Raw genomic sequence first — 55,098 nt, 5'->3', positions numbered from 1 at the left:
GGGGCCCTGAACCTCGGTGTCGCCGGGCCAGTTCTCGACCTCGGTTGTGGTGGTCAACTGGCCACCGGGCTCCATGCCCTGTACCAGGATCGGCTCAAGCATCGCACGGCTGGCATAGACTCCTGCGGTGTAACCGGCAGGGCCGGAACCGATGATCAGGACCTTGGTGTGGCGTGTGTTGGACATGGGGCAGCCTCGCATAAAAGCAGTCAGGGACTCGGGTGTTCTCTGGATATATGCGCCTGTGGCGCAGTTCGCAAATCAATGCAGGCCGGTATGCAAGGCAGACAAGGCAGTCTGCAATCGTTTAAGATTGTTGCGCGTTGTTGAAACAATATTGCGTGTGGCTTGGGGGTGATATAATATTGCCGCAACAGCAAGGGTGCTTTGAATGCCGTCACATCGTCTGGATCCCATCGATCGCAAAATCCTCGCAGAGCTTCAGGCTGACGGGCGGATGACCAATGTGGAACTGGCCCGCCGGGTGGGTATTTCGGCGCCGCCCTGCCTGCGCCGTGTCCGTACGCTCGAAGAGCAAGGCTTCATTCGTGGATACCACGCGGATGTTGACCCGCGCGAGCTCGGCTTTGAAGTTCAGGTCTTCGCCATGGTTGGTCTGCAAAGCCAGGCCGAAGCGGATCTGCGTGCCTTCGAAGACCGTTGCCGCAGCTGGCCGCTAGTCCGGGAATGCCACATGCTGAACGGCGAGGTCGATTTCATCCTGAAATGCGTGGCGCCCGATCTCAGTACGTTCCAAAGCTTTCTGACGGGAAGCCTTCTGACATCGCCCAATGTGGGCAGCGTCAAGACCTCGCTGGTCATTCGGGGTGCAAAGGATGAACCGGGCGTACCGTTCGACGTGCTCGAGGCGCGCCTTGGTGACGCGCCCTGATCATGGTTTGATCACGCGACGCGCAAGGTTTCGATAACCTCGCGGGTGGTGCGCGGAAAGGCAAGATCACCGAACGATTCCAGCGCATCCAGATGCGGGAACATCGACTGCAGCATCGCACGGACAGACGTCCCGATCTCTGCGGCGGACACGCGCCCCGGATGATAGCTTTCGAGCTCATGACCGTTGGCACGGATGATCCCGTGGCGGCGCAGCGCGATATGATAGAGCTGCACCGGCCCGGGCGGGGTGATCCGCAGCACGCGATCGCCATCGACATAGTCGCTGGCCGGTGCCAGCACCGCGTCACAATTGAGAAGATCGGCAAAGCGATCCTGCCGGATCACCAACCGGGCGGCAGGACCAAGGGGGAGATCACCCTGGCCCATGCCGTAGCCCGGCAAACGGAGCAAATGTGTGAGAGAGGTCGTGTCACCGCCGAAGTCCGGCAGATACGGCGTGCTGCCGATCCACATTACGGGCTGCGGTCCCCGGTGGGTTTCGACCAGATCACCGGGGATCAGGTCTTCTACGGCGACCGGCCCCATGACCGTCGAAATCAATGTGCCCCGCGCAAAGGCGGATGCACAGGCTTCGAACGTGGCCGAGGCCGGAACGGTAAAACTGGACTCGGACACGGTCTGGTCCGCGAGAAGGGCGGCAGCCTCGATGGTGCGGGTGAGAGGGGTGTCGCGTCGAGGCTGCCCGTCGAACGTGGCAACTTTATCGGTAGAAACTGCATAGGCATTGAAGTCAGTCGTCGCGGCGCGATCGGTCGAGGTCTGAGCCATGTGTACCCTTTAACATGAGGTCACATCCGCGTTGGCCCCCACCAACAACACCAGAAGGACGGTGCAATTTCGGTAGGCAAAAGATGGCTGATCCGTGTTTGATTCGTCAAAAAACAACGAAAATTGGCCGCGAAATCGCGGCCAATCTGGAAAATCATCGGGGATTGTCAGGAGGGCGGGAACAGCCTTGCCACAATTGGTCTGGATTGTGGCGGCAATGCCTTGTCGCGGACCAGACTCAGGCGCGTTTGCGCGCAGCCTCTTCCGCGGCCCGCGCCTTGATCCGGGCAAACATGGCCTTGCGTGCCGCGCCGCGCTGGAAAGGCAGTGCGGGCATGTCCTCTTTCGAGGTTGCAACGACAGAGGCGATGAATTTCGAAGTGCGCGACATTGGACTGCTCCAAGGGTGTTTTGTGTGTGATGATGCCAATTAACCCACGCAATGGGGCGCGTTTGTGACCAAACGTGGACAATCCCGGTGTATTCCTGTGATTGATTTGGGCAGCGCGCCAAAGGCGCGGCAGTGCGTCAGAGCCGAATGACCGAGATGAGCCGGCCGTAATCCGCCTCACGGGCGTGGGTCGCGCGACGGTACGAATAAAAACGGTCTGCGTCGGAATAGGTGCAATGCCGTGTCCATTCCGCGGCGACCCCGGCGCTGCGCAACTTGTGCAGCCCGAACCCCGGCAAATCGAAATGGAACTTGTCTTCCACGCCATTGACGAAGAAGCGCGCGTATTGCGGATCTTCGGCCAGAAAGGCATCGAGGAATTCCGGACCCACCTCGTAGGCGCGCTGGCTGATGCTGGGGCCGATCACGGCCGTGATCGTATCGCGCTGCGCCCCGAGCGCGATCATGGCGTCCACGGTCGCTTCAAGAACACCATCCAGTGCCCCGCGCCAACCGGCATGGGCGGCACCGACGACACCGGCGTCATGATCCGCAAATAGAACCGGCTGGCAATCCGCAGTCAGGACCCCAAGTGCCACACCCGGCGTGTTCGTCACCATCGCATCCGCCTGTGGCTTCGGCGTCCCAAGAGGACCGTCCACCACTTCGACCTTGGCGGAATGTACCTGATGCACGCTGACAAGCTGGTCGCCGGTAACCTGCATGGCCTCGGCCACCCGGGCGCGGTTGATCGCGACGATCTCGGATTGATCCGATGATCCGGCCCCACAATTCAGACCTGAAAAAACGCCGGATGATGCTCCGCCTCGCCGCGTGAAGAACCCGTGGCGGATGGGGCCTAGGCTGTCTGCCGTTATGATTTCCAGCGTCATGGATCCAGTCCGGGCGGAGGCGATTCGGTGCCGGGATAAAGACCCAGCACCTTGAACAAGGAACCCATTTCATCGGGATGGGTCAACCGCCGATGTGCGGCCACATGCGCGTCCAGCGCATCGCCCGCAAGCCCCTTGGCAAGGCTTTGTGCGCGGGGCGTGATCCCAAGCCTCTCAAGGAAGACGCCCTGATTGGTGAGTTGCGTGGCGGCGCATCCGGCGATCAGCGCAGCGCGGGCCAGCGCTTCGAAATCCACATGCGCAGTGAGATCGGCGCGACCCGGTTCCGCGAAGGGATCGACAGGGCGATGTCCACGCACCGCCTGGAATGTGTCTCCGTCGGAGTGCCAACCGCCATAGTCGATGATCAGCGCCATGCCACCCTGTCCGGCAATGCGCCGGGCCAGCGCGTCGATGATGGCAGTGCCATGCGCACAGGTCTCGATCAGCGCGCCCGGCTCTGTGTCATCAAGACGCCGGTTCAGGGCATCTATCGGGGCTGGATCGCTCAGACCGCGTTCAAGGCGTCCGTCCTGTGCAAGACCCACCATAACCTCGCGCCAGCCCTTTGGATCGCGCTGGAACTGGCGGATCGGGAGGGCGTCGAAGAACTCGTTCGCGATGGCATAGACCGGAATGTCGTCGGGCAGGGTCTCGGCCGTATCGTGCCAGGTCGGCCGGGCCGCGGGCAGGGCGGCCGCCTGCTTGCCTCGCATGCGTTCGGAGGCCTCGACCAGGTGCAGTTCGGCTGCCGCGTGAAATCCGGGGACCTGAAGCGTGGCGCGCATCACGTCCGCGATCAGCGTGCCCCGCCCCGGGCCGAGCTCGACCAGTGCAAAGCGTTCCGGTGCGCCTTGGTCAATCCACGCCTGCGCAAGGCACAGTCCGATCAGCTCTCCGAACATCTGGCTGATTTCGGGTGAGGTGGTGAAATCGCCATCCGCCCCAAGCGCATCCTGCGTCGTGTAATATCCATGTTCGGGATGCAGCAGGCAGGCGGCCATGTATTGCGCCAGCGTCATTGGCCCCGTCGACCGGATCTGTTTGCGCAGAAGATCGGCCAGAGCGGTCATGCGGGACGGTCTTCCAGCTTCTGCCGCGCGGTTGTCCAGAGATAGAGGCCGATCACGATCATCGGCAGGGACAGAAGCTGTCCCATGGTCAGCCCATACCCGCTCACATGCCACGCCAACCCGAGCGGATTGCCCTCGGATACGAATTGCGCATCAGGCTGTCGCACGAACTCTACGAGGAACCGCGCCAGACCGTATCCGCCGATGAAAAGCCCAACAATCCGACCGGGTGCTCTCAGCGCGCCGCGCCGGAACGCCAGCCAAAGCAGCGCGGCACCCAAAAGCAGACCTTCCAGTAACGCCTCGTAAAGCTGCGACGGATGCCGCGCGCAAATCTCGCCAAGTGCCTGTCCACAGGCCTGCGCGGCCTGTCCGGGGAATTGCACCCCCCAGGGCAGATCGGTCGGCCGACCCCAAAGCTCGGCATTGATGAAATTCGAGATGCGCCCCAGAAACAGCCCCGGCGGTGTGGCCATGGCCATCATGTCCGCAGTGGGCCGCAGCGGGAGGCCCTCCTTGATGCAGTACACCAGCGCGGCGAGGATCACCCCGATCAGTCCTCCGTGAAAGGACATGCCGCCTTGCCACACGGCCAGAATTTCGGCTGGGTTCTGCAGGTAATAGGCCGGCTGGTAAAACAGCACAAACCCCAACCGTCCGCCCAGAATGACACCGAGGATCACCCAGGTGAGCAGTTCCTCGACCTGCTCGGGGCGCATTGGGGGGACGGTCCCCGCCCACAGAGCAGGACGCTTTACAGCCGCGACAGCAATGCGCCAGCCGATCAGGATACCCGCGATATAGGCCAGCGCATACCAGCGCAAAGCGAACTCCATCCCCAGGATCGAGATGGAAAACAGCTCTGGCGAGACATTCGGAAAAGGCAGACCGGTCGACATGCGCGCAGATGCTCATTGCTCTGCGGCGAAGTCAACCTTGTGCCCAAAGGGTCTCCAGCCCATATAGAGGTCAAGCAAACGCCGGAGGCATCTCATGCAAACCCGTAACAAGGTATTCGAAGACCTGTCGCAGCTCATGACCAACGCGATGGGTGTGGCGCAGGGCGCCAAGGAAGAAGCGGAAACCGCGATGAAGTCGATGATCGACCGGTGGTTGGCCGACCGCGATTTCGTGACTCGCGAGGAATTCGATGCCGTCCGCGCGATGGCGATGAAAGCGCGCGAGGAAAACGAAACGCTCAAGGCCCGTCTCGACGCGCTCGAAGCGGCACAGAAATAAAGACACGGGCCCCGGGCTTGATCCGGGGCCTTTTGACTGTCCGTCAAAGAACCGAGGTGCGGCGCACTTACCGGAGTATCGCTTCGGCCTCGATCTCGACCTTGTAGTCACCGATCAACTGACCGATCTGGAACAGCGTGTTGGCCGGTTTGATGTCCGCAAAGATGCGCCCATGCGCCTTTGACACGGCAAGCACATCATCGGCATCGCTCAGGTAGACCCGCGTCCGCACGACATCCTCCATCGACGCCCCAAGCGCGGTCAGTGCGGCGCTGATCTTGTCGAGGATGAAGGTCGTTTGTGCGCCTGCGTCTTTTGGAGCAACGGCGTGGCTCAGACCTGCGGTTGCCGTCGTGCCCGAGACAAACACGCGGTCCCCGATCCGATGCGCGCGGCAGTAACCCGCAATGTCCTCCCACTCGCTGCCCGAAAGCACCCGCTTTTCGCCGGGCCTGCCGGGCACGTCCTCGACCGTGACGGCCAAAGGCATCGTGTCGAGGTGGTGACTCAGATCGCCGCTTGCCGTCAGGAAGGGCGGCTTGCGGTATTCATCACCGCAATCGCCGGGCAGGGGCGTGGTCACGGCAAAGGCCGCGTTCAGGCGCGCGTGATCCTCTTCGTCCAGCGCAAACCGGAACAGCTTTAGGTTATCGTCCGTATGCCGCGCCTCGCCCAGACGCGCGCCGATGATGACCCCGGCAACTGCGTCGTTCTCGAGCACCCAGCGCGTTGCGACATTGGCAATGGACACGCCATGCTTGGCCGCCACATCCACCGCCGCCTGTAAAACCGTCTGATACGCGTCCCATCCCCCGGCATGGTCGATGAAGCGCTTGTACTTCATCTTGCTCCAGTCGGTGATTTCGGCCGGTTCCGGCTTGCCCAGCCAACGCTCCGACAGGAACCCGCCCTGCAACGTGCCGTAGCACAAAAGCTTCACGCCCCACGCGGCACAAACTTCCGACAAAGGCCCGGTCGCGCGGCGATCCAGAAGCGAGCAGGGCACCTGGTTGCTGACAATCGGGATCCCGTCCGCCAGCGCCAGATGCAGGTGCGCGGCATCGAAATTGGTCAGCCCGATCTCGCCGATCAGACCCTCCTCGCGCAGTTTGGCCATCTCGTGCAGCGCGTCGAGCCATGCCGGGTGCTCGAAGCTCCACCAGTGGAATTGCAGCAGATCGACCCGATCCACGCCCAGCCGGTCCAGCCGTTCCTGCACCCCGGCGCGCACCACCTCCGCCGTCATCGGGCCGGGTACAGGACACCACTTGGTACCGACAGTGGCCTTGACCCCACGGTTCAAGAGCGCGCCTGTGATGATCTCAGCTGTCCCGTAATGATCCGCCATGTCGAAACTGTCGAACCCGGCATCCGCATAGGCCGCAAGATGATCCGCGCCCACCTCGGGGTCGATGATGTCGCCGTCTTTCTCGATATCGGCCACCTGCCACAGCCCCACAAGTGCACGGCGGATCGTCAGGCGGTCACTCAGGGCGATACTGTCAGGCTGGGTCACAAGCGGTCCTTTCGGCTGTCTGCCCATGAGTTGCCGCCCCGAACCCGTTTGACAACCCCGAAAGATCCCAGCAACCATATGGTTAACAACAGGGAACAACTGCGCGAAACCGCGCACTGGGGAACGATGAGCGCGGCGCAGGACGCGGACGACTTCTGGCTTTATGACCTGCGCGTCGAAACGGTGGTGGGCGACCGCACATCCGTGTGCCGACACATCGAAGGCGAAAGCTTCCGCGTCGAAGGCGAATTGCTGATCTTCGACGGGCAGCAGAAAGTGTCGATGTACGCGCTGGCCGCTTTGTTGCCTCTGCTACCCGCCAAGCAACGCCCGACCTCCCCAAACGACTGGATGTCCACCGACGCCGAGATCGCCTGCCCCGACCCGAATTGCGGCGGTCGGTTCCGGGTGACACGCACGGGCAAACGCACCTTCCGCCACTCTGAAACCACGGGCCTGCCGGACCAGCGCAGCACACCCTATTGGAAAGTCCAGACATGAGCGTTGAAACCATCGACCTTCGCCCCGGCCATACCATCGCCCGTGTCATTCGCGGCGGCTGGCAACTGGCGGGCGACCACGGCCCGGTGGACCGCGCGCAGGCGATCCGCGACATGGAGGCGTTCGTCGACGCTGGTCTCTTCACCTTCGACTGCGCCGACATCTACACTGGCGTCGAAGAGATGATCGGAGACTTCATCGCCGACCTGCGCGCCCGGCGTGGGGCATCTGTGGCGGACCGAGTCTGCGTGCATACCAAGCTGGTGCCTGACCTCACGAGGCTGGCTGACCTCCGGCCAGACGAGGTGACGGCCATCGTCGACCGCTCGCTTCAACGTCTGAAGATCGACCAACTCGATCTGGTGCAGTTCTTCTGGTGGGATCTCGGCATCGGCAATGCGGTCGAGGCTGTCGATGTGCTGAAGGACCTGCGCAAAGAGGGCAAGATCAAGAACCTCGGCACCACCAACTGGGACCGGCAGGCGATGCAGCCTTTTGTCGATGCCGGGTTCGATATCGCCTCGGCGCAGGTGCAGTATTCCGTGCTTGATCGCCGCCCCGCCAACGGACTGACCGACTGGGCTGCCGCCAACGATCTGCAACTGATCTGCTACGGCACGCTCGCCGGCGGCTTCATCACCGAAAAATGGCTGGGCGAACCCGACCCCGGGTTCCAGTTCGAAAACCGCAGCCTGATCAAGTATCGCCTCATCATCGACGAATTCGGCCCTTGGGACCGCTTCCAGGCTCTGCTCAAGGCGCTGAAAACCGTCGGCGACAAACATGGCGTGTCCCTTTCGGCGGTCGCCACCCGCTGGGTGCTGGACCAGCCGCAGGTCGCCGCCGGGATCGTCGGCGCGCGTTATGCCCGGCACCTGCCGCAGACCCTCCAGACTTTCGCCTTCGCACTCGATGCCGAAGATCACGCCACGCTGAACGCCGTGCTCGATCTGGCGGATGGCCCCAAGGGTGATGTCTATTCCCTCGAACGCGACCGGACGGGGCGGCATGGCCGGATCATGAAATACAACTTGAACACCAACCCGAACGACGCGGTGCATGGGTAGCATGGCTGAACCGATCCTCAGCATCCGGAATGTCAGCAAGACCTTCGGCGAGTTCCGTGCGGTCAACGACGTGTCTCTCGACATGAGGGCAGGGACGATCACGGGCCTGATCGGCCCCAATGGGGCTGGCAAGACCACGCTCTTCAACGTGCTGACCGGGATGCTGAAGCCGACCAGCGGCACCGTCCATCTCGACGGTCAGGACGTGACCGAGTTCGCACCCGACGCCCTGTTCAGCCTTGGCCTTGGTCGCACCTTCCAGATCCCGCGCCCATTTTCGCGAATGAGCGTTCTGGAAAACGTCATGCTCGCGCCCAAGGCGCAGATGGGCGAGCGCCTTTGGGGGCCGTTCTTTGGCGCTGCCAAGGTCCGTGATCAGGAGGCGGCCATTCGCAAACGCGCGATGGAGGTGCTGGATTTCGTTACGCTCGCCCCATTGGCCGATCAGGCGGCGGGGCAAATCTCGGGTGGGCAGATGAAGCTTCTGGAACTGGCCCGCATCCTGATGGGTGATCCCAAGCTGATCCTGCTGGACGAACCCGCCGCCGGGGTGAACCCGTCCCTGACACGGACTCTGATCGAGAAAATCGAGGAACTGAATCGCGGCGGCAAAACCTTTGTCATCATCGAACATGACATGGATTTCGTCATGCAGCATTGCGACCCGGTGATCGCCCTGGCCGAAGGGCGCAAGGTTTTCGAAGGCACCGCCGAAGAGGCGCAGAACAATCCCGTTCTTCTTGATGCCTATCTGGGGGCGCAGGTCGAATGACGGCGCTGGTGGCACGGAATGTCGTCGCGGGCTACGTGCCGGACCTGCCCATCCTCAAAGGCGTGTCGCTGACCGCCCAAGCGGCCAAAGTGACGGTCATCATCGGCCCCAACGGTGCGGGGAAATCCACGCTGATCAAGGCGATTGCCGGGCTGGTGCCGGTGTCGGGCGGCACGGTCCACCTGAACGGGGCCGAGATCACCAACCCGCGCCCCGACCGTATGGGCGCGCTGGGCGTGGCCTACGTCCCGCAATCCGACAACATCTTCCGCTCGCTGACGATCCGACAGAACCTCGATCTGGTGCTGCGCAATGCCGGGAAAGAGGCCGCAGCGCGGCGCGAAGCGCTGTTCACCCGCTTCCCGGCTCTGGCTGACAAACAGACCGAAAAGGCGGGCGCCCTCTCCGGTGGGCAACGCCAGTTCCTTGCCGTGGCGATGGCGCTCGCCATCGACCCAAAGGTGATCCTGATGGACGAACCGTCTGCCGGGCTGTCACCCAAGGCGGCGCAGGAGGTGCTGGAATACATTCGTGCCCTGACCGAACAGGGCGTGACGATCCTGCTCGTTGAACAGAACGTCAAACAGGCGCTGCGGTTGGCGGATCACTGCTACATCCTTGCCGATGGCCGCAACCAGGTCGACGGCGCGGCGCAGGATCTGCTGAGCGATCCGGTGGTTGGCCAAATCTACCTTGGCGGCAAACGGGTGGCATCGGCATGATCCAGAACCTTGTTGACGGAGTGCTGGTTGGTTCGATCCTGTCGCTGGGGGCGATTGGCCTGACGATGGCGATGCACATGCTGCGCTTCGCCAATTTCTCGCATGCCGAACTGCTCTCCATCGGCGCCTATGCTGCATTGGTGTTTGACGGCCTCTTCGGTGCGATCCACCCCGCACTGGCCGAGGCGATCCCGCCTCTCAGCCTCACATGGTCGCTGACGCTAGCGCTTTTGCTCTCGATGGCGCTGACGGGTCTGTCGGCTGTGGTGATCGACAAGCTGGTGTTCAAACGCGTCCGCGCCAAGGGCGGCGAGTTGTCGATGGTCTTTGCCTCCTTCGGCGTGGCCATGATCATCCGCAACATCCTTGGCCTGATCTTTGGCCTGAACCCAAAGCTCTATTCGCAGGACATCGTCTTCGCCATCGTCGTCAGCCGCGATCCGTTCCTGCTGATCAAGCCGGATCAGGTGTTCACGCTGGTGGCGGCGCTGCTGATCATGTTCATCCTGCATCTCGTCCTGTCGCGCACGACCTTCGGCTATTCCCTGCGCGCGGTGGCTGAGAACCCGACGCTGGCTCAGGTGTCGGGCATCAATCTCAGCCGCATGATCGTTCTGATCTGGCTGATCGGCGGCGGGCTCGCGGCCGCCGCAGGTGTGTTCTACGGCTTGACCAACCAGATCAGCCCGGTGCTGGGCCGCGATCTGGTGTTGCCGATCTTTGCCGCCACCATCGTTGGTGGCATCGGCAGCATATATGGCGCGGTGCTGGGTGGGTTCATCGTGGGCCTCGCCTCAAACCTCGCTCTGGTGCTCCTGCCATCGGGTTACAGCCCGGCGGTGCCTTTCCTCATCATCCTTGCCGTGCTGATCCTTCGGCCACATGGGCTCTTCGGGGAAGAGCGCACATGATCGGCGTCATCTCCTACCTCGTCTTCTTCGCCACCGTGGCGTCGATCCTGTCCATCGCCGTGATGGGCCTGAACCTGCAATGGGGCAACACCGGCCTTTTCAACGGCGGCGTCGTCGCGTTCTTCGGGGCGGGGGCTTATGGCACGCTGATCCTTGGCGGTACGCCCCAGGCCGGGCAGTTGGGCGGGTTCGGCCTTCCCTACCTGCTGGCCCTTTTCGGAGGCATGGTCTGCGCCGGGATCGTCGCCTGGATCGTCGGGCTGCTGACGATCCGCCTCAGGCACGACTACCTCGCCATCGCAACCTTCGGCGTCGCCGTCGCCTTCGAGACCGTGATGCGCAACACCGACGCTTTGGGCGGGGCGCAGGGCATCCGGGGCTTCGAACGCCCGCTCCGGGAAACGCTCGGCAACGGGTTCACCTACAACCTCGCGTTCTTTGTCTTTGTCCTGATCCTGCTGATCGCAACCTACATCTTCCTCGAACGGCTGATCCAATCCCCGTTCGGGCGGCTGCTGCGCGCCATCCGCGAAGACGAGACCGCCGCGCAATCGCTGGGCAAATCGCCCTCGCGCATCCGTCTCACGTCCTTTGTGGCCGGGTCGGTGATCATGGGCCTTGCCGGTGGACTCTACGCCACCTTTTATGCCTTCATCAGCCCACAGGATGTGCTGCCGATCCTCACCTTCCAGATCTGGGCGATGCTGATCGTCGGCGGTGCAGGCAACAACAAGGGCGCGGTGATGGGGACCTTCCTGATCTGGGCCGCATGGACGGCCAGCGGTTGGGCCTTGTCGCGCTTCGCACCGCTGGAGGTGCAGCTCTATACCGGGTCGATCCAGTTCGTGCTGATCGGCTTCGTGATCGTGGGGATGCTTCTGTGGCGACCACAGGGGCTCTTCCCGGAAAAACTGGTCGTGTCACAATCGGCACGGCCCAACAAATGAAGAACTGGGAGTTATGGAATGAACGGACTTAAGACCTCGGCCCTCGCATTGGGCCTTGCTGCCGGGTTTGCCAGCCTCGGCACGGACGCAGCCGCACAGGATTGCACGACCAAGATCGGTGCCGTGCTGCCGACCTCGGTGGATTGGGGCAAACCGATTGCGGCCACCGCGCAATATGCCGTGGACATCGCGAACGAGACCGGCGGTGTTGCGGGCTGCCAGATCGAAATGGTGCTGCGCGATACGCAGGTCGATCCCAAGGTCGGCGTGGACGCCGCCAAGGCGCTGGTCGATCTGGATGGCGTTCAACTGTTGCTGGGAGCTGTGTCCTCGGGCGTGTCCATGCCCATCCTGACCTCGGTCACGGTGCCCGCAGGCGTGATGCAGATGTCCTGCTGCTCGTCCTCGACCGCGTTCACCCGTCTGGCCGAAGAGGGCAAGACCAACGGTCTCTTCTACCGCACCTTCGCCACATCCGGCGTGCAGGCCGCTGTCGGCGCCATGGTGGCGCGCGATGCGGGCTACAAATCCGTGGCCGTGTTCTACAAGAACGACGACTGGGGACAGGACATCGGCGGTCTGGTTGCCGACGACCTCAAGGCGCTCGGCATAGACGTCACCGCCTCCATCGCCATCAATGACGGGCAGGCCTCGTTCCGCGCCGAAGTCACAGAGGCGCTGAAGGGCAATCCCGAAGCGATCTACATGGCGCTCTATCCGAAGGAAGGCACTCAGGTCGTCCGCGAGTGGATCTCGCTTGGTGGGACGCAGAACATGATCGCCGCCAATGCGCTCAAGTCCGACGAGTTCCGCGACAATGTCGGCATGCAGTTCCTCGGCAACTTCACCGGCACCGACACGGCGTCTCCGCGCACCGACTCCGCTGATGCGTTTGTCGCGGCCTACACCGCAAAGTTCGACGGTCCCCCCAACGGTCCGGGTCTGGCCAACAGCTATGACGCCACCATGATTGCCCTCATGGCGATGCACGCGGCGGGCAAGGATGCAACAGGGGCCGATATCGCGGCCAAGATCGGTGCGATCACCGATCCGAACGGCACGCCCGTCACCGCCGATGCAGCAGGTTTTGCCAAGGCGAAAGAGGTTCTCGATGGCGGCGGCACGGTGTCCTACCAGGGCGCAACCGGGAATGTGCAGTTCGACAGGAACGGGGACGTGTCCGCGCCGGCCGTGACATGGGTCTTCTCGGAAAGCGGCATCGAAGAGCAGAAATATCTCTCGCTGACAGAAGTGAATGACTTCATGGCGTCGCTGAACTGACGCAGGTTTCGAATTGGCGCTGCCAATCCGAGAGAGGGACGATGCGACATCGCATCGTCCTTTTTCGTATCCGAAAAAGGGGGGCGCTGCCCCCGTCGCCCTTTGGGCGACTCCCCCGAAGTATTTCCGAACCAGAGAAGCGGGTCAGTGTCGGACTTCTGACCGCATGTGCCCAAATTTTGGACGGCAGCGCTGCCACGCGGAACCTGACTGCAGAGGCATGCATTGACGCGTTTTCGCAGCAGTTGCAGCCGTCGCGGCGCGTTGCACGATTTTTCCGGTGATTTTATCCACAAATTGTGGCACTATTCGCGTCCACCACATTGGCTGGACTTCTCCACAACTTATTGCGTCTGTCATCGAAAATTCGCTTTACGCGACGCGGCAGGCCATGCAGCATATGTTGTAGGGGGATGTCACGGCAACGCAGCCCCTAGAGCAGGCACCGAAAGGTAGGGCAAAGCCCACCTTTCCGCACAGGCAACAGGAGGCGGCATCATGGCCCTGTCCGAGCAGTATCTTGAAGACGACATCCACCCGATCGATATCGTTGAGAGCATCGCCAACCACCATGAATGGGACTTCGACCGCATTGCGGATGATCAGATCGCCATGGCGGTCGAAGGCCAGTGGCGGACCTATTCGATCACGCTGGCCTGGTCGGCTTTCGACGAAACACTGCGCCTGATCTGTACATTCGACATGGACCCGCCGGAAGATCGGATGCCGGCGCTGCATGCCGGTTTGAACCTCGTCAACGATCAGTGCTGGGCCGGGGCCTTCACCTATTGGGAAGAGGCCAAGCTGATGGTCTATCGCTACGGTCTGGTTCTGGCGGGCGGGAATGTCGCCAGTGCCGAACAGATCGACACGATGATCACCTGCGCGGTGATGAGTGCGGAGCGCTATTACCCCGCCTTCCAGTTGATGGTGTGGGGCAACCGCGATCCGAAAGCTGCGCTTGAGGTCGCCATTGCAGAGGCCTACGGGCGCGCGTAACACTGGCCCCCGACGCAGAAAAACGTGGGGGGCATCATGCAGAATTCCAACATCGCAAAGCGCGGCCTTGTTCTTTTGGGCTGTGGCAAGATGGGGTCGGCCATGCTCGAGGGCTGGCTGGCAGGCGGGCTGCCTTCGACTTCGGTCTGGGTGAACGATCCCAACCCGTCCGACTGGGTGCAGGCGCAAGGCGTACACCTGAATACGGATTTGCCCGAAAGCCCGGCCATCGTGCTGGTGGCCGTCAAACCGCAGATCATGCGTGAGGCGCTGCCCACGCTGGCCCCTCTGGGCAACGGCGACACGCTCTTCCTGTCCGTTGCGGCGGGCATTACCATCGCCACCTTCGAAGAGATGCTGGGGGAAAAGACCCCGGTGATCCGGTCCATCCCAAACACACCCGCTGCCGTGAAGCAGGGCATCACCGCGATCATCGGCAATGCGCAGGTGTCCGAGACGCAGATGCAGCAGGCCGAGACGTTGCTGTCGGCCATCGGGCAGACGGTGCGTCTTGAGACCGAAGATCAGATGGACGCGGTCACTGGCCTCAGCGGTTCAGGCCCGGCTTATGTGTTTCACATGATCGAATGCCTTGCCCGCGCAGGTGAAGCACAGGGCCTTGCCCCGGACCTCGCCATGACGTTGGCCAAGGCCACCGTCGCCGGGTCCGGCGCGCTGGCGATGCAGGCGGGCGAAACCCCCAGCCAGTTGCGCGTCAATGTGACCAGCCCCAATGGCACGACGCAGGCTGGGCTGAACGTGCTGATGGACGAAGAAGCCGGTCTGCCGCCGCTCATTGCGCAGACCATTGACGCGGCCACGAAACGATCCAAGGAGCTCGCCAATGGCTGACCAGATTACGTTCGACGAGTTCATGAAGGTGGATATTCGGGTCGGCACCGTCATTCAGGCGGAGCCGTTTCCAGAGGCACGCAAGCCCGCGATCAAGCTGTGGGTCGACTACGGTGACGAGATCGGCGTCAAGAAATCCTCGGCCCAGATCACCGTGCATTACGACCCGGAGAGTTTGATCGGTAAGAAGGTCATGGGTGTCGTCAACTTCCCACCACGCCAGATCGGGCCGTTCATTTCCGAGGCTCTGGTTCTCGGGTTCTATGACGCGGATGAGGCCATCGTCTTGGCCGTCCCCGACAAGGATACCCCGAACGGAGCGCGCCTGTGTTAAACCTATTGATCACCCGCAAACTTCCCGATCCTGTCCTAGACAAGGCTAGGGAGGTGTTCGACGTCACCGTGCGCGACAACACCGCGCCCCTCAGCCGCGATGAGCTGATCCAGAGCCTTTCGGCCTATGACGTTGTGCTGCCCACCTTGGGCGACGCCTATCGCGCCGACATCTTCGACGCCGTACCGGAAAAGCGGACCAAGCTGCTGGCGAATTTCGGGGTCGGGTACAACCATATCGACGCTGCGGCTGCTCGGGCTGCGGGGATCGAGGTGACCAACACGCCCGGTGCCGTGACCGATGCCACCGCCGACATCGCGTTGACGCTGATGCTGATGACCTGCCGTCGGGCCGGTGAGGGCGAGCGATTGGTGCGGTCCGGACAGTGGGAGGGCTGGCATCCGACGCAGCTTTTGGGTCTGCACATGTCAGGCAAGACCCTGGGTGTGGTCGGCATGGGCCGTATCGGACAGGCCATCGCGCAGCGTGCCCATTTCGGCTTTGGCATGGCGGTGAAGTTCTACAACCGCTCTCCAAAAGAGACGCCGTTCCCTGCCGAACAGGTGGCCGAACTGACCGATCTTGCGGCTCGGGTGGATGTGTTGGTGATTGCCGTGCCCGGCGGGGCAGAGACCCATCACCTGATCGACGCGGCGGTCCTGTCTGCCATGCAGTCCCACGCACATCTGGTAAACATCGCGCGGGGGGATGTGGTGAACGAAGCTGATCTGATCGACGCCTTGACCCAAAGCCGGATCGCGGGGGCGGGGCTGGATGTCTACGAGTTTGAACCCAAGGTGCCGCAGGCGCTGATCGACATGGAGAACGTGACGCTCCTGCCGCATCTGGGCACTGCGGCGCTCGAGGTGCGGACGGCGATGGGGCTGATGGCGGTCGACAACGCGATTGCCTTTGCCAAGGGGCAGCCCCTGCCGAACCGGGTTTAGACCTCGCGCTCTCCGGGGCGTGGGATCGGGCCGTGTTCGAACGGATCGCGGTGCGGCGACCATTGCGGATCGTTGTTCTTGATCAGGCGCGAGACATAGTACGCGCTGGGCCATGCCATCAGAAAGCCGATGACCGCAGCCGCGCCGATCACCCACCATGAATAATAGCCCATGGCAAAAGCTGTCGTTGCCAACGTGCCGGTGATCAAGGCACCGCTGAGTAGCGAAAGTATGATCGAAAGTCGGTCCATTGTTTGCCTCCTTTGGCTGACAAACGCGTGCGCCAAAGCGCAGGTTCCGAAGTCCCGCAGCGTCGCACTTGACCCAGGTGCATCGGTGCAGTCTGGTCCCCGCACACAAGAAGGACCCCTGCCATGATCCAGCCTGCAATCACCGGAAGTGGTGTGTTCACCCCGGAGCATGTCATCACCAATGACGAACTGGTGGTGGCCTTCAATGCCTATGCCGATCGCATGAACGTGGAAAACGCCGAGGCGATAGCGGCCGGCGAGATGGCCCCGGTACCGCAATCCAGTGCCGATTTCATTCTGTCGGCCTCGGGCATCGAACAGCGCTATGTAATGGACAAATCCGGAGTTCTCGATCCTGATCGCATGTTCCCGCACCTTCGTGCGCGGACGGATGAAGAGCCATCGCTCATGGCCGAGATGGCGGTCGATGCGATCACCAGGGCGCTGGCGCAGGCCGGGCGCGCGGCGTCCGAGGTGGATCTGGTGATCTGTGCCGCGTCGAACCACGAACGCGCTTATCCCGCGATCGCGGTGGAAATTCAGAGCCTGATCGGTGCAGGCGGCTTTGCCTTTGACATGAACGTCGCCTGTTCTTCGGCCACCTTCGGCATACAGACCGCAGCCGACATGGTACGGTCGGGCTCGGTCAGATGTGCCATCGTGGTGAACCCCGAGATCTGTTCGGCCCATCTCGAATGGCGGGATCGGGATTGCCATTTCATTTTCGGGGACGTTGCGACAGCCGTCGTGATCGAGCCGGAAACCAACGCCAAAGGCGCGCATTTCACAATCCATGGCACCCGCTGCGCGACCGAGTTCTCCAACAACATCCGCAACAACGACGGCTTCCTGCGCCGCACCCGTGACCAGATGGAAGACCGCCGCGACATGCAGTTCATGCAGAACGGGCGGAAGGTCTTCAAGGAAGTGCTGCCGATGGTGTCGGCCCACATCCTTGGGCATCTGGCAGACGAAGGATGGGGCGCAGACAGTCTCAAGCGCCTCTGGCTGCATCAGGCCAACAAGACGATGAACGACTTCATCGGGAAGAAAGTCTTGGGCCGTACGCCCGAACCCGGCGAACAGCCGAACATCCTGCAGGATTACGCGAACACATCATCAGCCGGGTCCATCATCGCGTTCTCGAAATATTCGGACGATCTGCAGCCGGGCGACCGCGGCGTGATCTGCTCTTTCGGTGCAGGTTATTCCGTCGGGTCGGTGCTGATCGAACGGGCCTAAAAAAGAGGGCCGATTGGCCCTCTCTCTTTTCGCGATCAATGCGACCGGCCTCAGTTCCAGAAGCCTTCGTCGACCGATTCCATCTGTTCCAACTGCTCTTCGTTGTGCTTGGTCACGAAGGCATAGCTGCGATCGTCGACAGCCACGAGATTCACGTCCGAGACCGGGATCATCACGTGCTTGTCCGCGATATCAAGAAATCCGCCAACCTCGGCCACGATGCCGATCATCTGACCGCTCGTGTTGAGGATAATGTCCTCGATCTCGCCGATATCGTTCCAATCGGCACCGACTTCGGTGTGGATCGTATCCATCGACCAGCCTTCGTCATTGGCGGCATTGGTCGTGTAGACGGTGCCACCGGTGATGTCGCGGGTGCGGATCAGGTTGGCCGGATCGTCCATCGACATGTCGTCATTCGACGCCATGTTGGTGCTGTCCGTCATTTCGGTCGTCGCAGACCCGGTGGCCATGTCGCCGGATGTGTGGCTTTCGGCCCATGCGCCGGTGGCGCCGAGTGTCAGGGCAAGTGCGCTTGCGAAAAGTTTGTTGGTGGTCATTGCATCCTCCTGGGTTGCGTTGCTTCTGCAGGCACAACCAAGCTGCCGGACACGATGTTCCACGGTATATTTTTGCGTCGTGATGGAACTTTATCTGCTCAGGCCGCGCCGGTTTCCTGTCGCCAGTGTTTCCGGCAGAGGCTGACATAGGTTTCGTTGCCGCCGATCTGGACCTGCGCACCTTCGGTCAGGGCGCGGCCTTCGGAATCCTTGCGCACAACCATCGTCGCCTTGCGCCCGCAATGGCAGATCGTGCGCACTTCGCGCAGCGAATCCGCCAAGGCAAGCAGCGTGGCGGAGCCGGGAAAGAGCTGTCCACGGAAATCCACCCGCAGCCCGTAGGCCATCACCGGCACATTCAGATCATCCGCCACCCGGGCCAGTTGCCAGACCTGATCGGGCGTCAGGAACTGCGCCTCGTCGATGAAGATGCAGGCCAGCTCTGTCTCCGCCAGAACGCCTTCGATCCGCGCGAAAAGGTCATCCGCCGGAGAAAACGTGTCCGCTTCGCGCGCAAAGCCGATGCGTGAGCCGATCCGCCCCTGACCGGCCCGATCATCGAAGGCGGCGGTCATGCGATAGACCGACATCCCGCGTTCTTCGTAATTGTGCGCAGCCTGCAGCAGCAGGGTCGATTTCCCCGCGTTCATGGTGGAATAGTTGAAATAGAGCTTCGCCATGTCCTGCCATCTGCCCCAACCGGACCGGGCGCGCAAGAGAGCCCGGTGCAGGATGCGTCGCCGTCCGTCCCGTGAGTGGCGGTTTCCCGGCCTGAAGCTTGCCTGTATCGACGGTCCGGCAGCGCATCCGACCCCCGACACAGTGAAGGAACTGTGCCAAGTGTGCCGTTGTGCCCGATGAATTCGGGTCTGGAACACCTGTGTCATTGCATTACGATGAAAGTCAGGGGAAAGAAGCGGAACTGTTCCCATAGGGTCTTGGGGTATAACGAGGGGGCATGAGATGCCGGCATTTGGTCCGTATCTGAAAAAACACACAGAATTGCTGGTGAAGGATGTGGGCATCGAGAAAGCCTGTGAATTGACCGGCAAGTCCAAAGCCACTCTTGGCCGCTACTACGCCGATCACGACGAACACGCCGACCGCTTCATCCCGGTGGATGCTGTTGCCGCTCTCGAACAGGTGTCGAGCTATCCTCATGTGACATCTGCGCTGGCTGAACTGAATGGCATCACGCTCTCGTTCGACGAACGCCGGGACAACACCAAGAAGAAGGGCGGCGTGAATTCCGACGTTGTTGTCCTGAGCCAGCGCTTTGCGATGTTGATGGCGGAATATCATCAATCCATCGAGGATGGCGTGATCAGTGCCAATGAAGCGCGTCGTCTTCTGCGGGAAACGCTGGCGCTGCAGCAGGTGCTGATCGACATGAAGCTGCATCTCGAAGATGAGACAATTTGAAGGCGTCATCTCGGATCGCGGCTCCAAATACGCGGTCAGCGGCGGACCGGCGTCCAGTCGGGCGGATGTCGACGGGTTTCTCAAGTCCCTGAAACGCGCCAAAAAGTACGCCAAGGCCACGCATAACACATGGGCCGTCGTGTTCTCGGACGGCACCCCGCTCAAGAACGATGACGGCGAAGGCGGGGCAGGGCAGATCATCCTGCAGATGCTCGAACGCGAAGGCCTGACCGATCACGTGATCGTCGTCACGCGCTGGTATGGCGGCAAGCATCTTGGCGGCGACCGGTTCCGCCATGTGCAGGATTGCGTGCGGCACTACCTCGACAACACCCGATAGGCACCGGGATGGAATTCCTCAGACGCCTGAAACTGCGCTGCATCTGGTCCTGGGCCGGGGTTGTCGCAACCTGGACGTCCGAGCACAGTTTTCGCAGCTGGGTCTGGGCGAACCTTGTCTCGGGGGCAGTAGCTTTGATCCTGCCGCTCTCACCGGGCGAACGGGCGCTGATCCTTGCGCTCGGGATCCTGATCCTCGCGGCGGAACTGCTCAACACCGCCATCGAAGATGCGGTCGATTACATCTCGACCGAGGATCACCCATTGGCCAAACGCGCCAAGGACGCAGGCAGCGCGGGCGTCGCCGTTGCGGCGATTGCGGCGGGGGTGGCGTGGGTCGTTATCCTGATTGGGTAGCGCGACGCGCCTTGCGGCGCAGGTGCCAGCGGTAGATCAGGGGGGCAAGGATGTGGTCATAGACGACGGATGCGCCCTGCCGGATCCCCGGCAGCCCCACGACACGGGCCAGCCAGCGATAGCGCGGCATGTCTTGCCACAACACAAGAAAGGCCGGAATGCCGCTGGTCAGTTCGCCATCCCGCAGCACGTAGAGCCGCCGCGCGGCGGTATCCTCGTCAATCCCCCAGGCTGCCCGGTCCGGTCCGTTCAGGTCGTCGAACCGGATCGGCAAACCCTGTCTGCGAGCGTAGTTGGCATAATGGTTGATCTCGAAGGAACAGACCGGGCATTGATCGTTATAGAGCACGCGTGTTTCTGATGTCTCAGGCATGCACCGGAGGTAAGGTGGGTCGCCCCGCCGGCAAGTGCGACACACCGTTTCCGTCACCGGAAACGGCTGATGCGCCACGGCATCAGACGCGCCGACCCCAAAGGTCGTATTCCCCGGCCTCGTCCACCTCGACCGTCACGATCTCGCCCACAGACAACCCGTCCGTTCCTTCGTCGATGAACAGGTTTCCGTCGATCTCGGGCGCGTCGGCCTTGGTCCTACAGGTGGCGATGCCGTCTTCGTCGATGTCGTCGATGATCACGTCGATCCGCTGACCGACCTTGGCCGCAAGCTTCGCTTCGGAAATCGCCTGCGCCTTTTCCATGAACCGGTCCCAGCGCTCCTGCTTGACCTCATCGGGCACATGATCCGGCAGGGCGTTCGACCGCGCACCAGCGACGTTTTCGTACTGAAAACACCCCACGCGATCCAGTTGCGCTTCGTCCATCCAGTCAAGCAGGGTCTGGAACTCGGCCTCGGTCTCGCCGGGATAGCCGACGATGAAGGTCGACCGCAGGGTGATGTCGGGGCAGATGTCGCGCCAGGCCGCGATTTCGTCCAGCGTCCGCGCCGCTGCCGCAGGTCGGGCCATGCGTTTCAGCGTGTCGGGATGCGCGTGCTGGAACGGGATGTCGAGGTAGGGCAGCACCAGACCATCCGCCATCAGCGGGATCAACTCGCGCACATGCGGGTAGGGGTAGACGTAATGCATCCGCACCCACGCGCCCAAACCGCCCATATCGCGGGCCAACGACAGGATCGGGAACTTCTCGTCCCGGTCCTTCCAGTCCGTGCCATAGGCCGAGGTGTCCTGGCTGATCACCAGCAGTTCCCGCACGCCCGACTCGACCAGCTTTTCCGCCTCGCGCAGCACCGCTTTGGCCGGGCGCGAGGTCAGCTTGCCGCGCATATCCGGGATGATGCAGAACTTGCAGGTGTGATTGCAGCCCTCGGAAATCTTGAGATAGCTGTAATGGCGCGGTGTCAGCTTCACGCCCGAGGCAGGCAGCAGGTCGATGAACGGATCGGGATCAGGCGGCACGGCGGCATGCACCGCATCCAGCACCTGTTCGTATTGATGCGGGCCCGTGACGGCCAGAACCTTGGGATGCGCGCCGGTGATATACTCGGGCTCGGCCCCCAGACACCCTGTGACGATCACCCGACCGTTCTCGGCCAGCGCCTCGCCAATGGCCTCGAGGCTTTCCGCCTTTGCCGAATCGAGAAACCCGCAGGTGTTCACGATCACCGCATCGGCCCCGGAATAATCCGGGCTGATGCCATAGCCTTCAGCCCGCAGACGCGTCAGGATCCGCTCGGAATCCACCAGCGCCTTGGGACAGCCCAGCGACACCATGCCGATGGTCGGCTGGCCTGCACGGGGCGCATCGGAAAACCGCGCGGCAGGCGCAAGGTCGGGGCGTAAAGAGGGCGGGTTCTGGGACATGCGCGGCATATAGAGATTTGCACATCGCGGGGGAAGGCCCGATTGCACTCAACCCGTCGGCATTCTGTGCAACATTGCTTGCCAAATCACAGGCTGCGTGGTCGGGTTGAGAAAACATCAACCGAGCCAACCCTATCACGCGCCAAGATCTCTCCCGCAACCTGACTCTCCTGCCGTGGGTGAAATTCGCCCAGAACCTTCTGTTCTGGCAGGCGACGTGGTTCCTGTTTCTTCAGGACACGCTGTCGGCGGCCGAAGCGGTGTTGCTCTACGCGGTCTACGACATCTGCACGACCGTGTTCGAAGTGCCGTCGGGATACATGTCCGACCGTATCGGGCGCCGGGTGACGCTTGTGGCGTCATCGGTGGCCGGGATCATCGCGATGGTCTGTTTCACGATGGGCGACAGCTTTGCCGTCTTCGTGCTGGCACAGTTGTTTCTCGGAGCATCGGCGGCCTTTGCATCGGGAACCGACAGTTCGTTGCTTTATGAAAGCCTCGCTGCAGAAGGCCGTGAAGATGAAGTCGAACGCTACGAATTGCGGCTCTGGCGGTTCACCTTTGCGGCTCTCATGGTCTCGGCGGTCACCGGTGGGATCATGGCGCGGGCTCTCCCTGTCCTGCCGTTCGTGATGTCCGGCGCTGCCTTTGTGGCGATGTTGGCCCTGGCTTCCCAGCTCCGGGATTCGTCCATCGATCCCGAAACGCCGCCGGTGCGCGCCGCCATTGGTCCGGCCATTGCCGCCGCCTTCCGTAACCCGGTGCTGCTCTGGCTGTTTGCGCTCAGCGTGGTGATGTACGGGTTTTCCCATGTGCCCTTTGTCTTTGGTCAACCCTTTATTCTGAAGACGCTGGAACAAGTGGGCCTCTCCGGCGAGGCGCCTTTGGTAAGCGGGGCCGTATCGGCCACGATGATGGCCGTGTCCGTGGCCGCGTCCTTTGCTGCGCCCGCGATCCGCCGCCATGCCGGGCTGGCTGCAACCCTGCTGATTGCCTTTGCGATGCAGGTCTTGCTCTGCGCGGTTCTTGCCTTCAACCAGAGCCTCTTTGCCATCGGCATTCTCTTGCTGCGGATGGTGCCCGATTCTCTGTCCCGGCCATTCATCCTCGCCCGCACCCAACCGTTGCTGACCGACGGCATGCGGGCCACGTATCTGTCGATCCAGAGCTTTGCCGGCCGCATCGCCTTTGCGGCAAGCCTCTGGTTCGCGTCGCGCAATGTCAGCGATGTCGGGGAAATGCCCGTGGCGGATCTGGTTCTGGTGCTCTGGGGCTTTGCCATTGTGGGCGCTGTGCTCTGGCTGGCGCTTGCAATTTGGGTCCGCCGCATTCCACTTGATCCGCGACAGCCGCGCGGACACTCATGACGAGATGACTCCATGATCCTGCATTGCGTCTTCTGTTCCTTCCGGGGCGACACCCACCAGACCGAACGGCAGGCGGTCTTGACCGATCTTTCCGGGTTCACCCTTGGTCTGGAGGGCGTTCTTGGCTTCGATCATGGCCCAAATGCGGATTTCGAAGGCAAGTCGCCCAAGTTCACCGACGGCTTCGTCATCCGCTTTGCGGATCGCCGGGCGCTGGCAGCCTATGCCGACCACCCGACACACAAGGCGTTGGGCGCGAAGCTCTGCGATCTGTGTGAGGGTGGTGCGGATGGGATCATGGTGGTCGATCTTGTATGTGATGACGTACAATCAGGAAGAGGGCCAGCACTTCAGGTTCTGCCAGACCCCACGTCTCGCGCGGATCAGATCGCTCAACTTTTCAAGGACAGCTTTACCGACTCCGAAGGCGCGGAGGAGGGGGCGGTGATCCACGATCTTGCCCGCGATCTGCTGACCACGACCCCGAAAGACGACCTTCGCGTCTTTGTGGCCGAGGCAGACGGGACGCTTCGCGGCTGTGCGATCTTTACCCGGTTGCGCTTTGCAAAAGATCCGCGAACCGCGTTTCTGCTGTCGCCGATGGCGGTGGCCACCACGTCTCAGGGGCAGGGCATCGGGCAAGCGCTGATCCGTCACGCTCTTGAGGTTTTGCAGGCCGAAGGTGTGGACGTGGCCGTGACCTATGGCGATCCAAGGTTCTATGGGCGCGTGGGGTTCGAGCCTGTCACCACCGACACCGTACCCGCACCGCTGCCACTCAACATGCCCGAGGGATGGATCGCGCAGTCCTTGACGGACGCGCCCCTGACACCGTTGGTCGGTCCGTCGCTCTGTGCGCCAGCGCTGGATCGCCCAGACATCTGGTAACCTGCAACAAGAAAGGGGCGGTCTGGCCGCCCCTTGGTCTGTCTGATGAATGCGCCTCAGCGACGACGGTCGCGACGGGAGCTCATGGGTTGGAACGCGACGCCGACATGCGCCTCGCAATAGGGCTTGCCCTGCTGGACGGGCAGACCACAGAACCAGAAATTCGGCGTTGCCGGATCGCCGACGGGCCATTTGCAGGTCTTTTCGGTCAGTTCCATCAGGGTCAGCTTTTTGGCCTTCTTCTCGACCGCGTTCACCTTGGCCAGCGCTTCGGGGCTGATCTCGTTGGCCGAGGGCTGCGGTGGCAGAGGCTGACCTGCCGGAATGATCTGGCGGCGCGGACTTGCGGGTGGTGTTGCGGACTTCGTTTCCATAACGACCTCGGGTTCAGCAGGCTTGGGGGCGGGTGCCGGTTTCGGTGCCGCCTTGGGGGCCGGTTTCGCCTCGGGCTTGGGCGCGGGCTTGGCTTCCGGCTTGGCTGCCGGACCGGCGGCACCGGCACGGTTCGACAACCCCAGGCGATGCACCTTCCCGATCACGGCATTGCGCGTCACGCCGCCAAGTTCCTTGGCGATCTGGCTGGCAGACTGGCCTTCGCCCCACATCTTCTTCAACAGCTCTACGCGTTCATCGGTCCAGGACATCGTGCCCTCCATCAAAAAGAGCGGCCGTTTGCGTTGGCCGCCCGAAATCTCTAAGTCGCACCCTATTCTAATCATGCGCGGGCGAGTTACAACCCGCACTGACAGGCAAGAGGACCCCCAATGCAGCAGACAGGACAGATGGTCACGAACGAACGCCGTTTCGGACGGGTGAACTGGCTTGGGCTCTACACCCTCGCACAGCGCGAAGTGCTGCGGTTTCTCAATGTCTGGACCCAGACCGTGCTGGCCCCGCTGGTGACGGCGGGTCTCTTCATGCTGATTTTCACCATCGCCATCGGCCCCCGCCGGGGTGGCGTGATGGGGGTCGATTTCACCACCTTCATCGCACCGGGTATCCTGATGATGACGGTGATCCAGAACGCCTTTGCCAACACCTCGTCCTCGATCGTCATCTCCAAGGTGCAGGGCAACATCGTGGACACGCTGATGCCGCCGCTCTCGGCGGGCGAGCTGGTGCTGGGCTATCTTGCCGGTGGCGTCGCGCGGGGGCTGTTGGTGGCCGTTGTCATCGTGCTGGCGCTCTGGGTGTTTCTGGGCATCGTGCCTCAACACCCGCTGGTCGCCTTGTTCTTCGTGATCGTGGGCGCTGCGCTCTTGTCGGGCATCGGCATGGTTGCGGGCATCTTTGCCGACAAATTCGACCAGATGGCCGCGATCACCAATTTCATCGTGACGCCGCTCGCCTTTCTGTCGGGCACGTTCTACTCGGTCGAGGCTCTGCCGCCCATCATGTATGACATCACGCACGCCAACCCGATCTTCTACCTGATCGACGGGGTGCGCTGGGGCATCATCGGCGTGTCCGACAGCAGCCCCGCTTTGGGCGCGGTCATCGCCGTTGGCAGCACCGTGGCCATCAATCTGCTGGCGTGGTCATTTTTCCAACGGGGATACCGGCTGAAGGCCTGATGCGGCCTTCGCGCCACATCAGAAGCCCGGCACCGCAGAGAATGATGGTCGTCCCGATCACGGATACCCCGTCCGGGCGGACCCCGAAGACGACGAAATCGTAGAGCGCTGCAAAGACCAGCGTGGCATAGAAGAATGGCCCGACAAACCCCGCATCAGCCCGCGCCAAGGCGTTGATGAAACAGGTTTGTGCCGAGGCCATCAGAAACCCGATCCCGGCCAGCGCGGCCCATTGCGCCGGCGTCGGTGCGATCCAGACCCAGAAAGCGGCGGCCGACGCGATGCAGACTCCGATCACGTTGTTGACCAGCAGGATCTGCATCGGACCTTCCCGCCCCGTGAGCCGTTTCATCACGATCAACTCAAGCCCCAACGCAACCGCCGCCCCAAGCGCAAGCAGAGCGGCGGGCTGGAACGCCTCGGGTGTTGGGCGCAGCAGGATCATCGCGCCCGCAAGTGCAATCGCAGCGGCCGTCAGGCGCACCGGACCAATCCGTTCTCCAAGGAAGGGAATGGCCAGAAGCATGCCAATCACCGGATTCAGAAAGCTGATCGCCGTCGCATCTGAGAGCGGAATGAACGCGGCAGCTGCGAACATCAGCGTCACACCGCCCCACCCGAAGGCCACGCGCACCGTGTGGGTCCTCCAGGCGATGTCGGTCAACCGCAGGCGCATGATCCATGCCGCCACGGCAAAGGCGAGGCAGGCAAAAACAAAGCGCCCGTGGCTGATCTGCAACGGGTTGAGCGCAGGCCCCAGCGCGTCGGTTCCCAGCATCTTGGCCAGCAGCGTCGTGCCCGCAACAAAAGCCGAGGCCAGCAGCGTCAACAGCGCGGCTAGAAGTGGGTTTTGGTCTTTGGGCACGAACATGGATCAGCCTTGCGCCGCTTTGCGGCCAAAGGCAATCACTGGCTGCGTGTCGGTACAATCTGCTGAACGATCCCGACGAGGATCAGATAAAGCGACGTGGCGATGAGGCCCCAATGCGCCCAGCTTTCCGGGTGAAAGTCGACCCACGCCGCCCATCCGGCGAAAAACGTCCACGCGAGCGCAATCGGCAGCGACAGGTTGCGCCAGCGCATCGTGCGCACAGGGTGGATGAATTTGAGCGGCAGGAACATCGCAATCGCCAGCACGGCGACGATGGCCAAAGAGACCCAGAAATTGGGTTCGATGGCGAACAGCACCAGCACAAGCATGTTCCAGCATCCGGGGAAGCCCTGGAAGGAATTGTCCTCGGTCTTCATGCGGCTGTCTGCGAAATACATCGCCGAGGCAAAGGTGATCACGATGATCGCAAACCAGCCCGTCCAACCCGGCAGAAGGCCGGACTGGAACAGCGCGAAAGCGGGAATGAACACGTAGGTCAGATAGTCGATGATGAGGTCGAGCAGAACGCCGTCGAAGCGCGGCGCATTTGCCTTTACATCATATTTGCGTGCCAATGGCCCGTCGATGCCATCGACGGCGAAGGCGACGACCAGCCACAGGAACATGATGGACCACTTTTCCTGCGCCGCTGCCAGCAAAGCCAGCATGGCAAAAACGGCTCCGGTCGCGGTCAGGAGATGGACGCACAGCGCGCGGGATTGATCACTCATTCCGAGGTTTTGGCCGAATTGTCGGAGCGGTGCAATCGGTCGCGCGATTTTTTCCCGCGGTTGTGAGGGACCCCGATACGTCGCTGCAAACGCGCTCGTCCTGATCACGCGACCAGCTGGTGCCCGTCCTGCCCGGTGATTGTCGCGCGCACGATCTGGCCCACGGGCTGCTCCGCCGCAAACCTGACCTCGGTGAACTGCTCGGTCCGCCCCATGTCCGGCGCTTCCATCAGCACGTTGTGAGTCAGCCCCTGCTGCGCCGTCAGATGGCGCGACACAGCCGCGTCACCCGCTGCCCTCAACCGCGCGGCACGCTCCTTGATCGCGCGTCCGTCCACCTGCGGCATCCGTGCGGCGGGCGTGCCTTCGCGCGGCGAATAGGGAAACACGTGCAGCCATGTCAGATCACACTCCTCGACCAGCTTCAGCGAATTCTCGAAATGCGCCTCGGTCTCGGTCGGGAAGCCCGCGATGATGTCTGCGCCGAACGTCATGTCATGCCGCAGCCTGCGCGCCTCTTCGGCAAAGCGGATCGCGTCGTCGCGCAGATGCCGCCGTTTCATCCGCTTGAGGATCAGGTCGTCGCCATGCTGAAGGCTCAGATGCAGGTGCGGCATCAGGCGTGGTTCGGTGGCAATCGCCTGCATCAGGTTCTCGTCCACCTCGATGCTGTCGATCGAACTGATCCGCAGGCGCGGCAGATCGGGCACCAGCCGCAGGATGCGCATCACCAGATCGCCCAGCTTTGGTTGCGCAGGCAGGTCGGCGCCCCAGGAGGTAAGGTCGACCCCGGTCAGTACCACCTCGTTGAAGCCCTTGTCCACCAGCCGCTTGATCTGATCCACGATCACCCCGGCAGGCACCGAGCGCGAATTGCCACGACCATAGGGGATGATGCAGAAGGTGCAGCGATGGTCGCAGCCGTTCTGGACCTGCACATAGGCGCGGGACCGCGTGCCGAAACCGTCGATCAGGTGCTGCGCGGTTTCCGTCACCGACATGATGTCGTTGACCTGAACCGCCTCGGTCTCGCCAATGAAATCCGCTGACAGCCCTTTCCAGGTGTCCGGCGTCATCTTTTCGGTATTGCCGATCACCGCATCGACCTCGGCCATTTGGGCAAAGGTCTCGGGTTCGGTCTGTGCCGCACAGCCGGTCACGATCAGCTTGGCGTTCGGGTTGTCCCGGCGCAGCTTGCGAATCTCCTGCCGTGCCTTGCGCACCGCCTCGGCGGTCACGGCGCAGGTGTTGACCACAACGGCATTCTCAAGCCCTGCCTGCGCGGCAAGGTCCTTCATCGCCTCGGTCTCGTAAGCGTTCAGGCGACAGCCCAGCGTGGTGAACTTGGGCGGGGTCATGACACCGCCTCCAGCCAGTCCGCCGTGAAAGTGCCAGAGAACACATGCGCTGTCGGCCCGGTCATCCAGACGCCATCCTCGCGCCAGTCGATCTCGATGCGCCCACCGTCAAGGTCGATGCTCACGCGCCGCCCGGTCAAGCCGCGCCGTGCCGCCGCAACCGCCGTGGCGCAGGAGGACGACCCCGAGGCGAGCGTGACACCCACCCCGCGCTCCCAGACCCGCATCCGAAGATGATCGGGTCCGATGACGCTGGCGAACTGCACATTGGTGCGCTGCGGATAAAGCGGATGATGCTCGATCTCGGCACCCCGCGTGGCAAGGTCCACCGATTCCGCATCCGCGACAAAGAACGTACAATGCGGATTGCCCATGCCCGTCGCCGTCGGCGCACCGTCGATGGGCAATTCAAGCGTGTCCATCTCGTGCGCGAGCGGCACCTCGTCCCAACGCAACTGCGGCAGCCCCATATTCACCGAGGTCAGCCCGCCCCCCGCATCCTGCGCGATCAGACGCCCCCGTTCGGTGACGAGCACCACTTCGGTCAGGCCCGCCTCGTCCATCAGGTGCCGCGCAATGCAGCGCGTGGCATTGCCACAGGCCCCGGCCGTCGATCCGTCGGAATTGTAGAACACCAGCCGCGCATCCGCCCCGTCCGTACCCGGTTCGATCAACGCAAGCTGGTCAAACCCCACGCCGCGATGCCGATCCCCGATCGCCTGCGCCAACGCAGCCGTCATTCCGACAGGCCGCACACGCGCATCCAGCACGACAAAATCATTGCCGAGGCCATGCATTTTCATGAAGGCGATATTGCGCGGGTCGTGGGTCATCATGGCCGCGCATATACGCCTGTCAGGTGCATCTTTCCAGACCGCGCCAGCGGCCCCGCTGCGGCATTCTGGAAGATAGCTTGGAATTGTGCCGTTTTGGGGGTTGACCGCACTCCGCCCTCTTTCTAGATAGCCCGCCAGTGGGCCGTTAGCTCAGTTGGTAGAGCAACTGACTTTTAATCAGTGGGTCGCAGGTTCGAATCCTGCACGGCTCACCACTGATCTCCGAACATCGTGATATCAAAGGCGTAGCGCAAAGCGGCAGGATTGCGCTTATTTCGGGCGGCAGCCCTTGCAGGCGTGCATTCCGTTGCTACCTAATTGCGAGTGATTTGCATTTTCAAATATCGACCGTCATACTGAACAGGGAGGTTCACAGCATGCGACGGAACGTTTCAGCCCTGATATCGGCCGCAGTTCTGGTGGCAGGGGCGCAGGGTGCAGCCGCGGACGAGCGGATGAAGGTGGTCACGACCTTCACGGTACTGGCTGACATGGCCGCGAATGTGGCCGGTGATGCGGCCGAGGTCGTCTCGATCACCAAACCGGGGGCCGAAATCCATGGATACGAACCCACGCCACAGGATATCGTGCGGGCCTATGACGCCGATCTGATCCTGTGGAACGGGCTCAATCTTGAACTGTGGTTCGAACAATTCCTCGCCAATTTGGACGACGTGCCTTCGGTCACGTTGAGCGAGGGCATAGACCCGATCTCGATCTCATCGGGCAGCTACGAAGGCAAACCCAACCCGCATGCCTGGATGGGTCTGGATAATGCGTTGATCTATATCGACAATATCACCAAGGCCTTTTCCGAGCAGGACCCCGACAATGCCGCGCTCTATGCCGCGAATGCGGAGCGCTACAAAGACGATCTGCGCGCCACGATCGAGCCGCTGCGCAGCGCTGTTGCGGCGATTCCCGAAGATCAGCGCTGGCTTGTGACCTGCGAGGGGGCGTTCAGCTATCTGGCCCGCGACATGGGGCTGAGAGAGCTCTATCTCTGGCCGATGAACGCCGATCAGAACGGCACGCCACAGCAGGTCCGCGCCGTGATCGACGGGGTGCGCGAGAACGACATCCCGGTCGTCTTCTGCGAAAGCACCGTGAACACCGCGCCGGCCGAACAGGTCGCCCGCGAAACCGGTGCCGTTTACGGCGGTGTGCTCTATGTCGATTCGCTGAGCGAGGAAGGAGGCCCGGTGCCGACCTATCTCGACCTGTTGACCGTCACGACCCGCACGGTTGCTGAAGGACTGACCACCGCCGTCACCAACTGAGGCGACGGGGACACCGAAATCATGGCCCGCAGCTGCACGGCTGCGGGCGCACACATGTCAGGCCGTCGGCCTGCAAGGCCGTCAGGCCCAAGGCCTGCAACAACAAGGACAAGCCATGCTCGACGAGCAGAGCCAGACCACAACCAGCACCGCCACGACCCGCGACGGTCTGTCGGCCCGCGACGTGACCGTCACCTATCGCAACGGCCACACCGCGCTCTGGAACGCCAGTTTCGAGATCCCGCGCGGCACCGTGACGGCGCTTGTGGGCATCAATGGCGCGGGCAAGTCCACCCTTTTCAAGGCGATCATGGGCTTCGTGCCCGCTGCAAAAGGTGACATCCGCATCCTCGGCATGAGCGTGAAAGAGGCGCTCGCGAAGAACCTTGTTGCCTATGTGCCGCAATCCGAAGAGGTCGACTGGGCTTTCCCGGTGCTGGTTGAAGACGTCGTGATGATGGGCCGTTACGGCAAGATGGGCTTCCTGCGCCGCCCCAAATCCGCCGACCATCAAGCGGTCGATGAGGCACTGGCCCGTGTGAACATGACCGAGTTCCGCCACCGCCAGATCGGAGAGCTGTCCGGCGGTCAGCGCAAACGCGTGTTCCTGGCCCGCGCCTTGGCTCAGGACGGGCAGGTGATCCTGCTGGACGAACCGTTCACCGGCGTGGATGTGAAAACCGAAGATCAGATCATCGCGCTTCTGCGCGAGCTGCGCGACGAAGGCCGCGTGATGCTGGTCTCGACACACAACCTTGGGTCCGTGCCGGAATTCTGTGACCGCACCGTGTTGGTCAAGGGCACCGTGCTGGGCTATGGGCCGACCGAAACAACCTTCACCCGCGAGAACCTCGAACGTGCCTTCGGAGGTGTGCTGCGGCACTTCACACTGGGCGGCGATGCCCTGCATGACGACGAGGACGCGCGTTCCGTGACGATCTTCACCGATGATGAACGGCCCTTCGTCCAATACGGCGACAAGACCCAGGTCACGGAGACCAAGCCGTGATGGATCTGCTGCTCGAACCGTTCGGATATGGCTACATGGTCAATGCGATGTGGGTGTCGGCCATGGTGGGCGCGGTCTGCGCGTTCCTGTCCGCCTATCTCATGCTCAAGGGGTGGTCGCTGATCGGCGATGCGCTCTCGCATTCGGTGGTGCCCGGGGTGGCCGGGGCCTACATCCTTGGCCTGCCCTTCGCGCTCGGGGCGTTCATCGCGGGCGGGTTGGCCGCCGGGTCGATGCTGTTCCTGTCGGAACGTTCGGGCCTCAAGCCTGACGTGATCATCGGGCTGATCTTCACCTCCTTCTTCGGGCTGGGGCTCTTCATGGTCTCGATCAACCCGATGTCCGTGTCGATCCAGACCATCACCATGGGCAACATCCTGGCCATCACACCCGAGGACACGGTGCAGCTGGCCATCATCGGGATCGTGTCGCTTGGCGTTCTGCTGCTCAAGTGGAAGGACCTGATGGTGACGTTCTTCGACGAGAACCATGCGCGGACCATTGGATTGCGCCCGCAGCTGCTCAAGGCGGTGTTCTTCGTTCTGCTGTCGGCCAGCGTCGTGGCCGCCATGCAAACTGTGGGTGCGTTCCTGGTGATCGCCATGGTCGTGACACCGGGGGCGACGGCCTACCTGCTCTGCGACCGTTTCCCGCGTCTGATCGGGACTGCTGTTGCGATCGGTGCCGGGACCAGCTTCGTCGGAGCCTACGCGAGCTATTTCCTCGACGGGGCCACCGGCGGGATCATCGTCTGCCTGCAGACCCTCATCTTCCTCATCGCTTTCATCGGTGCCCCCCGGCATGGCCTGCTCGCGGCCCGCCGCATGGCGGACGCGGCTCTGCGGGATGGGCCAAAGGACAGCCTCGTGCGGGTCGATCCGGCTGAGGGAGGCGCATGATGGATCTCGAGACCCTGCTCTTCCCGTTCCGTTTCGCCTTCATGCAGAATGCCTTCCTCATTTCGATGATGGTGGCGGTGCCGACCGCATTGCTGTCCTGTTTTCTGGTCCTCAAAGGCTGGGCTCTGATGGGTGACGCGGTGAGCCACGCGGTTCTGCCGGGGATCGTGCTGGCCTATATCCTCGGTATTCCATTGATCCTGGGCGCTTTCGCCGCCGGGATGACCTGCGCAATCGCAACGGGGTATCTGTCGACCAACAGCCGGGTCAAGGAAGACACGGTGATGGGTGTCGTCTTTTCCGGCATGTTCGGCCTCGGGATCGTGCTCTATGTCTCGGTCGAGACCAACGCCCATCTCGATCACATTCTGTTTGGCAACATGCTTGGGGTCGAGCCGCACGAGCTTTGGACCGCAGGCATCATCTCGGCACTGGTCGCCGGGGTGCTCGTGCTCAAGTGGAAAGACTGGCTGCTGCACAGCTTTGATCCGGCTCAGGCGCAGGCCTCGGGCCTCTGGGTCAACGCGCTGCATTACGGGATGCTGACCGCGCTGTCGCTGACCATCGTGGCCACACTGTCGGCGGCTGGTCTCATCCTCGCCATCGGGTTGTTGATCGCGCCGGGGGCGATTGCGTTCCTGCTGGTGCGACAGTTCAAGACAATGCTCTGGGTTGCGGTTGGCGTGAACATGGCGGCAATGCTGCTCGGCACTTACCTCAGCTTCTTTCTCGACAGCGCACCGGCACCGACGATCATCCTGATCCTCAGTGCTGTCTTCGTTGTGGCCTTCATCCGTCGCCAGATGCTGACCCGCCGCGCGTCCCGCCTGCGCGTCCAGCAGGGGTAGGGCGAAGGACTTTCGAAAGTCCTTCCCAACGCGGTTTCGAAACCGCGTGCCAAGCCCTTTCGAAAGGGCTTCCGCGCTCAGGTCATCACGTCCGGCGCTGTCCGACCCGTACGCTCGGTCAACCCGCTGATCAGCGCCGTTGCCTCTGCAATCTCGGTCAGCGCCGCCTGTGTCTCGATGTTCAGATCGCCCTCCGGCGCCTCGTACCGCTCCAGATAGACACGCAGCGTCGCGCCCTCGGTGCCGGTGCCAGACAGACGCAGCACCGCGCGACCACCGCCTTCGAAATTGATCCGAAGCCCCTGATTGTGGCTCACCGATCCATCGACCGGATCATGGTAGGAAAACGTATCCGCCATCGTCACCGTACAGGCCCCGAAGGTCTTTCCCGCCAGAGCGTCCAGCTTCACCGTCAGGTCCGCCACCAACCCGTTCGCCGCCGCCGCATCCACCGCTTCGTAATCGTGGCGCGAATAGTAGTTGCGGCCATAGGTCTGCCAATGGTCCTGCAGGATGTCCTTCACCGACATCTTGCGCACCGCCAGAATGTTGAGCCACAGCAGCACCGCCCACAGCCCGTCCTTTTCCCGCACATGGTCGCTGCCCGTGCCAGCACTTTCCTCGCCGCAGAGCGTCACGCGCCCGGCATCCAGCAGGTTGCCGAAGAACTTCCAGCCCGTCGGTGTCTCGAAATACTCGACCGCCAAAGCCTCGGCCACGCGGTCACAGGCGCCGCTTGTGGGCATCGACCGTGCCACCCCGGCGATGCCGCGCTCATAGCCGGGGGCCAGATGCGCGTTGGCGGCCAGCACAGCCAGCGAGTCGGATGGCGTCACATAGACCCCACGCCCAAGGATCATATTGCGGTCTCCATCCCCGTCCGACGCGGCCGCGAAATCAGGCCCGTCGTCGGACATCACCAGATCAACCAGCGGCTTGGCCCAAATCGGGTTCGGGTCGGGATGCCCGTTGCCGAAATCCACCGAGGGCACACCGTTCAGGACCGTGCCCTCAGGCGCACCCAGCGTGTCCTCCAGAATGGCCTTGGCATAGGGGCCTGTCACCGCATGCATCGCATCGAATTTCATTGTGAAGCCACTGGCGAACAGCGCCCGCAAAGCGCCGAAATCGAACAGCTCTTCCATCAGCAAAGCGTAATCCTCGACCGGATCGACGATCTCGACCGCCATCTCACCCAGAGCCACCGTACCGATCTGCCCAAGGTCGATGTCGTCGGTGTCCAGCGTCTTGTAGCTGCTGATGGTCTTCGTCTGCTCGAAGATGGCGTCGGTGATCGCCTCGGGCGCAGGGCCGCCATTCGAGATGTTGTACTTGAGCCCGAAATCCTCGTCGATGCCGCCGGGGTTGTGGCTGGCCGACAGGATCAGCCCGCCATCCGCGCCGCGCTTGCGGATCAGGTTCGACGCGGCCGGTGTGGACAAGAGGCCCCCTTGACCCACAATCGCCAGTGCCGCGCCATTGGCCGAGGCCATGCGCAGGATTGTCTGGATCGCCTCGGCGTTGAAGTAGCGCCCGTCACCACCGATCACGAGAACCTTGCCCGCAACACCGTCGATCCCGTTGAAGATCGACTGCACGAAACATTCCAGATATCCCGGCTGCATGAACACGCGGGTTTTCTTGCGCAGACCCGAGGTGCCGGGTTTCTGGCCCTCGAACGGGGTACAGGTCTGGGTCAGGATCGTCATGCGGGTGCCTCCTCGGGGTGGTCCGTGTCGTCATGGTGTGCGGGCGTGCCGCGCGCGTCGCGCATCACGTCCGATATATGCAGCAAGGCCGCGCTCTGTTCCATCGCCTCGACCGGCACGCTCAGCCGTCGCCGCCAGTTGGGGTGCTCGTTGATCGTGCCGGGCAGGTTCTGCGCTTCAAGCTCGCCGAACACATCGTCCATCTGCACCGATACCAACGCCGCTGGAGACTGCGCCAAGCCGCGATGGATCGTGTCCGCGATCTCGTCAATGTGCGCCGTGCTGGGGATCGCGCAGACATCCCGCAGGCTCGCGCGTTGCTTGGCGCGGTGGCTGTGCCGCGCGGCACGGTCGCCGGAGGACAGCCAGCCAACCCGCTGCCACCAGTCGATGTCTGTGCCGTGCCAGAATCCGCTCAGCGTCGGGGTGTCATGGGTGCCGAAACAGGCAAGGCTGTAGGGCGGCAGCGTGTCCGCAGGCAGGATGTCGCCCAGATGGGTGCCCTCGAATTGCCAGACCGCATAGCTGTAAAGCCCCGCGTCATTCATCGCCTCGCGGAACCCGTCGGGCACCAGCCCAAGGTCTTCGCCCACCACGAGACAGCCCGCGCGATGTGCTTCGATGGTGATCACCGCCAGAAGCGAGTCGAGCGGCTGTGTGATATATCCGCCCGGACTGCCGTCCTCGGGCAGCCAATAGCTGCGCAACAGCCCCAGCGCATGGTCGATGCGCAGCACACCGCATTTCGCCATCAACCGCCGCAGCATCGACCGCAGCGGCGCGTAACGTGCCCGCGCCAGCGGTCCCGGCGCGTGCGCTGCCAGCGCCCAGGATTGGCCTTCCGGGCTCAGGTGATCGGGCGGTGCGCCGATGGTGACGCCTTTGGCAATCGTATCGGCATTCATCCAGACCTCGGCCCCATCGGGGCGCGGGCCCACGGCAAGATCAAGATAAAGACCAAGGGCCATCCCCTCCTGTGTCGCCCGGGCCTGTGCCGCGTCGATCTGGGTGTCGGCCAAATATTGCAGCCACAGATGGAACTCCGCGCGTTTCCCCGCCGCCTTGCGCGCCGCCGCTCCGGGTGTTTGCAGCGCGGCGGGCCAAGTGCGGAAATCATGCCCGTGGATTTCGCTGATGGCTTCGAACTCTGCGAACTGGCAGGTTTCCTCTGAACAGGTCGCGCACCATGCTGCAAAGGCCGCCTTGTCGCGCTGTTTGAACTGCGCCTCCAACGCAGCACGATGCCGTCCCCGGAACGCGGCATAGTCGATGAGATCGCCCTTTGGCGTCGGTCCCAACACGTCTTCGACCGCGATATGGTCGATGTTGAACATGCCGCGATGTGAGGGCGAGTAGGGGCTGATGATCTCGTCCATTGCCCAGCCCAGCGCATGCAGCGGGTTGACGCCCAGGAACTGCGCCCCTACGTGCCCGAAGGTCGCCGCAACGGCCCCCAGATCGGCATAGTTGCCCAGCCCGCCATTCGTGGCGGACCGCAGACCGTACAGCGCCCCGGTCGTGCCCCAGCACCGGTCGATCCCGGCTTTCGACGCAAGATCAGGCGCGCGCTGCGGGCGGACCATCACGAAGATGGTGTCCTCCTTTGCGTGATCCATGTGCAGGTCGTAATACCCGACGCCAAGATGCGGCAGGTCAATCATTCCGTTGCTGTGCCCTTCAGCCACGACATTGCCCGCCTCACTCAGGAGCGACCAGTCGCAGGCGCGCGGCACGGGGACGGTGATCGGATCGCCGGCGTGGGCAATGACCTGCTTGACCGAAGAAGAGCGGGCCAGCGCGTCCTCGATCTGCGCTGCGCCGTCCACATCGACGCCCAATGCCCGCAGAAGTGCGCGCAGCGTGTCGGGGTTGGCTTCGTGTCGAACGCCATGCAGGTCGTGAAAGTCGAGGTGAACGCCCTCGGCGCGGGCAAGGGCGCGCAGATGCGCGTCATCGCCGCTCATGTCTCGGACCCCCGCCGCAGGATGAAGGCGCTGATGGAGTGCGCCGGCACGACGATGCGTTCGCCAACAATCGGAGTCGCCGTCTGTTCCGGCTCAGAGGTGTCGATCTCGCGCACCCAGAGGTCCGGCGCGGTGGGCGGCAGGAGCAGGTCGGCATCCGCATCGCTGCGGTTCACAGCAAGGAACGCCTCGTCATCAAGGGCCTTGCCGGTCACGCTTTCCGCGTTGCCCCGCAAATGCAGGCAGAGTTGCGCCAATTGCGGGTCCGACCAGTTGAGCGGCTTGCCATCAAACCCGCGCCATTCCACGTCCTTGCGGTGGTCGGTCTCGCGCGTGGCACCGTGCAGGAAATCCATCTGGCGCAGCACCGCGTTCTCGCGACGCACGCGCGCCAGCGCGGCGGTAAAGGCGATCTGTTCGGGGTCGAGGGCCGCCCAATCAATCCACGTGGTCTCGTTGTCCTGACAATAGGCGTTGTTGTTGCCCAACTGCGTATGGCCGCCTTCGTCTCCGGCAAGAAGCATTGGCGTTCCCTGTGACAGGAAAACGGTCGCCAGCATGTTGCGCCGCCGCTGCGCACGGGCGGCGATGATGGTCGGGTCGTCGGTCGGGCCCTCGATTCCGAAATTCTCGGTGAAGTTCACCTTGTGCCCATCGCGATTGCCTTCGCCGTTGGCTTCGTTGTGTCGCTCTTCGTATTGCGTGGTGTCAGCCAGTGTGAACCCGTCATGCGATGCCGCATAATTGATCGACGACCACACCCGCCGTCCGCGTTTGTCGAACACATGCGCCGTGCCCAACAGCGCCGATCCAAGCTCCTGCGCGCCATGGGCGTCACCGCGCCAGAACTTGCGCACCGTGTCGCGGAAGCGGTCGTTCCATTCGGCGAACTTGGCCGGGAACCCGCCAAGTTGATACCCGCCGGGACCAATGTCCCAAGGCTCTGCGATGAGTTTGACCTCGGCCAGCACGGGGTCCTGCCGCAGCGCGGTCATGAATCGCCCGGTGCGGTCAAAGCCATCAGCCTCGCGGCAGAGCGTGCTGGCAAGGTCAAAGCGGAAGCCGTCGACCCCCATCGCCTGCACCCAGAACCTCAGGCTGTCGAGGATCAGCCGCGTGACGAAGGGATGTGTGACGTTGAGCGTGTTGCCGCAGCCGGTGTCGTTGACGTAGTAGCGCGGCGCGTCGGTCTGAAGCCGGTAGTAGGACGCGTTGTCCAGGCCCCGGAACGACAGGGTTGGCCCAAGGTGATCGCCTTCGGCGGAATGGTTGTAGACGACGTCGAGGATCACTTCGATCCCGGCGGCATGAAACCGGTCCACCATCGCGCGGAAACCCCTGACGCCCGCAGGGCCCAAATAACGCGGTTCGGGGGCGAAAAAGCCGATTGTGTTGTAGCCCCAGTAATTCACGAGGCCGCGCCCCGACAGCGCGCCTTCGGACTTGATCGCCTGCACAGGCAGCAATTCCACCGCCGTCACACCAAGACGCGTCAGGTGATCCAGCATCGCCGGAGTGGCCAGCCCGTCGAAGGTGCCGCGCAGGGGGGCGGGCACGTCCGGGTTGCGCATGGTGAGTCCCCGGACATGGCCTTCATAAATCAGTGTGTCCGGCCAGCCACGACTGAGCGGTTGTGCATCCAGCGGAAAGTCGGCCGGGTCCGACACCACGGACTTTGCCACAAAGGGCGCGCTGTCGCGGCTGTCAAAGCTCAGATCGGCTTCGGGGGCCGAACTCAGGTAGCCGAAAGTTGCTGTGTGATCGGTAAAGCTGCCCCGAAATTCGCGTGTGTATGGGTCGATCAGCAACTTGTTGCGGTTGAAGCGATGCCCCGCCTCGGGGCGATACGGGCCAAGCACGCGATACCCGTAGACGGTGCCCGGCTTCACGCCGGGCAGGTAGCCATGCCAGATGGCACCGGTGCGCTCGGGCAGCGGCAGGCGCATTTCTTCCGTCTTGCCGTCCGGCGAGAAGAGGCAGAGAAGCACCTGATCGGCATGTTCCGAAAACACCGCAAAATTCGTGCCGCCCCCGTCGAAATGCGCGCCAAGCCGGAACGGTGTCCCGGGTTCAAGCTGCGCGGATACGGTGGCGTGATAGGTCATCAGACGAGATCGGTGTAAAGGTCTCGATAGGCTTCGGCCGAGCTGTCCCAGCCGACCGGATGGCGCATCGCCGCGCGTTGCATGCCTTGCCAGAGTTTCGGGTCGGCATGGGCCTCGACGACGCGGTCGATCACCTGGGCAATCCCTGCGGGTGTCACATCGGAGAAGACAAAACCGGTCGCCGCCTTGGCGACAAGGGCCGCGACATTGGCGTCGATCACCGTGTCGGCCAATCCGCCGGTGCGGGCGACGACGGGCAGGGTGCCATAGCGCAGGCCGTAAAGCTGCGTCAGCCCGCAGGGTTCGAACCGCGAGGGGATCAGGATCGCATCGCTGCCCGCCTGAAACAGGTGCGACAGTGCCTCGTCATAGCCGATATGGGCGGCAACCTGACCGGGATGGGCCTGTGCCGCATCGCGGAATCCCTGTTCCAACTCGGGCTGCCCGGTGCCCAGAACGGCAAGTTGCGCCCCACGCTGCACCAGATGCGGTACGGCCTCCAGCAGGGCGTCCAGCCCCTTCTGGCTGGTCAGGCGGCTGACCACGCAACACAAAGGCCCGGTGCTCGAGGGATCAAGCCCCAACCGCGCGCGCAAGGCTGTCTTGTTGTCGGTTTTGCGTTTCAACGTCCTGACATCATAGGTCTGTGCCAAGGCGCTATCGGTCGCCGGGTCCCACGCTTCCGTGTCGATGCCGTTGAGCACACCGCTCAGCGCCCCGGCCCGCGCCTGAAGCACACCCTCAAGCCCCATGCCGAACTCCGGCGTCAGGATCTCGCGCGCGTAGGTCGGGCTGACCGTGGTGATCCGATCCGAGAACATGAGCGCCCCCTTAAGGACGCTCAGATCGCCGTGGAACTCCAGCCCCTCGGGGTGGAACCAGTCGGTCTTGAGGTGCAACTGCGCCAGAACCTGCGGTCCGAACCGGCCCTGAAAGGCGATGTTGTGGATGGTGATGACCGACCGGGGCGTGTCGCGCCCGGCCATCCTCAGATAGACCGGGGCCAGCGCCGCCTGCCAGTCATGGGCGTGAAGGACATCCGGCTGGTAGCCGTCGATGGCCCCCATCGCGATCCGCGCGCCTGCCATCGACAGGGCCCCGAACCGCAGGTGGTTGTCGCTCCAGTCGCGCCCGTTCTCGTCGACATAAAGCCCACCGGGCCGGTCAAAAAGCTGTGGGGCGTCCAGCAGCAAGAGCGTCATGCCCTCTGCGGTTACCTTGACGATGCGCCCCGGCCCGCCCGGCAGGTCGTCGAACCGTGCAACCTCTTCGCCCTTGGGCAGCAACGGAAAGAGCGGCGGATAGGCGGGCAGCAGCACCTGCGCGTCCACGTCCACCCGTGCCAGAGCAGCGGGCAAGGCACCCACCACATCCGCAAGACCCCCCGTCTTCACGAAGGGCGCACATTCCGAAGCCACCATCAGGACGTTCATGTCACTTTCCCAGCTTGTCGATCATCGCTTGCGTAATCAGGCAGATGCCCCCGTCGGTGCGGCGGAACCGTTTCGCGTCTTCCTTGGGGTCTTCGCCCACGATCAGCCCCGGCGGGATCTTCACACCCCGGTCCAGCACAACGTTCTTGAGATATGCGCGACGGCCCACCTCGGCATAGGGCAGTGCGACCACGCCTTCCAGTTGCGAATAGGAATGCGTTTTGACACCCGTGAACAGCAGGCACCGATAAAGCGACGAACCAGAGATGATGCACCCGCCCGACACCATCGACGACACCGCTTGACCGCGGCGGCCTTCTTCGTTGTGGATGAATTTCGCGGGCGGGGTCAGTTCGGAATAGGTCCAGATCGGCCAGTCGGTTGCGTAGATGTCCAGTTTGGGTTCGAAATCGGTGAGGTCGATATTGGCCTGCCAATAGGCGTCGATGGTGCCCACGTCGCGCCAGTAGGGTTCGGTTTCAAGCCCCGACATGACGCAGGACCGGCTGAACGGATGCGCCCGCGCGCCGCCCTCGGCGACGATGGCCGGGATGATGTCCTTGCCGAAATCGTTGTCCGACTTGGGGTTCTGCGCGTCCTTTTCGAGGATCTCGTAAAGGTATTCCGCCTCGAACACGTAGATGCCCATGCTCGCCAGCGATTTGGTCTCGTCACCGGGCATGGCGGGGGGATCGGCGGGCTTTTCCACGAAGTCGAGGATCTTGTCGCTGTCATCGACATGCATGACCCCAAAGCCCTTGGCTTCTTCACGCGGCACGGCGATGCAGCCGACCGTGACCTTGGCACCCGAGCGGACATGCTCTTCGATCATCACCGAATAGTCCTGCTTGTAGATGTGATCGCCCGCGAGGATCACAACGTATTTCGGCCCATAGCCGCGAATGACCGAGATGTTCTGGGTCACGGCGTCGGCGGTGCCCTTGTACCAGTTGTCCTCGTTGATCTGCTGCGAGGCGGGCAGGATGTCCAGCGACTCGTTGCGCTCGGCGCGGAAAAAGCTCCAGCCGCGCTGCATGTGGCGGATCAGGCTGTGCGCCTTGTATTGCGTGGCGACACCGATCCGCCGGATGCCCGAGTTCACCGCGTTGGACAGGGCAAAGTCGATGATGCGGGTCTTGCCGCCGAAATAGACGGCGGGTTTGGCGCGGATGTCGGTCATTTCCTTGAGGCGGCTCCCCCGTCCGCCCGCAAGAATGAACGCCATGGATTGCTGCGCCAGGCTGAACCTGTCTTCTCTCATGTCTTTCCTCCCCCTTTGTGTCATGTGCCGCCTCAGTCGGTTGTCAGTTCGAAGAACACGGTCGCCAGCGGCGGTACGGTGATCTCGATGGCATAGGGACAGCCGTGCATCGACACCTCCTGTGTGTCGGCCCCTCCCGGTGTTCCGGTGTCCGTTCCGCCATAGATCGCGGCATCCGAATTGAACCGCTCGGCCCAGTGGCCCGGATGCGGCACGCCGATCCGGTACTGGGTGCGCGGCACCGGGGTGAAGTTCGACACCACCAGAACCGGCGCGCTGCCGTCCTTGCCATAGCGCACCCACGAAAACACCGACTCCGCCGCATTGCCGCCGTCGATCCAGCGGAACCCGTCCTGCGACGTGTCCTTTTCGTAAAGCGCAGGCGTGCTGCGATAGAGCGTGTTCAGATCGCGCACCAAGGTTTGCATCCCCTTGTGCGGCGCGTAGTCCAGCAGGTGCCAGTCAAGGCTGGTTTCGTTGTTCCACTCACCGCCTTGCGCAAACTCGCCCCCCATGAACAACAGCTTCTTGCCGGGATGCCCCCACATGAACCCGTAATAGGCCCGCAGGTTGGCAAAGCGCTGCCAGTCATCCCCCGGCATCTTGCCCAGAAGCGAGCCTTTGCCGTGCACGACCTCGTCATGGCTGAGCGGCAGGATGAAATTCTCGGAAAACGCGTAGTGCAGACCGAAAGTCATCTTGTCGTGGTGGTATTTCCGGTTGATCGGGTCTTCGGCCATGTAGCGCAGGGTGTCGTTCATCCACCCCATGTTCCACTTGAAGCCGAACCCAAGTCCACCACTGCTGGTGGGAGCGCTGACCCCCGGAAAGGCGGTGCTTTCCTCGGCGGCGGTCAGGATGCTGTCATCGGCGGCATAAACCACCTCATTCATCCGCTGCATGAAGGCGATGGCTTCAAGGTTCTCGCGCCCGCCATGCTGGTTCGGCACCCATTCTCCCTCTTTTCTCGAATAGTCGCGGTAGAGCATGGAGGCCACGGCATCCACGCGCAGACCGTCGATGTGATATTCCTCGAACCAGAATTTCGCGTTTGCGATCAAGAAGTTCTGCACCTCTGTCCGGCCATAGTTGTAGACCAGCGTGTTCCAGTCGGGATGGAAGCCTTCCTTCGGGTCTGCATGTTCGTAAAGCGCCGAGCCATCGAAGCGGGCCAGCCCGTGCTGGTCGGTCGGGAAATGCCCCGGCACCCAGTCGATGATCAGGCCAAGCCCCGCCTTGTGGCAGGCATCGACAAAGGCGCGGAAGTCCTGCGGCGTGCCGAACCGGGATGTGGGCGCAAAAAGGCCCACGGGCTGATAGCCCCACGATCCCCCAAACGGGTACTCGGAGATCGGTGTCAGCTCGATGTGGGTGAAGCCCATGTCCTTGGCATAATCGACAAGCATGGACGCATGTTCGAGATAGGTCAGCGACCGGTTGCCTTCTTCCGGGACGCGCCGCCAGCTTTCCAGATGCACCTCGTAGATCGAGATCGGTTGATCTGTCTTCTGCTTTGCACCGCGCTTTGACAGCCACCCGGCATCGGACCACTCATACCCGCGCAGGTCGCGCACGACCGAGGCCGTCGCAGGCGGCAGTTCCGCGCCGAACCCAACCGGGTCGGCCTTGAGCGGCAACAGATTGCCCGCGCCGTCGATAAGTTCGTATTTATAGGCGATGCCATCGCCCAGATCCGGCAGGAAAATCTCGTGTACACCCGTCGCACCCCGGCGGCGCATCACGTGGCGGCGGCCATCCCAGCCGTTGAAATCGCCCACGACCGATACGCGCAAAGCATTGGGCGCCCAGACGGCGAAATGCGTGCCCTCCACACCCTCATGTGTGCAGACATGCGCACCAAGGGCATCCCAAAGCTGGTTATGTGTGCCTTCGCCCAGTAGATACTCGTCCATCTCGCCCAGCTTGGGGCCAAAGGCGTAGGCGTCCTGTTCCTCCCAGACATCGCTGCCGCGTGTCATGCGCAGACGGTAGGGAAAGCGTTTCTTGCGGCGCGGGATCACGCCTGCGAACAGCCCGTCCTTCACCCGGTCCAGCGCGACAAGCGTCTTCCCGGTCTTGGCGTCGATCACCTCGACGCTGTCCGCCTCGGGGCGCATCGTGCGCATCACCAGCTTGCCACCCACCTCGTGCAGGCCCAGCACCGCAAACGGGTCGCCATGCCTACCCTGCGCAATCGCTTGCGCCGTGGCGTCGTCGATCAGCGCCGCCGCATCCGTCATGCCGTCTTCCCAAGCTTGGCTTTGGTCAGGCTCTCGGCCCCCCAGATGTCGCGGGCATAGCCCTTGATCGTACGGTCGGACGAGAACCAGCCCATGCTGGCCGTGTTCACAACCGCCATCGCGGCCCAGTTCGCCGGGTTGCGATAGGCGGTGTCGGCGCGGCGCTGCGTGTCGAAATAGCTGTCGAAATCGCAGGTCACGAGAAAATAGTCATGGTCATACAGCATCCCCACGAGCCCATGATAGCGGCTTGGGTCATGTGGTGCAAAACGCCCCTCGGCGATCTGGCCCAGCACCCGCTGCAGACGCGGGCTGGCCTCGATGGCGGTGCGGGAATAGCCGTGATGCGTGCGACGCTCCATCACCTCCTGTGCGGTCAGGCCGAAGAGGAAGAAGTTTTCCGACCCGACATGATCGCGGATTTCAACGTTCGCACCGTCCAGCGTGCCGATGGTCAGCGCACCGTTCAGGGCGAATTTCATGTTGCCGGTGCCCGACGCTTCTTTGCCCGCCGTCGAGATCTGTTCCGACAGGTCCGCCGCCGGGATCAGCCGTTCGGCCATCGTGACGTTGTAATTCGGCGGATACACGATCTTGAGCCGGTCGCCGGTGATCGGATCGGCATTGATGACGCTGGCCACGTCATTGATGAGGCGGATGATGTCCTTGGCCACGAAGTATCCCGGCGCAGCCTTGCCGCCGAAGATCTTGACCCGTGGGGTCCAGTCGCCATTCGGATTGTCGCGCATGTCGTTCCAGAGCGCGACAGTCTCCAGAAGGTTCATCAACTGGCGTTTGTATTCATGGATGCGCTTGATCTGCACGTCGAACATCGCGTCGGGGTCAAGGCTGACACCCATCGTCTGACTGATCCAGTTGGACAGGTTGACCTTGTTTTCGCGCTTTGAGGCGGTGAACGCCTCGATGAACGCGGCATCGTCGCGCTTTGATTTGAGCGCGGTCAATTGTTCCAGATCCGTCACCCAGCCTTCGCCGATCGTGTCGGTGATCAGGTGCCGCAGCGACGGGTTGCAGCCATAAAGCCAGCGGCGCGGGGTGATGCCGTTGGTCTGGTTGATGATCCGCGTTGGGTGGATGCGGTGCAGATCGGCGAACACCGTTTCCTTGACCAGTTCCGTGTGCAGCGCAGACACGCCGTTGACCTTGTGCGCCATGATGAACGCCAGTTCCCCCATCCGCACATCGCCATGTTCCAGAATACGGGGGCTGCCGGGGAATTCGGTCTGATGCGCGTGTTCGATGGCGCGGATGATCTCCAGATGGCGCGGCAGGATGCGGCCCATCAGATGTTCGCTCCACCGTTCCAGTGCCTCGGGCAACAGCGTATGGTTGGTGTAGGCCAGACATTTGCGCGCCAGCGGGATCGCCTCGTCCATCGGGATGGCGTGCTCATCCACCAGAATGCGCACCAGCTCCGGCCCGGCAATGGCCGGGTGCGTGTCGTTCAATTGGATTGCCACGTAATCGTGCAAGGCGCGAATGTCGTCGTGATCCTTCAGGTAGCGGCGCAGCAGATCCATGATCGACGCGGCAGTGAAGAAATACTCCTGCTTGAGGCGCAGTTCCTTGCCGCTTTCGGTGGTGTCGTCGGGATAGAGCACCCGGCTGATCGTGCGCGCCAGCGCCTCTGACCGACCGGCGGCAAGGTAATCGCCGCGGTTGAAGCTTTCGAGGTCGAACTCCTTGGCCGGTTCCGCCGACCAGAGGCGCAGCGTGTTGCCCCATGCGCCTTTCCAGCCGACCACGGGTGTGTCATGCGCGGTGGCCATCACCACCTCGCCGGGGTGCCAATAGGCCTTGCCCTCGTGATGATCGACATGCCCGCCAAAGCCGATCCGATAGCGTGCCTCGGGGCGTTCGAATTCCCACGCATGGCGCTGGGTCAGCCAGGTCTCGGGTTTCTCGACCTGCTGTCCCTGGGCAAAGCTTTGCTCGAACAGCCCGTGTTCGTAACGGATACCATAGCCAAACGCCGGGATTCCCAATGTCGCCAGCGAATCCATGAAACACGCCGCCAGTCGGCCCAGCCCGCCATTGCCAAGTGCCGCGTCCGGCTCGTCATGCACGATGGTATCGTAATCCTGACCCAGCTCGACCAGCGTCGCCTTGACCGTGTCCTCCATCCGCAGGTTCGAGATCATGTCCTCGATCAACCGCCCGATGAGGAACTCCATCGACAGGTAATAGACCCGCTTGGGCGAGGCCGCGTAGGTTTCCTTGGTCGAGCGGAACCACGATTCGACCATCTGATCTCGCAGGACCAGCGACAGCGCGATGCGCCAGTCATAGGTCGAGGCGTTCTCGGCATCCTTGCCCAGCGAGTATTTCAGACGGTTCAGAATATCGGTTTTCATGGTCATTCAGGTGCGTTCCAACGTCGGATCCAGATTTACGATAGCGCTAACATGAGTGTCTATTACCGCATCCCATCAAAAACACCATTGCACATTCTGCAACCGTGACCGGAGTTTTCTTCATGTGGTCGATGCGCAATACCGCCCTGTCGGGTTGGCATAGCCCGAACTTTCAGCGCTTCAAGGATACGGGACAGGCCGTGCTGTGGCGCTAGATGTCGGGCAGCCGCGTTTTCTGAACGCCCTCGGCATCGAAATTGTCGGGGGCCAGCCACCGCAGGAACCGGGCTTTCAGATCAGGCCATTCGGTGTCGATGATGGAAAACCACGCCGTGTCGCGGTTTCGGCCCTTGTAATGGGTCGCCTGACGGAAGGTGCCCTCATAGGTGAACCCCAGCCGTTCGGCGGCCCGCCGCGATGGCGCGTTCAGTGCATCGCATTTCCACTCGTATCGGCGATAGCCCAGCTCATCGAACGCGCGCTGCATCATGAGAAACTGAAATTCGGTCGCGGCACGGGTGCGTTGCAGGGCGGGGGACAGGTTGATGAACCCGACTTCAATGCTGGCGCTTGTCGGATTTATCCGCAGGTAGCTGGCGTGACCGACCGCGCGGTCCTTGACGACTATGGCGTGCATCAGCGGGTCGGTCCACGTGACCGCCTCTTCGACCCATGCGTTGAAATCTGCAGGATCGTGGTAGGGACCGTTGGGCAGGTAGGTCCAGATGCGGTCCTCTTCATCCGCGCGGAAGGCGGTGTAAAGGTCGTCCGCGTGATCCGGCGAAAGCGGCACCACAGAACAATATCGCCCCACCATATCGGAGCGCGGAGGCACCGGGCGGGGCGATGTGTCGGCAAGAGGCAAGCCGACGCGTTGGGCCAGCGCGTTCAGGCACTGACCCGTGATCAGGGGATCACTCACGCAAATTCGCGGCCCAAAGCCTCGTCAACCGATGCGATGATCTGGTTGATGTCGTCCTTGGTGGCGATCAGCGCGGGGCTGAAGCAGAGCGTGTTGTTGTAACCGGGCAGGGAGCGGTTGGTCGCGCCGATGATGATACCCTGCTGCATGCAGTCGGCGACCACCTTCTGCACCCGCTTTTCGGCCATCGGCTTGCGGGTTTCCCGGTCCTCGACCAGTTCGGCCCCAAGGAACAGGCCCTTGCCGCGCACATTGCCGATGACGGCGTGCTTGTCGGCCAAAGCGTGCAACTGGTCGAGCATGTACTCGCCCATCGCCGTGGTATTGTCGAGCAGGCCTTCGTCCTCGATGATGCGCATGTTCTCCAGCGCCGCCGCCGGACCTGCGGTGCAGCCGCCAAAGGTGGAAATATCGCGGAAGTAGTTGAGCGGATCGTCGGCGTTGTCCTTGAACATCGAGAACACGTCCTCGGTCGTCACAAGGCAGGCAATCGCCGCATAGCCGGACGCCACGCCCTTGGCCATCGTCACCATGTCGGGCTGAACGCCGTAATGCTGGTAGCCGAACCATGTGCCGGTGCGGCCCACGCCACAGACCACTTCGTCGATATGCAGCAGGATGTCGTACTTGCGGCAAATCTCCTGGACGCGGTCCCAATAGCCCTGCGGCGGGGTGATGACGCCACCACCGGCTGTGACCGGCTCAAGGCAAAGCGCGCCCACGGTGTCCGGGCCTTCGCGCAGGATCACCTGTTCGATCTGGTCAGCGGCCCATTCGCCGTAATTCTCGGTCGGGGCGCCCTGATCGCCCGCGCGATATTCAAGGCAATGCGGCACGCGCACGAAACCGGGTGTGAACGGCCCGTACTGCGCGTTGCGCTCGTCCTGACCGCCGGCCGACAGACAGCCGATGGTGGTGCCGTGGTAATCGCGGTCGCGGTAGAGGATCTTGTGCTTCTGGCCACCATAGCGCTTGTGCGCGATCTGGCGGACCATCTTGAACGCCTTCTCGTTCGCCTCGGACCCCGAGTTCGTGTAATACACACGGGTCATGCCCGGCATCTTGGTGATCAGCTTTTCCGAGAACAGCGCTCCGGGGATCGACCCGGCGGACCCGGCAAAGTAGTTCAGCTTCAGCAACTGGTCATAAACCGCCTTCGCGATGCTTTCGCGGCCATAGCCCACGTTCACCGTCCAGACACCGCCGGACACGGCATCGAGATGCTCTTTGCCCTTCTGGTCCCAGACGCGCATGCCCTTGCCCTCGACGATGATCCGGGGATCGTTCGTCTCGAAGGGCTTGTGCTGGATCAGGTGGTGCCACACATGGGCGCGATCGGCTTCGACCACGTGGGAAAGATCGTTTTGGGACAGGACACCGTCCATGGTCGTCACCTCCGTTTGAGAATCACAATGGGCCGGATGCGGATATCGCTCTGGCGTCTTCATCTTGATCAGATCACCCGCCCGGCGTTAGGGCCAGACGATTTTCACAGATAAGTCCAAATTCTGGCAGTCCCTGGCCCTTGCTGCACAGGGACGCGGCACGTCATGACCCGTCGGTGGTCGGGGGCTCTGGTGGTGCGCCGTTGATCATGTCTACCAGCGGAGCCACCTGCGTGTCGAGCCAGGCGCGCAACTGATCGACCAGCGCCACATAGGTGTCCATCGGTGCCTTGAGCTGCGGGACGGTGTCGCCCACCTGCGGGGCGTAGACATAAAGGACCGTTCCAAGGGCGAAAATGAGCACGGTATAAAGAAACCCGCGTCCGAACCCGGCTTTCGACTCGTCATCATCTTCGAGATCTGCCTGTACCGTTCGCATCTCGCGCCGTTCGTTCGACGCGCGCAGGGTCTGGTTGATCTCTTCGACATCCGGCAACATGTCGCGCCGCGATTTCGGACGCTCGGCCACTGCAGCGGTTGCGGCCGCCGCCGCGGCCGCCTCGGGGTCTTCGCCGCGCAGCTTGCGCATCCGCTCCTGCGCCTGACGCGCGCGTTTGGCCGCTTCGTCTTCGGGCTCCTGCAAGCCCAGTTCCGGCTGTTCCTCGATTCCGCCTGCCACGCTTTGACGGGCACGGGCCTCGCGCTCGGCCTCTTCACGCAGGATTTCCGCGACTGATGGATCAAGCTCACGTCGTTTGGGCGGAGCGGGCGGCGTCGCTGTGCCGGGTGCGGCCTCCTGATTGACGGACGGGCGGTCGTTCAGATCGGCATCAACCTCGGGATGCCAGACCGCATCCTTTGGGGCCTTGGCCTCGGCTTCGAGCGCTTCGGGGCTGTTGGAGGTGTCGCGCGTCTGAAACCACGTGTTGCCGCAGTTCGAGCACTGAACATCCCGTCCATCTTCGGGGATGACATCTTCGGGGACTTCGTATTGCGCCCCACAGCTTGGACATTTCAGCCGCATTTTGCCTGTTGCCCCCAACCCAGCTGACCTTGGTTTTGCGGCCAACCCACTCGTTCCCTGTTGAAATCACACAATAAGGGCGGGTTTCCGCATGTAAATGCCTATTCTGAGACTTCCGACGCATTGAAACCGGCACGATGCTCAGGCACAACAACGCCGAACCACGGGCAGGGACAGTACCGCTGTGATCGAGTTGGAAAATGTGGCCTACAGTTACGGCGGCGGAGAGTTGTTGACCGACATGACCCTGAACGTGGCGCCGGGGTCGTTTCATTTCCTGACCGGGCCATCCGGATCAGGCAAGACCACGTTTCTCAAGCTGTGCTATGGCGCGCTGCAGGCCACCGCCGGGCATGTGCGCCTGTTCGACCGTGACGTGCGGGGCCTCAGCCGGGACGATGTTGCCGTCCTGCGGCGCAAGATCGGTGTCGTGCACCAGGATTGCCAGTTTCTCGACCATCTGCCGGTGACTGAAAACGTCGCCTTGCCGCTGACCGTGTCTGGGCAGGACCCGGATGGAGCGGCGGCCAATCTCAAGGAGTTGCTGGCCTGGGTCGGATTGACCGGGCGTGCCGACGCCTTGCCGCCGGAACTGTCGGGTGGCGAACGCCAGCGCGCCGCTCTGGCGCGGGCGGTGATCATGTCACCGGATGTGATCCTTGCAGACGAACCCACTGGTAATATCGACTGGGAGATGTCGCAGCGCCTGCTGACCCTTCTGGTCGAGCTGAACCGCATGGGCAAGACGATCCTTGTCGCGACCCATGATCTGGGTCTGATCCGTGCGGCCAAGGCGCAGGTGCAGACCCGCGTGCTGCGGATTTCGAACCGGCGGCTGCAGATGGCGGGAGCGGATCTGTGAAGTTCGATCTGCGGGCCACGGCGCGGATGCTGCAATTCGACGAACGGGCCGACCGGGTGGTGCCGCCCACCGGGTTCACCGCGCGGCTCACGCTGTTCAGTGCCTTTGCCATGTCCTTTCTCGCCGTGTTTGCCCTGGCGCTGTCGCTCGCGGCGGGCCGGGTGGCAGACCGGTGGGGCAATGAGCTGGCGCAATCCTCGACCCTGCGCATCTCGGCCCCGGCAGGCGAAGTGGCGACCCAGACCGAAGCCGCGCTGCGCGTGCTGCGTACCACCCCGGGTATCGTCGATGCACAGGCGCTGACGCTGGACGACCAGCGCGCGCTGCTGTCGCCGTGGTTCGGCACCGACCTGCCCATCGACGACCTGCCGCTGCCGCAACTGATCGACATCACCGAAACCGACGAAGGCTATGACGCCGCAGGTCTGCGCCTGCGTCTGGCCGCCGAAGCGCCGGCCGCCGTGCTGGACGATCACGCCCGCTGGCGACGTCCGCTGATCGACGCGGCGGCCCGGCTGCGTCTGCTGGGCTGGGCGTCCATCCTTCTCATCGCCACGGCCACCGCCGCGATGGTGACGCTGGCCGCCAATGCCGCCCTTGCCGCCAATGCACAGGTGATCGCGGTGCTCCGGCTGGTGGGCGCCAAGGACACCTATATCGCCAGCGCCTTTGTCCGGCGCTTTGCGCTGCGCGCGCTGACCGGCGCAGCCTTCGGCACGCTGACGGGCATTGTGGCGCTGATGCTGGTGCCGTCCGGCAGCGACACCGCTGGCGTGTTGACCGATCTGAGCATCCGGGGAGCGGGCTGGATCTGGGTTTTGCTGATCCCGCCGCTGTCGGGGCTGGTTGCCTTTCTCGCAACACGCTATGCGGCAGGTCGGGTTTTGGAGGACTTGGCCTGATGGCATATGCAATTCAGTGGGTCCGCTCGCTGCTGTTCGTGATATCGGTCTACGTGGCCATCGCGGTGGTCGGGCTTGGGCTGTTCCCGTGGGCGCTGGTGTCGCGCAGAGGCGCGCGCGCCGGGTGCATGAGCGTTTGCCGCTATGTGCGTTGGGCTGCGCCATGGATGATCGGTCTGAAGACAGAGATCCGGGGCACCCCACCGGATTACGAATGCATCGTCGCCTCCAAGCATCAAAGCTTTCTGGATGTGTTCATGGTGTTTTCGGCCCTGCCTGCGGGGAAGTTCATCATGAAGCGCATTCTGATGTACTCGCCCATTGTCGGCCAGTACGGGCTGCGCATTGGCTGTATCCCGGTGGACCGGGGCAAGCGCGCGGCTGCGATCAAGCAGATGGTCGAGGCGGTGAAGAAGGGCAAGGCGACGCCCGGACAGTTGATCATCTACCCGCAGGGCACCCGGATCGCGCCCGGTGTGAAAGCGCCCTACAAGGTGGGGACGGCGGTGCTTTACGAACAGCTTGGTCAGCCCTGCGTGCCGGTGGCGGCCAATGTCGGGCTGTTCTGGCCAAAGCGGGGCATCTACCGCAAACAGGGAACCGCCGTGGTCGAGTTTCTTGAACCGATTCAGCCGGGGCTTGCCCGCGATGCGTTCCTGACCCTTCTGGAAACGCGGATCGAGACCGCCTCGAACCGCCTGAACGAGGAGGCCGGGTTCCATGCGCCGCATTGAGAGCATTGACGCGCTTGAAGCGCTCTATGACGCGCCGGTACCTGTCTCGCTGAGCAAGGTTGCGGATCACCTGACGCCGAGCTATCGGCGTTGGGTCGAGGCCGCGCGCTTCTGTGTGATCTCCACCGCAGGTTCACGCGGCACCCACGGCACGCCGCGTGGAGACGTGGACCCGGTGGTGCGTGTGACGGGTCCGAACACGATCCTGCTGCCCGACTGGCGTGGCAATAACCGGCTTGATGCGCTGCGCGATCTGATCGAGGACCCGCGCATCGCGTTCTTGTTCATGATCCCGGGCACCAAGACCACGGTGCGGGTGAACGGCAAGGCGTGGATCACCGATGACCTTGAGTTGCGGGAAACTTTCCGGAAGAAGAACATCCTGCCCGCCACGGTGATCGTGACTGAAGTGGCGGAGGTCTACACCCAATGCGCCAAGGCGCTGATGCGCTCGGGCCTGTGGGACGGCGCGCCTCTGCCCGAAGGGTTGCCGACCGTGGGTGAAATCCTTGCCGATCAGACCGATGGCGCGATGGGTGGTGCAGAGTATGACGCGACCTACGAAGTGAAGGCCATCCCGCGCATGTGGTAGGGTGACCGTACGGCCGGTTTCCAAAACCTTAACGGCTTGCACGGCAGTCTGCCCCACGTTGCTCAACGAGCGGAGAGGGTCACTCCCACACCGCGATCTGAACGATGGTTTTCCGAATTGGGGCTGACGCCCCGACCTTGAGAAACCGGTTTCACGAAGGCCCGGCGACGGGCACAGGTCCGGGGTATGATCCCCGAAGTTTCGGAAAACCGTCAGCCCACGGGGGCGGCGCCGCTTCTTTCAGAGACAGACAAGGGTCTTCGAAGACCCTGTGACGCGCGGTTTCGACACCGCGCCTCCAAGCGCGTTCGAACGCGCTTGGAGGACGCCTTTTCGAAAAGGCGTCCCCCGCTCCATGCGTTTACATGTGGATGGCACCGTCGCCGCAGGCGAGGGCCGCTTCGCGCACGGCTTCCGAATAGGTCGGGTGCGCGTGGCAGGTGAGCGCCAGATCCTCGGCAGAGGCGCCGAATTCCATCGCCACGCAGATCTCGTGAATGAGATCGCCCGCCATCGGCCCGATGATATGCGCGCCCAGAATGCGGTCGGTGTCCTTGTCCGCGAGGATTTTCACGAACCCATCGGCGGCAAAGTTGGCCTTTGCGCGGCCATTGCCCATGAAGCTGAACTTGCCGACCTTGTAGGCGCGGCCTGCATCCTTGAGTTGCTCCTCGGTCTGGCCGACATTGGCCACTTCGGGATGGGTGTAGATCACGCCCGGAATGACGCCGTAATTCACATGCCCCGCCTTGCCCGCGATCACCTCGGCGCAGGCCATGCCTTCATCCTCGGCCTTGTGCGCCAGCATCGGGCCGTCGATGCAGTCTCCGATGGCGTAGATGCCTTTGACATTGGTCTGCCAGTGGGCGTCGGTCTTGATCTGGCCGCGCTGCGACATCTCGATCCCGAGCGCATCGAGGCCCAGACCATCGGTGTAGGGACGCCGACCTGTGGAGACGAGAACCACATCGGCGTCCATGTCGTGTTCGCTGTCATCCTTGCGCAGCTTGTAGGTGACTTTGGCCTTGGACTTGCTGGCGTCGACGGATTGCACCGCCGCGCCAAGGGTGAATTTCAGGCCCTGTTTCTGCAGCAGCTTCTGGAAGGTCTTCTGCACCTCGCCGTCCATGCCGGGGGTGATCGTGTCGAGGAATTCGATCACATGCACCTCGGTGCCCAGACGGCTGTAGACCGAGCCCAGTTCCAGACCGATCACACCTGCGCCGATCACGATCATCTTCTTGGGGATCTTCGGCAGTTCCAGCGCGCCGGTGGAGGTGACGACGACCTTCTCGTCGATCTCTATGCCGGGCAGGCTGCTCGCTTCGGAGCCGGAGGCGATGATGATGTTCTTGGCGTCATGTACCTCGTCGCCGACCTTGACCTTGCCCGCCTCGGGGATGGAGCCCCAGCCCTTGAGCCAGTCGATCTTGTTCTTCTTGAACAGGAACTCGATGCCCTTGGTGTTCTGGCCGATCACGTCGTCCTTGTAGGCCAGCATCTGCTTCCAGTCGACGGACGGCGCTTTGCCCTTGAGGCCCATCTTGGCGAAGTTGTGTTCCGCCTCGTGCAGCTGGTGGCTGGCATGCAGCAGCGCCTTCGAGGGGATGCAGCCGACATTGAGGCACGTGCCGCCCAGCGTTTCGCGTCCCTCGACACAGGCGGTTTTCAAGCCCAGCTGCGCGCAGCGGATTGCGGCCACATAGCCGCCGGGGCCGGAGCCGATGACGATGACGTCGTATTGTGCCATTTTGCGGTGTCCTTTGTATTGGGTGAGGAGAGGGGGCGCTGCCCCCGTCGCCGTTCCGGC

56 protein-coding genes and 1 tRNA gene (1 of these 57 only partly in view) are annotated in these 55,098 nt (G+C 62.7%); 29 read left to right on the top strand and 28 right to left on the bottom strand.

All coding sequences use genetic code 11. From position 1 onward, the window contains the following. Nucleotides 1–186, bottom strand: the start of a protein-coding gene (gene trxB, locus MRY75_RS16005; protein WP_292309006.1) for a thioredoxin-disulfide reductase. 819 nt of this gene lie to the left of the window's left edge; the window shows 186 of its 1,005 coding nt (coding positions 1–186); it begins with the start codon at nt 184–186; the stop codon falls past the left edge of the window. A gap of 205 nt (nt 187–391) precedes the next feature. Between trxB and MRY75_RS16000 the strand changes: the two genes are divergently transcribed. After that, complete coding sequence (locus MRY75_RS16000) at nt 392–892, top strand: Lrp/AsnC family transcriptional regulator (protein WP_292309005.1); 501 nt, start codon at nt 392–394, stop codon at nt 890–892. Nucleotides 893–903: 11 nt separating this feature from the next. On the opposite strand, the gene MRY75_RS15995 is transcribed toward MRY75_RS16000, so the two are convergent. The 5 genes from MRY75_RS15995 to lgt form a co-directional block, all read right to left on the bottom strand. After that, on the bottom strand, nt 904–1,683 hold the full coding sequence (locus tag MRY75_RS15995) for a Hint domain-containing protein (protein WP_292309004.1): 780 nt from the start codon (nt 1,681–1,683) through the stop codon (nt 904–906). A gap of 238 nt (nt 1,684–1,921) precedes the next feature. Then, complete coding sequence (locus MRY75_RS15990) at nt 1,922–2,074, bottom strand: hypothetical protein (RefSeq protein WP_292309003.1); 153 nt, start codon at nt 2,072–2,074, stop codon at nt 1,922–1,924. Between the two features lie 137 nt (nt 2,075–2,211). After that, complete coding sequence (pgeF, locus tag MRY75_RS15985; protein WP_292309002.1) at nt 2,212–2,967, bottom strand: peptidoglycan editing factor PgeF; 756 nt, start codon at nt 2,965–2,967, stop codon at nt 2,212–2,214. Further along, complete coding sequence (locus MRY75_RS15980; RefSeq protein ID WP_292309001.1) at nt 2,964–4,040, bottom strand: SAM-dependent methyltransferase; 1,077 nt, start codon at nt 4,038–4,040, stop codon at nt 2,964–2,966. Before MRY75_RS15980 ends, pgeF begins: the two co-directional genes overlap by 4 nt. Further along, entirely contained in the window at nt 4,037–4,939 is a 903-nt protein-coding gene (gene lgt / locus MRY75_RS15975; protein WP_292309000.1) for a prolipoprotein diacylglyceryl transferase, read from the bottom strand. Before lgt ends, MRY75_RS15980 begins: the two co-directional genes overlap by 4 nt. 94 nt (nt 4,940–5,033) lie before the next feature. Here lgt and MRY75_RS15970 point away from each other — a divergent pair, with 94 nt between their 5' ends. Continuing rightward, entirely contained in the window at nt 5,034–5,279 is a 246-nt protein-coding gene (locus MRY75_RS15970) for an accessory factor UbiK family protein (RefSeq protein WP_292308999.1), read from the top strand. 67 nt (nt 5,280–5,346) lie between these two features. Here the strand turns inward: MRY75_RS15970 and MRY75_RS15965 are convergent, their stop codons facing one another. Next, complete coding sequence (locus tag MRY75_RS15965; protein ID WP_292308998.1) at nt 5,347–6,795, bottom strand: aldo/keto reductase; 1,449 nt, start codon at nt 6,793–6,795, stop codon at nt 5,347–5,349. A 78-nt stretch (nt 6,796–6,873) separates the two neighbouring features. On the opposite strand from MRY75_RS15965, the gene MRY75_RS15960 reads away from it, so the two are divergent. From MRY75_RS15960 to MRY75_RS15910, 11 genes are all read left to right on the top strand, one after another. Continuing rightward, a complete protein-coding gene (locus tag MRY75_RS15960) occupies nt 6,874–7,296 on the top strand; it encodes a TIGR04076 family protein (protein WP_292308997.1) in 423 nt (140 codons plus the stop codon). Continuing rightward, entirely contained in the window at nt 7,293–8,363 is a 1,071-nt protein-coding gene (locus tag MRY75_RS15955) for an aldo/keto reductase (RefSeq protein WP_292308996.1), read from the top strand. The genes MRY75_RS15960 and MRY75_RS15955 overlap by 4 nt, the downstream gene beginning before the upstream one ends. 1 nt (nt 8,364) lies before the next feature. Continuing rightward, nucleotides 8,365–9,135 (top strand): ABC transporter ATP-binding protein, encoded by a 771-nt coding sequence (locus MRY75_RS15950; RefSeq protein ID WP_292308995.1) that lies wholly within the window; start codon nt 8,365–8,367, stop codon nt 9,133–9,135. Beyond that, nucleotides 9,132–9,857, top strand: a complete 726-nt coding sequence (locus MRY75_RS15945) for an ABC transporter ATP-binding protein (protein ID WP_292308994.1) — start codon at nt 9,132–9,134, stop codon at nt 9,855–9,857. The genes MRY75_RS15950 and MRY75_RS15945 overlap by 4 nt, the downstream gene beginning before the upstream one ends. After that, nucleotides 9,854–10,768, top strand: a complete 915-nt coding sequence (locus MRY75_RS15940; protein WP_292308993.1) for a branched-chain amino acid ABC transporter permease — start codon at nt 9,854–9,856, stop codon at nt 10,766–10,768. Before MRY75_RS15945 ends, MRY75_RS15940 begins: the two co-directional genes overlap by 4 nt. Then, a complete protein-coding gene (locus tag MRY75_RS15935) occupies nt 10,765–11,715 on the top strand; it encodes a branched-chain amino acid ABC transporter permease (protein WP_292308992.1) in 951 nt (316 codons plus the stop codon). Before MRY75_RS15940 ends, MRY75_RS15935 begins: the two co-directional genes overlap by 4 nt. An 18-nt stretch (nt 11,716–11,733) precedes the next feature. Beyond that, on the top strand, nt 11,734–12,996 hold the full coding sequence (locus MRY75_RS15930; protein WP_292308991.1) for an ABC transporter substrate-binding protein: 1,263 nt from the start codon (nt 11,734–11,736) through the stop codon (nt 12,994–12,996). A 498-nt stretch (nt 12,997–13,494) separates the two neighbouring features. Continuing rightward, entirely contained in the window at nt 13,495–13,995 is a 501-nt protein-coding gene (locus MRY75_RS15925) for a YbjN domain-containing protein (RefSeq protein WP_292308990.1), read from the top strand. Nucleotides 13,996–14,031: 36 nt separating this feature from the next. Continuing rightward, the gene (proC, locus tag MRY75_RS15920; protein ID WP_292308989.1) at nt 14,032–14,847 is read left to right on the top strand and encodes a pyrroline-5-carboxylate reductase; all 816 of its coding nucleotides are present in this window, start codon (nt 14,032–14,034) and stop codon (nt 14,845–14,847) included. Continuing rightward, nucleotides 14,840–15,181 (top strand): tRNA-binding protein, encoded by a 342-nt coding sequence (locus MRY75_RS15915; RefSeq protein ID WP_292308988.1) that lies wholly within the window; start codon nt 14,840–14,842, stop codon nt 15,179–15,181. Before proC ends, MRY75_RS15915 begins: the two co-directional genes overlap by 8 nt. Beyond that, nucleotides 15,175–16,128 carry a D-glycerate dehydrogenase gene (locus tag MRY75_RS15910; RefSeq protein ID WP_292308987.1) on the top strand — a complete coding sequence of 318 codons (954 nt, stop codon included), beginning with the start codon at nt 15,175–15,177 and terminating at the stop codon, nt 16,126–16,128. Before MRY75_RS15915 ends, MRY75_RS15910 begins: the two co-directional genes overlap by 7 nt. Here MRY75_RS15910 and MRY75_RS15905 read toward each other — a convergent pair. Next, nucleotides 16,125–16,379 carry a hypothetical protein gene (locus MRY75_RS15905; RefSeq protein ID WP_292308986.1) on the bottom strand — a complete coding sequence of 85 codons (255 nt, stop codon included), beginning with the start codon at nt 16,377–16,379 and terminating at the stop codon, nt 16,125–16,127. The two genes, MRY75_RS15910 and MRY75_RS15905, sit on opposite strands and share 4 nt — an antisense overlap. Nucleotides 16,380–16,502: 123 nt before the next feature. Here MRY75_RS15905 and MRY75_RS15900 point away from each other — a divergent pair, with 123 nt between their 5' ends. Then, entirely contained in the window at nt 16,503–17,621 is a 1,119-nt protein-coding gene (locus MRY75_RS15900; RefSeq protein WP_292308985.1) for a beta-ketoacyl-ACP synthase III, read from the top strand. Nucleotides 17,622–17,671: 50 nt separating this feature from the next. Here MRY75_RS15900 and MRY75_RS15895 read toward each other — a convergent pair whose 3' ends face one another. Both MRY75_RS15895 and MRY75_RS15890 read right to left on the bottom strand, forming a co-directional pair. After that, nucleotides 17,672–18,181, bottom strand: coding sequence for a PRC-barrel domain-containing protein (locus MRY75_RS15895; RefSeq protein WP_292308984.1), 510 nt, complete (start codon nt 18,179–18,181; stop codon nt 17,672–17,674). Nucleotides 18,182–18,279: 98 nt separating this feature from the next. After that, nucleotides 18,280–18,861 (bottom strand): thymidine kinase, encoded by a 582-nt coding sequence (locus MRY75_RS15890; protein ID WP_292308983.1) that lies wholly within the window; start codon nt 18,859–18,861, stop codon nt 18,280–18,282. Between the two features lie 283 nt (nt 18,862–19,144). On the opposite strand from MRY75_RS15890, the gene MRY75_RS15885 reads away from it, so the two are divergent. From MRY75_RS15885 to MRY75_RS15875, 3 genes are read left to right on the top strand one after another with little or no spacing between them, the layout of a single operon-like run. Next, entirely contained in the window at nt 19,145–19,603 is a 459-nt protein-coding gene (locus MRY75_RS15885) for a hypothetical protein (protein ID WP_292308982.1), read from the top strand. Beyond that, the gene (locus tag MRY75_RS15880; RefSeq protein ID WP_292308981.1) at nt 19,590–19,943 is read left to right on the top strand and encodes a YigZ family protein; all 354 of its coding nucleotides are present in this window, start codon (nt 19,590–19,592) and stop codon (nt 19,941–19,943) included. The genes MRY75_RS15885 and MRY75_RS15880 overlap by 14 nt, the downstream gene beginning before the upstream one ends. Before the next feature lie 8 nt (nt 19,944–19,951). Beyond that, on the top strand, nt 19,952–20,299 hold the full coding sequence (locus tag MRY75_RS15875; RefSeq protein WP_292308980.1) for a diacylglycerol kinase: 348 nt from the start codon (nt 19,952–19,954) through the stop codon (nt 20,297–20,299). On the opposite strand, the gene MRY75_RS15870 is transcribed toward MRY75_RS15875, so the two are convergent. Beyond that, complete coding sequence (locus MRY75_RS15870) at nt 20,283–20,672, bottom strand: thiol-disulfide oxidoreductase DCC family protein (RefSeq protein ID WP_292308979.1); 390 nt, start codon at nt 20,670–20,672, stop codon at nt 20,283–20,285. The genes MRY75_RS15875 and MRY75_RS15870 overlap by 17 nt on opposite strands. 82 nt (nt 20,673–20,754) lie before the next feature. Next, nucleotides 20,755–22,128 (bottom strand): 30S ribosomal protein S12 methylthiotransferase RimO, encoded by a 1,374-nt coding sequence (gene rimO / locus MRY75_RS15865; protein WP_292308978.1) that lies wholly within the window; start codon nt 22,126–22,128, stop codon nt 20,755–20,757. 170 nt (nt 22,129–22,298) lie between these two features. Here rimO and MRY75_RS15860 point away from each other — a divergent pair, with 170 nt between their 5' ends. Both MRY75_RS15860 and MRY75_RS15855 read left to right on the top strand, forming a co-directional pair. Next, complete coding sequence (locus MRY75_RS15860; protein ID WP_292308977.1) at nt 22,299–23,486, top strand: MFS transporter; 1,188 nt, start codon at nt 22,299–22,301, stop codon at nt 23,484–23,486. 12 nt (nt 23,487–23,498) lie between these two features. Continuing rightward, nucleotides 23,499–24,374 carry a GNAT family N-acetyltransferase gene (locus tag MRY75_RS15855; RefSeq protein WP_292308976.1) on the top strand — a complete coding sequence of 292 codons (876 nt, stop codon included), beginning with the start codon at nt 23,499–23,501 and terminating at the stop codon, nt 24,372–24,374. A 56-nt stretch (nt 24,375–24,430) separates the two neighbouring features. Here MRY75_RS15855 and MRY75_RS15850 read toward each other — a convergent pair whose 3' ends face one another. Beyond that, nucleotides 24,431–25,018, bottom strand: coding sequence for a GcrA family cell cycle regulator (locus tag MRY75_RS15850; RefSeq protein ID WP_292308975.1), 588 nt, complete (start codon nt 25,016–25,018; stop codon nt 24,431–24,433). Nucleotides 25,019–25,138: 120 nt separating this feature from the next. Here MRY75_RS15850 and MRY75_RS15845 point away from each other — a divergent pair, with 120 nt between their 5' ends. Further along, the gene (locus tag MRY75_RS15845; RefSeq protein WP_292308974.1) at nt 25,139–25,948 is read left to right on the top strand and encodes an ABC transporter permease; all 810 of its coding nucleotides are present in this window, start codon (nt 25,139–25,141) and stop codon (nt 25,946–25,948) included. On the opposite strand, the gene MRY75_RS15840 is transcribed toward MRY75_RS15845, so the two are convergent. From MRY75_RS15840 to dapF, 4 genes are all read right to left on the bottom strand, one after another. Beyond that, nucleotides 25,896–26,819: a DMT family transporter gene (locus MRY75_RS15840; RefSeq protein WP_292308973.1), complete on the bottom strand. Its 924-nt coding sequence runs from the start codon at nt 26,817–26,819 to the stop codon at nt 25,896–25,898. The genes MRY75_RS15845 and MRY75_RS15840 overlap by 53 nt on opposite strands. Before the next feature lie 35 nt (nt 26,820–26,854). Continuing rightward, the gene (locus MRY75_RS15835) at nt 26,855–27,550 is read right to left on the bottom strand and encodes a CDP-alcohol phosphatidyltransferase family protein (RefSeq protein ID WP_292308972.1); all 696 of its coding nucleotides are present in this window, start codon (nt 27,548–27,550) and stop codon (nt 26,855–26,857) included. A 104-nt stretch (nt 27,551–27,654) separates the two neighbouring features. Further along, on the bottom strand, nt 27,655–28,908 hold the full coding sequence (gene mtaB / locus MRY75_RS15830; protein WP_292308971.1) for a tRNA (N(6)-L-threonylcarbamoyladenosine(37)-C(2))-methylthiotransferase MtaB: 1,254 nt from the start codon (nt 28,906–28,908) through the stop codon (nt 27,655–27,657). Then, on the bottom strand, nt 28,905–29,741 hold the full coding sequence (gene dapF, locus MRY75_RS15825; RefSeq protein WP_292309025.1) for a diaminopimelate epimerase: 837 nt from the start codon (nt 29,739–29,741) through the stop codon (nt 28,905–28,907). Before dapF ends, mtaB begins: the two co-directional genes overlap by 4 nt. A gap of 142 nt (nt 29,742–29,883) precedes the next feature. Between dapF and MRY75_RS15820 the strand changes: the two genes are divergently transcribed. The 5 genes from MRY75_RS15820 to MRY75_RS15800 all read left to right on the top strand — a co-directional run bounded on the left by MRY75_RS15820 (nt 29,884) and on the right by MRY75_RS15800 (nt 33,780). Next, nucleotides 29,884–29,959: transfer RNA gene (locus MRY75_RS15820), tRNA-Lys, on the top strand. A gap of 162 nt (nt 29,960–30,121) precedes the next feature. Next, nucleotides 30,122–31,024, top strand: coding sequence for a metal ABC transporter substrate-binding protein (locus tag MRY75_RS15815; protein ID WP_292308970.1), 903 nt, complete (start codon nt 30,122–30,124; stop codon nt 31,022–31,024). A gap of 115 nt (nt 31,025–31,139) precedes the next feature. Next, the gene (locus MRY75_RS15810; protein WP_292308969.1) at nt 31,140–32,033 is read left to right on the top strand and encodes a manganese/iron ABC transporter ATP-binding protein; all 894 of its coding nucleotides are present in this window, start codon (nt 31,140–31,142) and stop codon (nt 32,031–32,033) included. Beyond that, nucleotides 32,033–32,932, top strand: coding sequence for a metal ABC transporter permease (locus tag MRY75_RS15805; RefSeq protein WP_292309024.1), 900 nt, complete (start codon nt 32,033–32,035; stop codon nt 32,930–32,932). The genes MRY75_RS15810 and MRY75_RS15805 overlap by 1 nt, the downstream gene beginning before the upstream one ends. Next, on the top strand, nt 32,929–33,780 hold the full coding sequence (locus MRY75_RS15800) for a metal ABC transporter permease (RefSeq protein WP_292308968.1): 852 nt from the start codon (nt 32,929–32,931) through the stop codon (nt 33,778–33,780). Before MRY75_RS15805 ends, MRY75_RS15800 begins: the two co-directional genes overlap by 4 nt. 77 nt (nt 33,781–33,857) lie before the next feature. Here MRY75_RS15800 and MRY75_RS15795 read toward each other — a convergent pair whose 3' ends face one another. From MRY75_RS15795 to MRY75_RS15750, 10 genes are all read right to left on the bottom strand, one after another. Continuing rightward, entirely contained in the window at nt 33,858–35,489 is a 1,632-nt protein-coding gene (locus MRY75_RS15795) for an alpha-D-glucose phosphate-specific phosphoglucomutase (protein WP_292308967.1), read from the bottom strand. Then, nucleotides 35,486–37,453: a 4-alpha-glucanotransferase gene (gene malQ / locus MRY75_RS15790; RefSeq protein ID WP_292308966.1), complete on the bottom strand. Its 1,968-nt coding sequence runs from the start codon at nt 37,451–37,453 to the stop codon at nt 35,486–35,488. Before malQ ends, MRY75_RS15795 begins: the two co-directional genes overlap by 4 nt. Beyond that, on the bottom strand, nt 37,450–39,558 hold the full coding sequence (glgX, locus tag MRY75_RS15785) for a glycogen debranching protein GlgX (RefSeq protein ID WP_292308965.1): 2,109 nt from the start codon (nt 39,556–39,558) through the stop codon (nt 37,450–37,452). The genes malQ and glgX overlap by 4 nt, the downstream gene beginning before the upstream one ends. Next, on the bottom strand, nt 39,558–40,991 hold the full coding sequence (glgA, locus tag MRY75_RS15780) for a glycogen synthase GlgA (RefSeq protein ID WP_292308964.1): 1,434 nt from the start codon (nt 40,989–40,991) through the stop codon (nt 39,558–39,560). The genes glgX and glgA overlap by 1 nt, the downstream gene beginning before the upstream one ends. Nucleotide 40,992: 1 nt before the next feature. After that, nucleotides 40,993–42,252, bottom strand: a complete 1,260-nt coding sequence (glgC, locus tag MRY75_RS15775) for a glucose-1-phosphate adenylyltransferase (RefSeq protein WP_292308963.1) — start codon at nt 42,250–42,252, stop codon at nt 40,993–40,995. A gap of 32 nt (nt 42,253–42,284) precedes the next feature. Next, nucleotides 42,285–44,492 carry a 1,4-alpha-glucan branching protein GlgB gene (gene glgB / locus MRY75_RS15770; RefSeq protein WP_292308962.1) on the bottom strand — a complete coding sequence of 736 codons (2,208 nt, stop codon included), beginning with the start codon at nt 44,490–44,492 and terminating at the stop codon, nt 42,285–42,287. Then, complete coding sequence (locus MRY75_RS15765) at nt 44,489–46,867, bottom strand: glycogen/starch/alpha-glucan phosphorylase (RefSeq protein WP_292308961.1); 2,379 nt, start codon at nt 46,865–46,867, stop codon at nt 44,489–44,491. Before MRY75_RS15765 ends, glgB begins: the two co-directional genes overlap by 4 nt. Nucleotides 46,868–47,078: 211 nt before the next feature. Next, nucleotides 47,079–47,789: a GNAT family protein gene (locus MRY75_RS15760; protein WP_292308960.1), complete on the bottom strand. Its 711-nt coding sequence runs from the start codon at nt 47,787–47,789 to the stop codon at nt 47,079–47,081. Then, nucleotides 47,786–49,174: an aminotransferase class III-fold pyridoxal phosphate-dependent enzyme gene (locus MRY75_RS15755; protein ID WP_292308959.1), complete on the bottom strand. Its 1,389-nt coding sequence runs from the start codon at nt 49,172–49,174 to the stop codon at nt 47,786–47,788. The genes MRY75_RS15760 and MRY75_RS15755 overlap by 4 nt, the downstream gene beginning before the upstream one ends. Nucleotides 49,175–49,337: 163 nt before the next feature. Next, complete coding sequence (locus MRY75_RS15750) at nt 49,338–50,198, bottom strand: zinc-ribbon domain-containing protein (protein ID WP_292308958.1); 861 nt, start codon at nt 50,196–50,198, stop codon at nt 49,338–49,340. A gap of 184 nt (nt 50,199–50,382) precedes the next feature. Between MRY75_RS15750 and MRY75_RS15745 the strand changes: the two genes are divergently transcribed. From MRY75_RS15745 to MRY75_RS15730, 4 genes are read left to right on the top strand one after another with little or no spacing between them, the layout of a single operon-like run. Then, on the top strand, nt 50,383–51,060 hold the full coding sequence (locus tag MRY75_RS15745; RefSeq protein WP_292308957.1) for an ATP-binding cassette domain-containing protein: 678 nt from the start codon (nt 50,383–50,385) through the stop codon (nt 51,058–51,060). Nucleotides 51,061–51,086: 26 nt separating this feature from the next. Continuing rightward, nucleotides 51,087–51,962 carry a cell division protein FtsX gene (locus MRY75_RS15740; RefSeq protein WP_292309023.1) on the top strand — a complete coding sequence of 292 codons (876 nt, stop codon included), beginning with the start codon at nt 51,087–51,089 and terminating at the stop codon, nt 51,960–51,962. Next, nucleotides 51,962–52,696 (top strand): 1-acyl-sn-glycerol-3-phosphate acyltransferase, encoded by a 735-nt coding sequence (locus MRY75_RS15735; protein WP_292308956.1) that lies wholly within the window; start codon nt 51,962–51,964, stop codon nt 52,694–52,696. Before MRY75_RS15740 ends, MRY75_RS15735 begins: the two co-directional genes overlap by 1 nt. Continuing rightward, a complete protein-coding gene (locus MRY75_RS15730; protein WP_292308955.1) occupies nt 52,683–53,288 on the top strand; it encodes an MSMEG_1061 family FMN-dependent PPOX-type flavoprotein in 606 nt (201 codons plus the stop codon). Before MRY75_RS15735 ends, MRY75_RS15730 begins: the two co-directional genes overlap by 14 nt. A 361-nt stretch (nt 53,289–53,649) precedes the next feature. Here the strand turns inward: MRY75_RS15730 and lpdA are convergent, their stop codons facing one another. Next, complete coding sequence (gene lpdA / locus MRY75_RS15725) at nt 53,650–55,038, bottom strand: dihydrolipoyl dehydrogenase (RefSeq protein ID WP_292308954.1); 1,389 nt, start codon at nt 55,036–55,038, stop codon at nt 53,650–53,652. Between the last annotated feature and the right edge of the window lie 60 nt (nt 55,039–55,098).

It is taken from the genome of Marivita sp., assembly GCF_022763305.1.
GTDB lineage: Bacteria > Pseudomonadota > Alphaproteobacteria > Rhodobacterales > Rhodobacteraceae > Marivita.
This window is presented reverse-complemented; position numbering and strand designations above follow the sequence as displayed.

What these genes read in the sequence shown, in the direction of transcription:
- MRY75_RS16000 (WP_292309005.1), top strand. Translation starts at nt 392, where the DNA reads ATGCCGTCACATCGTCTGGATCCCATCGATCGCAAAATCCTCGCAGAG.
- MRY75_RS15995 (WP_292309004.1), bottom strand. Translation starts at nt 1,683, where the DNA reads ATGGCTCAGACCTCGACCGATCGCGCCGCGACGACTGACTTCAATGCC.
- MRY75_RS15990 (WP_292309003.1), bottom strand. Translation starts at nt 2,074, where the DNA reads ATGTCGCGCACTTCGAAATTCATCGCCTCTGTCGTTGCAACCTCGAAA.
- pgeF (WP_292309002.1), bottom strand. Translation starts at nt 2,967, where the DNA reads ATGACGCTGGAAATCATAACGGCAGACAGCCTAGGCCCCATCCGCCAC.
- MRY75_RS15980 (WP_292309001.1), bottom strand. Translation starts at nt 4,040, where the DNA reads ATGACCGCTCTGGCCGATCTTCTGCGCAAACAGATCCGGTCGACGGGG.
- lgt (WP_292309000.1), bottom strand. Translation starts at nt 4,939, where the DNA reads ATGTCGACCGGTCTGCCTTTTCCGAATGTCTCGCCAGAGCTGTTTTCC.
- MRY75_RS15970 (WP_292308999.1), top strand. Translation starts at nt 5,034, where the DNA reads ATGCAAACCCGTAACAAGGTATTCGAAGACCTGTCGCAGCTCATGACC.
- MRY75_RS15960 (WP_292308997.1), top strand. Translation starts at nt 6,874, where the DNA reads ATGGTTAACAACAGGGAACAACTGCGCGAAACCGCGCACTGGGGAACG.
- MRY75_RS15955 (WP_292308996.1), top strand. Translation starts at nt 7,293, where the DNA reads ATGAGCGTTGAAACCATCGACCTTCGCCCCGGCCATACCATCGCCCGT.
- MRY75_RS15950 (WP_292308995.1), top strand. Translation starts at nt 8,365, where the DNA reads ATGGCTGAACCGATCCTCAGCATCCGGAATGTCAGCAAGACCTTCGGC.
- MRY75_RS15945 (WP_292308994.1), top strand. Translation starts at nt 9,132, where the DNA reads ATGACGGCGCTGGTGGCACGGAATGTCGTCGCGGGCTACGTGCCGGAC.
- MRY75_RS15940 (WP_292308993.1), top strand. Translation starts at nt 9,854, where the DNA reads ATGATCCAGAACCTTGTTGACGGAGTGCTGGTTGGTTCGATCCTGTCG.
- MRY75_RS15935 (WP_292308992.1), top strand. Translation starts at nt 10,765, where the DNA reads ATGATCGGCGTCATCTCCTACCTCGTCTTCTTCGCCACCGTGGCGTCG.
- MRY75_RS15930 (WP_292308991.1), top strand. Translation starts at nt 11,734, where the DNA reads ATGAACGGACTTAAGACCTCGGCCCTCGCATTGGGCCTTGCTGCCGGG.
- MRY75_RS15925 (WP_292308990.1), top strand. Translation starts at nt 13,495, where the DNA reads ATGGCCCTGTCCGAGCAGTATCTTGAAGACGACATCCACCCGATCGAT.
- proC (WP_292308989.1), top strand. Translation starts at nt 14,032, where the DNA reads ATGCAGAATTCCAACATCGCAAAGCGCGGCCTTGTTCTTTTGGGCTGT.
- MRY75_RS15915 (WP_292308988.1), top strand. Translation starts at nt 14,840, where the DNA reads ATGGCTGACCAGATTACGTTCGACGAGTTCATGAAGGTGGATATTCGG.
- MRY75_RS15905 (WP_292308986.1), bottom strand. Translation starts at nt 16,379, where the DNA reads ATGGACCGACTTTCGATCATACTTTCGCTACTCAGCGGTGCCTTGATC.
- MRY75_RS15900 (WP_292308985.1), top strand. Translation starts at nt 16,503, where the DNA reads ATGATCCAGCCTGCAATCACCGGAAGTGGTGTGTTCACCCCGGAGCAT.
- MRY75_RS15895 (WP_292308984.1), bottom strand. Translation starts at nt 18,181, where the DNA reads ATGACCACCAACAAACTTTTCGCAAGCGCACTTGCCCTGACACTCGGC.
- MRY75_RS15890 (WP_292308983.1), bottom strand. Translation starts at nt 18,861, where the DNA reads ATGGCGAAGCTCTATTTCAACTATTCCACCATGAACGCGGGGAAATCG.
- MRY75_RS15885 (WP_292308982.1), top strand. Translation starts at nt 19,145, where the DNA reads ATGCCGGCATTTGGTCCGTATCTGAAAAAACACACAGAATTGCTGGTG.
- MRY75_RS15880 (WP_292308981.1), top strand. Translation starts at nt 19,590, where the DNA reads ATGAGACAATTTGAAGGCGTCATCTCGGATCGCGGCTCCAAATACGCG.
- MRY75_RS15875 (WP_292308980.1), top strand. Translation starts at nt 19,952, where the DNA reads ATGGAATTCCTCAGACGCCTGAAACTGCGCTGCATCTGGTCCTGGGCC.
- MRY75_RS15870 (WP_292308979.1), bottom strand. Translation starts at nt 20,672, where the DNA reads ATGCCTGAGACATCAGAAACACGCGTGCTCTATAACGATCAATGCCCG.
- rimO (WP_292308978.1), bottom strand. Translation starts at nt 22,128, where the DNA reads ATGCCGCGCATGTCCCAGAACCCGCCCTCTTTACGCCCCGACCTTGCG.
- MRY75_RS15855 (WP_292308976.1), top strand. Translation starts at nt 23,499, where the DNA reads ATGATCCTGCATTGCGTCTTCTGTTCCTTCCGGGGCGACACCCACCAG.
- MRY75_RS15850 (WP_292308975.1), bottom strand. Translation starts at nt 25,018, where the DNA reads ATGTCCTGGACCGATGAACGCGTAGAGCTGTTGAAGAAGATGTGGGGC.
- MRY75_RS15845 (WP_292308974.1), top strand. Translation starts at nt 25,139, where the DNA reads ATGCAGCAGACAGGACAGATGGTCACGAACGAACGCCGTTTCGGACGG.
- MRY75_RS15840 (WP_292308973.1), bottom strand. Translation starts at nt 26,819, where the DNA reads ATGTTCGTGCCCAAAGACCAAAACCCACTTCTAGCCGCGCTGTTGACG.
- MRY75_RS15835 (WP_292308972.1), bottom strand. Translation starts at nt 27,550, where the DNA reads ATGAGTGATCAATCCCGCGCGCTGTGCGTCCATCTCCTGACCGCGACC.
- mtaB (WP_292308971.1), bottom strand. Translation starts at nt 28,908, where the DNA reads ATGACCCCGCCCAAGTTCACCACGCTGGGCTGTCGCCTGAACGCTTAC.
- dapF (WP_292309025.1), bottom strand. Translation starts at nt 29,741, where the DNA reads ATGACCCACGACCCGCGCAATATCGCCTTCATGAAAATGCATGGCCTC.
- MRY75_RS15815 (WP_292308970.1), top strand. Translation starts at nt 30,122, where the DNA reads ATGCGACGGAACGTTTCAGCCCTGATATCGGCCGCAGTTCTGGTGGCA.
- MRY75_RS15810 (WP_292308969.1), top strand. Translation starts at nt 31,140, where the DNA reads ATGCTCGACGAGCAGAGCCAGACCACAACCAGCACCGCCACGACCCGC.
- MRY75_RS15805 (WP_292309024.1), top strand. Translation starts at nt 32,033, where the DNA reads ATGGATCTGCTGCTCGAACCGTTCGGATATGGCTACATGGTCAATGCG.
- MRY75_RS15800 (WP_292308968.1), top strand. Translation starts at nt 32,929, where the DNA reads ATGATGGATCTCGAGACCCTGCTCTTCCCGTTCCGTTTCGCCTTCATG.
- MRY75_RS15795 (WP_292308967.1), bottom strand. Translation starts at nt 35,489, where the DNA reads ATGACGATCCTGACCCAGACCTGTACCCCGTTCGAGGGCCAGAAACCC.
- malQ (WP_292308966.1), bottom strand. Translation starts at nt 37,453, where the DNA reads ATGAGCGGCGATGACGCGCATCTGCGCGCCCTTGCCCGCGCCGAGGGC.
- glgX (WP_292308965.1), bottom strand. Translation starts at nt 39,558, where the DNA reads ATGACCTATCACGCCACCGTATCCGCGCAGCTTGAACCCGGGACACCG.
- glgA (WP_292308964.1), bottom strand. Translation starts at nt 40,991, where the DNA reads ATGAACGTCCTGATGGTGGCTTCGGAATGTGCGCCCTTCGTGAAGACG.
- glgC (WP_292308963.1), bottom strand. Translation starts at nt 42,252, where the DNA reads ATGAGAGAAGACAGGTTCAGCCTGGCGCAGCAATCCATGGCGTTCATT.
- glgB (WP_292308962.1), bottom strand. Translation starts at nt 44,492, where the DNA reads ATGACGGATGCGGCGGCGCTGATCGACGACGCCACGGCGCAAGCGATT.
- MRY75_RS15765 (WP_292308961.1), bottom strand. Translation starts at nt 46,867, where the DNA reads ATGAAAACCGATATTCTGAACCGTCTGAAATACTCGCTGGGCAAGGAT.
- MRY75_RS15755 (WP_292308959.1), bottom strand. Translation starts at nt 49,174, where the DNA reads ATGGACGGTGTCCTGTCCCAAAACGATCTTTCCCACGTGGTCGAAGCC.
- MRY75_RS15750 (WP_292308958.1), bottom strand. Translation starts at nt 50,198, where the DNA reads ATGCGGCTGAAATGTCCAAGCTGTGGGGCGCAATACGAAGTCCCCGAA.
- MRY75_RS15740 (WP_292309023.1), top strand. Translation starts at nt 51,087, where the DNA reads ATGCTGCAATTCGACGAACGGGCCGACCGGGTGGTGCCGCCCACCGGG.
- MRY75_RS15735 (WP_292308956.1), top strand. Translation starts at nt 51,962, where the DNA reads ATGGCATATGCAATTCAGTGGGTCCGCTCGCTGCTGTTCGTGATATCG.
- MRY75_RS15730 (WP_292308955.1), top strand. Translation starts at nt 52,683, where the DNA reads ATGCGCCGCATTGAGAGCATTGACGCGCTTGAAGCGCTCTATGACGCG.
- lpdA (WP_292308954.1), bottom strand. Translation starts at nt 55,038, where the DNA reads ATGGCACAATACGACGTCATCGTCATCGGCTCCGGCCCCGGCGGCTAT.